At 36.6% G+C, this 51,808-nt stretch carries 43 protein-coding genes, 5 tRNA genes, 9 pseudogenes and 1 riboswitch (1 of these 58 cut by a window edge); of the genes and pseudogenes, 9 read left to right on the top strand and 48 right to left on the bottom strand.

Translation table 11 applies throughout. The annotated features are described in order from the left end of the window. The 13 genes and pseudogenes from ACOI1C_RS13520 to ACOI1C_RS13580 form a co-directional block, all read right to left on the bottom strand. Nucleotides 1-477, bottom strand: partial view of a hypothetical protein gene (locus tag ACOI1C_RS13520; protein ID WP_422511039.1) — the 5' portion only. The gene continues 366 nt to the left of window position 1, outside the view; the window shows 477 of its 843 coding nt (coding positions 1-477); the start codon lies at nucleotides 475-477; its stop codon lies off the left edge, out of view. A 129-nt stretch (nucleotides 478-606) separates the two neighbouring features. Next, nucleotides 607-1,124: pseudogene (locus ACOI1C_RS13525) on the bottom strand (APC family permease); the annotation flags it as partial. Between the two features lie 484 nt (nucleotides 1,125-1,608). Then, the gene (locus ACOI1C_RS13530; RefSeq protein WP_422511040.1) at nucleotides 1,609-2,547 is read right to left on the bottom strand and encodes a magnesium transporter CorA family protein; all 939 of its coding nucleotides are present in this window, start codon (nucleotides 2,545-2,547) and stop codon (nucleotides 1,609-1,611) included. Between the two features lie 1,008 nt (nucleotides 2,548-3,555). Beyond that, complete coding sequence (gene corA, locus ACOI1C_RS13535; RefSeq protein WP_422511041.1) at nucleotides 3,556-4,506, bottom strand: magnesium/cobalt transporter CorA; 951 nt, start codon at nucleotides 4,504-4,506, stop codon at nucleotides 3,556-3,558. A gap of 105 nt (nucleotides 4,507-4,611) precedes the next feature. Next, complete coding sequence (gene pyk, locus ACOI1C_RS13540; protein WP_422511042.1) at nucleotides 4,612-5,688, bottom strand: pyruvate kinase; 1,077 nt, start codon at nucleotides 5,686-5,688, stop codon at nucleotides 4,612-4,614. A 140-nt stretch (nucleotides 5,689-5,828) separates the two neighbouring features. Then, nucleotides 5,829-6,398: a Uma2 family endonuclease gene (locus ACOI1C_RS13545; RefSeq protein WP_422511043.1), complete on the bottom strand. Its 570-nt coding sequence runs from the start codon at nucleotides 6,396-6,398 to the stop codon at nucleotides 5,829-5,831. Nucleotides 6,399-6,488: 90 nt separating this feature from the next. Beyond that, nucleotides 6,489-7,097, bottom strand: a complete 609-nt coding sequence (locus ACOI1C_RS13550; protein WP_422511044.1) for an FMN-binding negative transcriptional regulator — start codon at nucleotides 7,095-7,097, stop codon at nucleotides 6,489-6,491. Nucleotides 7,098-7,571: 474 nt separating this feature from the next. Continuing rightward, complete coding sequence (locus ACOI1C_RS13555) at nucleotides 7,572-7,940, bottom strand: hypothetical protein (RefSeq protein WP_422511045.1); 369 nt, start codon at nucleotides 7,938-7,940, stop codon at nucleotides 7,572-7,574. 214 nt (nucleotides 7,941-8,154) lie between these two features. Beyond that, the gene (locus ACOI1C_RS13560; protein ID WP_422511046.1) at nucleotides 8,155-8,310 is read right to left on the bottom strand and encodes a hypothetical protein; all 156 of its coding nucleotides are present in this window, start codon (nucleotides 8,308-8,310) and stop codon (nucleotides 8,155-8,157) included. A gap of 576 nt (nucleotides 8,311-8,886) precedes the next feature. Then, on the bottom strand, nucleotides 8,887-9,060 hold the full coding sequence (locus tag ACOI1C_RS13565; RefSeq protein ID WP_422511047.1) for a hypothetical protein: 174 nt from the start codon (nucleotides 9,058-9,060) through the stop codon (nucleotides 8,887-8,889). Nucleotides 9,061-9,680: 620 nt separating this feature from the next. Continuing rightward, entirely contained in the window at nucleotides 9,681-10,139 is a 459-nt protein-coding gene (locus ACOI1C_RS13570) for a hypothetical protein (RefSeq protein WP_422511048.1), read from the bottom strand. 22 nt (nucleotides 10,140-10,161) lie between these two features. Continuing rightward, nucleotides 10,162-11,040: a hypothetical protein gene (locus tag ACOI1C_RS13575; RefSeq protein ID WP_422511049.1), complete on the bottom strand. Its 879-nt coding sequence runs from the start codon at nucleotides 11,038-11,040 to the stop codon at nucleotides 10,162-10,164. A gap of 782 nt (nucleotides 11,041-11,822) precedes the next feature. Next, the gene (locus ACOI1C_RS13580) at nucleotides 11,823-12,005 is read right to left on the bottom strand and encodes a hypothetical protein (RefSeq protein WP_422511050.1); all 183 of its coding nucleotides are present in this window, start codon (nucleotides 12,003-12,005) and stop codon (nucleotides 11,823-11,825) included. 227 nt (nucleotides 12,006-12,232) lie between these two features. On the opposite strand from ACOI1C_RS13580, the gene ACOI1C_RS13585 reads away from it, so the two are divergent. Both ACOI1C_RS13585 and ACOI1C_RS13590 read left to right on the top strand, forming a co-directional pair. After that, nucleotides 12,233-12,625, top strand: a complete 393-nt coding sequence (locus ACOI1C_RS13585; RefSeq protein ID WP_422511051.1) for a hypothetical protein — start codon at nucleotides 12,233-12,235, stop codon at nucleotides 12,623-12,625. Between the two features lie 196 nt (nucleotides 12,626-12,821). Continuing rightward, a complete protein-coding gene (locus ACOI1C_RS13590) occupies nucleotides 12,822-13,169 on the top strand; it encodes a hypothetical protein (protein WP_422511052.1) in 348 nt (115 codons plus the stop codon). A gap of 180 nt (nucleotides 13,170-13,349) precedes the next feature. Here ACOI1C_RS13590 and tnpA read toward each other — a convergent pair. Further along, nucleotides 13,350-13,779: pseudogene (gene tnpA, locus ACOI1C_RS13595) on the bottom strand (IS200/IS605 family transposase). A 116-nt stretch (nucleotides 13,780-13,895) separates the two neighbouring features. On the opposite strand from tnpA, the gene ACOI1C_RS13600 reads away from it, so the two are divergent. Next, on the top strand, nucleotides 13,896-14,213 hold the full coding sequence (locus tag ACOI1C_RS13600; protein WP_422511053.1) for a hypothetical protein: 318 nt from the start codon (nucleotides 13,896-13,898) through the stop codon (nucleotides 14,211-14,213). Nucleotides 14,214-14,397: 184 nt separating this feature from the next. Here the strand turns inward: ACOI1C_RS13600 and ACOI1C_RS13605 are convergent. The 8 genes and pseudogenes from ACOI1C_RS13605 to ACOI1C_RS13640 form a co-directional block, all read right to left on the bottom strand. Beyond that, nucleotides 14,398-14,496 (bottom strand): annotated as a pseudogene (locus tag ACOI1C_RS13605) (ABC transporter substrate-binding protein); the annotation flags it as partial. 270 nt (nucleotides 14,497-14,766) lie between these two features. Beyond that, a complete protein-coding gene (locus ACOI1C_RS13610) occupies nucleotides 14,767-15,894 on the bottom strand; it encodes a hypothetical protein (RefSeq protein WP_422511054.1) in 1,128 nt (375 codons plus the stop codon). A 24-nt stretch (nucleotides 15,895-15,918) separates the two neighbouring features. Beyond that, complete coding sequence (locus tag ACOI1C_RS13615; RefSeq protein ID WP_422511055.1) at nucleotides 15,919-16,902, bottom strand: alpha/beta hydrolase family protein; 984 nt, start codon at nucleotides 16,900-16,902, stop codon at nucleotides 15,919-15,921. 76 nt (nucleotides 16,903-16,978) lie between these two features. Continuing rightward, nucleotides 16,979-18,631 (bottom strand): glycerol-3-phosphate dehydrogenase/oxidase, encoded by a 1,653-nt coding sequence (locus ACOI1C_RS13620; RefSeq protein ID WP_422511082.1) that lies wholly within the window; start codon nucleotides 18,629-18,631, stop codon nucleotides 16,979-16,981. A gap of 189 nt (nucleotides 18,632-18,820) precedes the next feature. Beyond that, the gene (gene glpK, locus ACOI1C_RS13625) at nucleotides 18,821-20,311 is read right to left on the bottom strand and encodes a glycerol kinase GlpK (protein WP_422511056.1); all 1,491 of its coding nucleotides are present in this window, start codon (nucleotides 20,309-20,311) and stop codon (nucleotides 18,821-18,823) included. Between the two features lie 157 nt (nucleotides 20,312-20,468). After that, the gene (locus ACOI1C_RS13630) at nucleotides 20,469-21,020 is read right to left on the bottom strand and encodes a glycerol-3-phosphate responsive antiterminator (protein WP_422511083.1); all 552 of its coding nucleotides are present in this window, start codon (nucleotides 21,018-21,020) and stop codon (nucleotides 20,469-20,471) included. Between the two features lie 185 nt (nucleotides 21,021-21,205). Further along, on the bottom strand, nucleotides 21,206-22,684 hold the full coding sequence (locus ACOI1C_RS13635; protein ID WP_422511057.1) for a SulP family inorganic anion transporter: 1,479 nt from the start codon (nucleotides 22,682-22,684) through the stop codon (nucleotides 21,206-21,208). A 697-nt stretch (nucleotides 22,685-23,381) separates the two neighbouring features. Then, nucleotides 23,382-23,504: a bacitracin ABC transporter ATP-binding protein gene (locus ACOI1C_RS13640; protein ID WP_422511058.1), complete on the bottom strand. Its 123-nt coding sequence runs from the start codon at nucleotides 23,502-23,504 to the stop codon at nucleotides 23,382-23,384. 149 nt (nucleotides 23,505-23,653) lie between these two features. Beyond that, nucleotides 23,654-23,780: riboswitch (cyclic di-AMP (ydaO/yuaA leader) on the top strand. A 149-nt stretch (nucleotides 23,781-23,929) separates the two neighbouring features. Between ACOI1C_RS13640 and ACOI1C_RS13645 the strand changes: the two genes are divergently transcribed. Continuing rightward, nucleotides 23,930-25,756 carry an APC family permease gene (locus tag ACOI1C_RS13645; RefSeq protein WP_422511059.1) on the top strand — a complete coding sequence of 609 codons (1,827 nt, stop codon included), beginning with the start codon at nucleotides 23,930-23,932 and terminating at the stop codon, nucleotides 25,754-25,756. Nucleotides 25,757-25,933: 177 nt separating this feature from the next. Here ACOI1C_RS13645 and ACOI1C_RS13650 read toward each other — a convergent pair whose 3' ends face one another. Then, nucleotides 25,934-26,158, bottom strand: coding sequence for a CBO0543 family protein (locus ACOI1C_RS13650; protein WP_422511060.1), 225 nt, complete (start codon nucleotides 26,156-26,158; stop codon nucleotides 25,934-25,936). Nucleotides 26,159-26,623: 465 nt separating this feature from the next. After that, nucleotides 26,624-26,965, bottom strand: coding sequence for a zinc ribbon domain-containing protein YjdM (locus ACOI1C_RS13655; protein WP_422511061.1), 342 nt, complete (start codon nucleotides 26,963-26,965; stop codon nucleotides 26,624-26,626). 321 nt (nucleotides 26,966-27,286) lie between these two features. On the opposite strand from ACOI1C_RS13655, the gene ACOI1C_RS13660 reads away from it, so the two are divergent. Then, nucleotides 27,287-28,195, top strand: a complete 909-nt coding sequence (locus ACOI1C_RS13660) for an EamA family transporter (RefSeq protein WP_422511062.1) — start codon at nucleotides 27,287-27,289, stop codon at nucleotides 28,193-28,195. On the opposite strand, the gene ACOI1C_RS13665 is transcribed toward ACOI1C_RS13660, so the two are convergent. The 7 genes and pseudogenes from ACOI1C_RS13665 to ACOI1C_RS13695 all read right to left on the bottom strand — a co-directional run. Beyond that, a complete protein-coding gene (locus ACOI1C_RS13665; RefSeq protein ID WP_422511063.1) occupies nucleotides 28,172-28,357 on the bottom strand; it encodes an RHS repeat-associated core domain-containing protein in 186 nt (61 codons plus the stop codon). The two genes, ACOI1C_RS13660 and ACOI1C_RS13665, sit on opposite strands and share 24 nt — an antisense overlap. 1,074 nt (nucleotides 28,358-29,431) lie before the next feature. Then, nucleotides 29,432-31,084: a methyl-accepting chemotaxis protein gene (locus ACOI1C_RS13670; RefSeq protein ID WP_422511084.1), complete on the bottom strand. Its 1,653-nt coding sequence runs from the start codon at nucleotides 31,082-31,084 to the stop codon at nucleotides 29,432-29,434. Between the two features lie 893 nt (nucleotides 31,085-31,977). Then, complete coding sequence (locus ACOI1C_RS13675) at nucleotides 31,978-32,493, bottom strand: hypothetical protein (RefSeq protein ID WP_422511064.1); 516 nt, start codon at nucleotides 32,491-32,493, stop codon at nucleotides 31,978-31,980. Between the two features lie 271 nt (nucleotides 32,494-32,764). Then, the gene (locus ACOI1C_RS13680) at nucleotides 32,765-33,085 is read right to left on the bottom strand and encodes a TnsD family Tn7-like transposition protein (RefSeq protein WP_422511065.1); all 321 of its coding nucleotides are present in this window, start codon (nucleotides 33,083-33,085) and stop codon (nucleotides 32,765-32,767) included. Between the two features lie 294 nt (nucleotides 33,086-33,379). Continuing rightward, nucleotides 33,380-33,817, bottom strand: a pseudogene (locus ACOI1C_RS13685) (IS4 family transposase); the annotation flags it as partial. After that, nucleotides 33,783-34,355, bottom strand: a pseudogene (locus tag ACOI1C_RS13690) (reverse transcriptase domain-containing protein); the annotation flags it as partial. The pseudogenes ACOI1C_RS13690 and ACOI1C_RS13685, both read right to left, overlap by 35 nt. Before the next feature lie 1,112 nt (nucleotides 34,356-35,467). Continuing rightward, a pseudogene (locus ACOI1C_RS13695) lies at nucleotides 35,468-35,680 on the bottom strand (HNH endonuclease signature motif containing protein); the annotation flags it as partial. Between the two features lie 213 nt (nucleotides 35,681-35,893). Between ACOI1C_RS13695 and ACOI1C_RS13700 the strand changes: the two are divergent. From ACOI1C_RS13700 to ACOI1C_RS13710, 3 genes and pseudogenes are all read left to right on the top strand, one after another. Then, nucleotides 35,894-36,319 (top strand): Mu transposase domain-containing protein, encoded by a 426-nt coding sequence (locus ACOI1C_RS13700; RefSeq protein ID WP_422511066.1) that lies wholly within the window; start codon nucleotides 35,894-35,896, stop codon nucleotides 36,317-36,319. A 214-nt stretch (nucleotides 36,320-36,533) separates the two neighbouring features. Beyond that, nucleotides 36,534-37,287: pseudogene (gene istB, locus ACOI1C_RS13705) on the top strand (IS21-like element helper ATPase IstB). Between the two features lie 85 nt (nucleotides 37,288-37,372). Beyond that, entirely contained in the window at nucleotides 37,373-37,501 is a 129-nt protein-coding gene (locus ACOI1C_RS13710) for a hypothetical protein (protein ID WP_422511067.1), read from the top strand. Nucleotides 37,502-38,081: 580 nt separating this feature from the next. Here the strand turns inward: ACOI1C_RS13710 and ACOI1C_RS13715 are convergent. The 11 genes and pseudogenes from ACOI1C_RS13715 to sigW form a co-directional block, all read right to left on the bottom strand. Continuing rightward, the gene (locus tag ACOI1C_RS13715) at nucleotides 38,082-38,486 is read right to left on the bottom strand and encodes a hypothetical protein (protein ID WP_422511068.1); all 405 of its coding nucleotides are present in this window, start codon (nucleotides 38,484-38,486) and stop codon (nucleotides 38,082-38,084) included. A 106-nt stretch (nucleotides 38,487-38,592) separates the two neighbouring features. Beyond that, the gene (locus ACOI1C_RS13720; RefSeq protein WP_422511085.1) at nucleotides 38,593-38,907 is read right to left on the bottom strand and encodes a DUF3238 domain-containing protein; all 315 of its coding nucleotides are present in this window, start codon (nucleotides 38,905-38,907) and stop codon (nucleotides 38,593-38,595) included. A gap of 1,007 nt (nucleotides 38,908-39,914) precedes the next feature. Continuing rightward, nucleotides 39,915-40,649, bottom strand: a pseudogene (gene dinD / locus ACOI1C_RS13725) (DNA damage-inducible protein D); the annotation flags it as partial. A 190-nt stretch (nucleotides 40,650-40,839) separates the two neighbouring features. Continuing rightward, on the bottom strand, nucleotides 40,840-41,049 hold the full coding sequence (locus tag ACOI1C_RS13730) for a hypothetical protein (protein ID WP_422511069.1): 210 nt from the start codon (nucleotides 41,047-41,049) through the stop codon (nucleotides 40,840-40,842). Between the two features lie 13 nt (nucleotides 41,050-41,062). Beyond that, nucleotides 41,063-41,641, bottom strand: a pseudogene (locus ACOI1C_RS13735) (TnsD family Tn7-like transposition protein); the annotation flags it as partial. A 570-nt stretch (nucleotides 41,642-42,211) separates the two neighbouring features. Next, the gene (glmS, locus tag ACOI1C_RS13740; RefSeq protein WP_422511070.1) at nucleotides 42,212-44,014 is read right to left on the bottom strand and encodes a glutamine--fructose-6-phosphate transaminase (isomerizing); all 1,803 of its coding nucleotides are present in this window, start codon (nucleotides 44,012-44,014) and stop codon (nucleotides 42,212-42,214) included. A gap of 446 nt (nucleotides 44,015-44,460) precedes the next feature. Beyond that, nucleotides 44,461-45,807 carry a phosphoglucosamine mutase gene (gene glmM, locus ACOI1C_RS13745; RefSeq protein ID WP_422511071.1) on the bottom strand — a complete coding sequence of 449 codons (1,347 nt, stop codon included), beginning with the start codon at nucleotides 45,805-45,807 and terminating at the stop codon, nucleotides 44,461-44,463. Nucleotides 45,808-45,837: 30 nt separating this feature from the next. After that, nucleotides 45,838-47,070, bottom strand: a complete 1,233-nt coding sequence (locus tag ACOI1C_RS13750; RefSeq protein ID WP_422511072.1) for a YbbR-like domain-containing protein — start codon at nucleotides 47,068-47,070, stop codon at nucleotides 45,838-45,840. Next, the gene (gene cdaA / locus ACOI1C_RS13755) at nucleotides 47,063-47,884 is read right to left on the bottom strand and encodes a diadenylate cyclase CdaA (RefSeq protein ID WP_422511073.1); all 822 of its coding nucleotides are present in this window, start codon (nucleotides 47,882-47,884) and stop codon (nucleotides 47,063-47,065) included. Before cdaA ends, ACOI1C_RS13750 begins: the two co-directional genes overlap by 8 nt. 412 nt (nucleotides 47,885-48,296) lie before the next feature. Beyond that, a complete protein-coding gene (locus ACOI1C_RS13760; RefSeq protein ID WP_422511074.1) occupies nucleotides 48,297-48,923 on the bottom strand; it encodes an anti-sigma factor family protein in 627 nt (208 codons plus the stop codon). Nucleotides 48,924-48,938: 15 nt separating this feature from the next. Further along, nucleotides 48,939-49,502 carry an RNA polymerase sigma factor SigW gene (sigW, locus tag ACOI1C_RS13765; RefSeq protein WP_422511075.1) on the bottom strand — a complete coding sequence of 188 codons (564 nt, stop codon included), beginning with the start codon at nucleotides 49,500-49,502 and terminating at the stop codon, nucleotides 48,939-48,941. Nucleotides 49,503-49,682: 180 nt separating this feature from the next. Between sigW and ACOI1C_RS13770 the strand changes: the two genes are divergently transcribed. Next, nucleotides 49,683-49,856, top strand: coding sequence for an aspartyl-phosphate phosphatase Spo0E family protein (locus ACOI1C_RS13770; RefSeq protein ID WP_422511076.1), 174 nt, complete (start codon nucleotides 49,683-49,685; stop codon nucleotides 49,854-49,856). A gap of 31 nt (nucleotides 49,857-49,887) precedes the next feature. On the opposite strand, the gene rocF is transcribed toward ACOI1C_RS13770, so the two are convergent. The 6 genes from rocF to ACOI1C_RS13800 form a co-directional block, all read right to left on the bottom strand. Beyond that, complete coding sequence (gene rocF / locus ACOI1C_RS13775; protein WP_422511077.1) at nucleotides 49,888-50,793, bottom strand: arginase; 906 nt, start codon at nucleotides 50,791-50,793, stop codon at nucleotides 49,888-49,890. Between the two features lie 209 nt (nucleotides 50,794-51,002). After that, nucleotides 51,003-51,075: transfer RNA gene (locus tag ACOI1C_RS13780), tRNA-Lys, on the bottom strand. Nucleotides 51,076-51,233: 158 nt separating this feature from the next. Continuing rightward, nucleotides 51,234-51,308: transfer RNA gene (locus ACOI1C_RS13785), tRNA-Gln, on the bottom strand. A gap of 95 nt (nucleotides 51,309-51,403) precedes the next feature. Beyond that, nucleotides 51,404-51,475: transfer RNA gene (locus ACOI1C_RS13790), tRNA-Glu, on the bottom strand. A 13-nt stretch (nucleotides 51,476-51,488) separates the two neighbouring features. Then, a tRNA-Thr gene (locus ACOI1C_RS13795) sits at nucleotides 51,489-51,564 on the bottom strand. A gap of 2 nt (nucleotides 51,565-51,566) precedes the next feature. Next, nucleotides 51,567-51,641 (bottom strand) — tRNA-Asn (locus tag ACOI1C_RS13800). Between the last annotated feature and the right edge of the window lie 167 nt (nucleotides 51,642-51,808).

The raw sequence follows: 51,808 nt of genomic DNA on the forward strand, positions 1-51,808 counted from the left end.
CAATGTTCCTTTTTTTATACCATCTACATTCCTCTGCAAGCCATTCCACCATTTTTGTACGATCCAAAAGTACATGGGGATTAGGGTAAGTGTATAAGTTGTCCTCCAAGTTATATTCTTAAAGACTCCTAAAAAGATAAATAGCCGCTCCACTAAAGAGAATGCAATTCCTGCAATAATTCGACCTCTCCATCCATACTGAAAGGAAGCCAGAAAAGTGGCCTTGATTGGGACAAAAACAGCTTGAGAAAGAATGCCCCCAAATACCGAGTCTTGCCACTTATTCTTGAACACCTTGGGATAATACATATACATCTTAAAAACATTGAGGACAAAATATTCAAATACAAAGGCAATGCTAATGCTACTCAACAATAGTATCCACACATTTTGTTTCTTTTTATAAAATAATGTATAGCCTAATAATATAAGATGCAATAGGGTTAAAATGACAAATGGAATCGTTTTTTTCTTCATATCTACTCACCCTTAGGTCAATGTATCTAAATAGGTTTTCCTAATCTGAATAAAATAGACATTTTCTTTAATAACTAAAGACAAAAAAAGCCCATCATTACAATGAGCTTCTAAACTATATTATTACTTTTACCCTTCATTCTTGATTTGATTCTTTGGATTTAGCCGCCTATTTCTAAATCCGTATGAAATATAAATAACAAGACCAATTGCTAACCACACCACAAAACCAGTCCAAGTAAATGCAGAAAGCTGAATCATAAGATAAATACAGAAAATTATTGCTAATGCAGGAATTAAAGGAACCCACGGTGTTCTAAACCCTCTAATTAGTTCTGGTCGTGTTACACGAAGAACAGCAACACCTAGAGAAACAGTTGCGAAGGTGAATAATGTTCCTATGCTGGTTAATTCAGCTAATTTACCCAATGGGACAAACCCAGCAAAAATGGCAACTAATATCCCTGTGATCCATGTGCCTGTCAAAGGAACTTGTGTTTTAAGATTAATTTTTGACAAGCCTTAGGTAGAAGTCCATCTCGACTAATCGCAAAGAATAGGCGTGATTGTACAAACATCATCACGATTAGAACAGTAGTAATTCCTACGATGGCTCCGAGCGATTTAAATCCAGCTGCCCAATCTTGGCCTTTGCTCCTAATACTCGTTTAAGAGAATTAATCGTATTTTCAGATTGAAATGGTTTCTTACGAAGTAAATTCATGTTGACCTCCTGATGTGTAATACATGTGGAATTATGTTACTTACCAAATAGTTATTTTTAAAGACTGAAATTTCCACAAAATGCTATAATTAATTTTGACGTACCACAAAAAAAGCCGCTTATGAAGGGCAGCTTTCTGACAAACTATTATATATAGGTTATATTTACCATTAATGGATTTTTTATTCTAACTCTTTAAATCATTCAAACAGAGTTCAAAGTCCTTGTCGACAATGAAAACTTCTATTCTTTCTCCCATTTTAGTACTACTTTCACTATGGCTTTTAGGGTTATTTGACCTCGAGGGGCAGGGCGCTGGAGCGGGATTCAGTTGCACTAGCCCATATAAATTCTGATATTATAAAAAAACCAATGTTCTACTAGTAGATCATTGGCATTTCAAGTTATTAAAAAAACCTCTTCTTCCAAAAAATAACAGCTGTGACACTAGATAAAATGAAAGAAATACTAATGGCAACAAAAAATGAATAAGGATAATATTGGAATGGAATAAGCACATTCATTCCATAAAAGCTTGCAACCATTGTTGGTAAAGACATGATAATAGTAATGGAAGTCAGAAATTTCATGACAATATTCACATTATTTGAAATGACCGATGCAAAGGCATCCATCATACCGCTTAGGATTGTTGAATGTGTTTCAGCCATCTCAATGGCTTGTTGATTCTCGATAATAACATCCTCTAGCAGTTCTTGGTCATCCTCATACATTTTCAGGTAACTACTTTTTAACATTTTCTGCATCACGATGTTATTAGATTTTAAAGAAGTTGTGAAATAGACTAAACTTTTTTCTAAATTCAACAATGAAAAAAGTTCTTTATTTTTCATAGATTGATGCAGTTCCTTTTCAATAATATCCGTCTTTTTAATTATTTGTTTTAAATATTTGAGAAAAGATGTTGCCATTAAATAAAGAATTTGAAAAGAGAACCTTGTTTTCTTATAGGTGAAAAATTTCTTTACTTTATTTTGTGCGAACAAGTGAAAAATCGGGTTATCTTTTAGACATACAGTAATAAAGCAATTTTTCGCTATGATCATTCCCAATGGAATTGTATCGTAAATAGGGATGTCATTTTCATCAACAGAAACTAGTGGAAGATTGACGATAATTAAAATATTATCTTCGTCTCTCTCAATCCTTGATCGTTCTTCTTCGTCTAATGGATCTTTTAGGAAATCTATTGGAATTTGTAAAGTAGTAGCAACCTCATTAATCTCCTGTTCGGTTGGAGAAACAATATTAACCCAGCATCCAACGCTGATTACATTTTGTTCTTCAAGAATCCCTTGTTCATTTGTCAAATAAATTTTCAACATTGTGAAAACCTCCTCATTTTAGTGAGGAAGACAAAAGTACACAAGACACTCAAGGAATCTGTTGTTTTTTTTCGTAATCAACCCCCTTAAGACTTGTTCATTATTGACTTCCTCGTTATCCGAACAAGGTTCGGGTTCATTGCAACTTCGACTACTCAAAAAAACTCAACTCCTTTACTTTTTAGCTCCTTCAATATCATACTCGGACTACTTGTCCTTGTAAACTCAGTATATATTCTATTAGAACAACCAGTGGATCTTAAAAAAGTAAAACAGCCTTCATTTCGAAGGCCATTCTAGTAATTAATCTTAAAATCATTCCTTAATGCTAATAGTCACCCAGAATTTATACACGAAATGATTATCTATAGAACTCGTTTCTGCCTTAACCGTAAACTCGATGAATGAGGCTATGGTAAAAGGCCAAGGGATATACACTTATAGTCCGGAGTCACGTACCCATCATATATTCTTCCATATATATCGTTAGCAATTGAGTCTGCCCATAAATCTGCTTCTAATGGCTTTTTAGTTCCTTTCGGATTGGCTGCTGGAAGTATTGAAGGAGCTAGTTCCTTCTCTTACATCTTGTGCTTTTTGTCAGTTCCGCATTTGTTCCTCTGGATGTAATGCCAAAGGTAGTACGTCTCTTCGCAGAATATCAACCAATGACCCCAATTATTCAAACAATCAGAAATCTATTATATTCAGATGCTGTTGGAAAAGATTTGTGGTTGTCTATTGATTGGATGATATTAATCATAATGATTTCATATATATTTGGAATGAAAGCTTATAGGAGAGTATAAGCAACAGTAGTTCACGTTGTTTTGATTAGTAAAGTCATCTCATTTAAAATAATTAAGTGGCTGGGATAATGTGGAGATACACTCAAAAAACATTTTAAATATCTATTGATCTCACACTAAAAATCGCATATCGATTGACAAGTAAAAACACTCAGCAATAATATTTTTTTGTTACCCCTTCTTCAGATGACCATGATCCTTACTTAAACAACCCTTTTTTCCTAAACCAAAGAAACATTCCCATCCCCACAGCAAACATCACAAAAAGAGTTTGGAAGTATCCGTATTTCCATTTTAACTCTGGCATATAGTCAAAATTCATTCCATAAATACCGGCAATAAAGGTTAGCGGCATAAAAATAGTTGTTATGACTGTTAATACTTTCATCACTCGATTGGTTTGGTGAGAATTCAGTGAAATATAGCCATCTCTCATATCTGCGGTTAGTTCACGACATGCCTCTAGCATTTCAACCAGCTTTAATAAATGGTCATGAATATCCGAAAAATACTCCATCTTCCCTTGAATCCCTGTAAGTCGTTGGGATTTTATCATTCGATAGGTTAGATCTCTCATGGGTGAAACCGTGTGTCTTAATGATAAGAGATCCTGCCTGGCCTCAAACAATTTTTTTAGTAATGATTCCATTGATCGTTTTCTTGAGTTTACATTTATTTCATCTAAAGTGTCTTCTACCTGATAGACTAGCGGAAAATAATTGTCTACAATTTTATCCATCACATGATACAAAACCAGGGTTGGTTCCCATTTATCAAGATTCTTGGAATGACCAACCCGCTCCCAAACCGCATCAATTTCTGGTGAGGGTTCATGGTGAAAAGTGATAATGTAATTTTCCCCTAAGAATATATCTACTTCTTCTCTTGAAAAGGTAGTGGGATTTATCGCTTGAGCAACAAAAAACGTATAGTCCTCATAGTAGTCCAACTTCGGTCTTTGCAATATATGTAAACAGTCATCAATAGCTAACGGATGGAAGTTTAACGGATCATTCAAAAAATCTAATTCTTCTTCAGTAGGACAATTAAAATCAACCCAAAACCAAAAATTCTTTTTTTTAATTAGTTCAGCTATTGGCAAGTCTTTTATCAATTCACAATCATCGTTTATAGAAATGGTTCTAATCATATGATCTCCTTTTACATGATCTTCTTTAGTTAAACATATAAGAAGTATCGGTAAAATGAAATGAGAAGCAAATATTAAAGTGAAGAATGACATCAGCAACTACTATTATTCTTCTTCGACAAGTAATTCTTGATTGATGAGTTTTATCATATCCTCAAAATCAAAAGGTTCATATTTCCGGACAACTTCAGAAAACTGAGAGACAATCTTCAATGCTTCAATACTTTCAACGGGATGGCTTCCAGATGCACTCTCTGCTGATAGCATAACAGCACTCGTTCCATCTAGGACAGCTTGAAAGATGTCCGTTACTTCTGCTCTAGTTGGAATAGAGTTTTCAGTCATAGATTGTAGCATTTGTGTTGCTGTCACAACAAATTTACCAATCTTGTTACATTCAGCTATCATCGCTTTTTGTAATAAAGGTATCCAATAGTATGGCAATTCAACTCCTAGGTCTCCTCTCGCAATCATAATGGCATCTGACTGATCACAGATTTCTTTGAAGTTTTGTATGGCTTCCATCGTTTCTATTTTTGCCATTAGTTTGGGAGGAGTTGCTGTTCTTTCTTTAACAAATTTCTTAATTTCCTCAAGATGAATTGGCTTCCTAATAAAAGAACACGCCATATAATCGACTTGCTCCTCGATTAGAAATTGCATATCCTTTTTATCTTTCTCTGTTATCGCCGGCAGCAAAAGAGTTGTTCCAGGAACATTGACACCTTTACGAGACGAAATCTTTCCGCTTCTCATTACGATTGTTGTTATAGAATCTTTGTCCACTTCTGTTACGTTTAACTCAACTCCGCCGTCATTAATAAGAATGCGGCTGCCCACTTTGACATCTAATGCAAGACCTTTGTAGTCCACACTTACTTCCCGTTCGTCGCCTTCTATTTCTCGAGTAGTTAGGCTAAATCCGCTACCTACTTGAAGGATTATGTTCTCCCTTTTCAATTTACCTATTCTTATTTTCGGTCCTTGTAGATCGGCTAGTATTTTTATTTCCTTATTCTTTTCTTTACTTAATTGTCTCACAAGATCAATTACATTTTTATGACTTTCATGATCACCATGCGAGAGGTTTAAACGGACGATTGTCATTCCGTGGTCTATTAATTCGCCCAGAACTTCCTGATTTTTACTTGCTGGTCCAATTGTACATATACGATCTATCATCTCTTGCCTCCTCAAATACACAACCATATTATGTCCTAAAGTGACAGTTATTAAGAGACTTCTCCGGTAAAATAATGCAAATAAAAGAAGACGATTCCCTCTATTAAAGAAAATCGTCTTCTTTTGCATTCTTCTAATTGTTAAACTCCAAAAATAGTATTCAAGTTTAATTCTAATCCCTTTATTGTAAGAACCGACATGGTGTCTTCTCTCGTAAAAACTCCATGAAATTCGAACTGTTTGTCTTCTAAGTAATACACTTCTACTGATTCGTTGTTTACGTCAACAATCCAATATTCCTTTACTCCAGCTTTCTCATATAGCTGATATTTCTTCCATCGGTCTATCTTAACAGAGGCAGGTGAAAGAATTTCAATAATGATATCAGGCGAACCCTTACAGCCCTTTTCATCTAGCTTTTCCTTGTCACATATTACAGTTAAATCAGGCTGAACAACATTGTATGTTTCATCATCCTTATTTCCTTCTGAAAGCAGTCGGACATCAAAAGGGGCGAAAAAGACTTCACATTCTTTATCTCGAAGGAAAAGTGAAAACTCAGTCGATATCTCTCTTAGGACTTGTTGATGCTTTCGAGATGGAGCCGGTGTCATATTAATGACTATTCCATCAATTACTTCAATTCGATCTTCGTCCCATACTAGATAATCAGCATAAGAGTATTTACGTTCTTCTTGGGGAATGGACATGTTTTCATTCCTCTCGGGGTCGGATTTATTCTTACATTGTACTAAATTTAAGGATGGATTCAAAGAAGGTCACCTTTTTACATGTAATAATTACCCCTGTTGCTTTTTCATCAATTGAGCAATCTTATGACTATCCTCACTCGGGATTTGCTCAAGCTGCCCGATAACAAGATCTTGACGCTCTAATGAATGGTTCTGGCTCAGCTTTTGCTTTCCTTCGACTCTAGTAATCTTTATTTTAAAACCAACAATTCCCTTACTTAAAGCCTCAACATAGCTCGGCTCAACTTCATCAAGATTGTACAAACTATCAGGTCTTTCATATTTTCTAACAAGATCTCGTAACGTATCCATTAACTCTTGATCACTTTCCATCATTTCGACACGGCCATAAACATGAACAGCTACATAATTCCATGTAGGCACTGCTGTTTTTGTCTCGTACCAGGAAGGGGAGATATAGCTATGAGGTCCTTGGAAAATAGCGAGGACTTCATGGTCCTCAATGTCTTTCCATTGTGTATTTTGGCGTGCAATATGTCCATAGAGAATTCCCTTTTCACGGTCTAAAGTTAAAGGGAGATGGGTAGCATAAGGTCCACCATTGTGCTGTGAAAACATAGCTGCGAAGCTGTATTTTTCAATCATGTCATATATCACTTCGGTATCCTTTATTTCAAATGACTTTGGTATATACATATCGGATTCCCCTTTTACTTGTATGTATCTTAAGTATATAACAAGATATTACACTTTGATTTTTCCATCATAAAATAATTGAAAAAAGCCTGCCATTTTATATAGCAAACCTTGTTTCATTTATGAGTTCAATCTACTACCTAGAACGACACTTCTTCCCCATACCCCATTACAACAACCTTTGTTGATGAATCACCCTCTAGTGCTAGTTGGAGTTCACTATCTCGATTCATCATCATTTCCACTACAGGCAATTCACTTAAAAATGCATCAAGTATTGCTTGTCAATGGACACCCTGGATTTCTATCAGAAAACGAATCAATTAAATACTTTTTTCACTCTGACTTGTTAACAAATAAATGGCATGACCCTAATCGTAAAATTTTCAAATACAGCATCCCAGCTTTTATGAAAGTTATCATACAAGCTAAAGGTATGTATGTGAATTAGGTTTTATGAATGTATTGGATGTATTAAGCTTTTAATAAAAAATTCAACGCATCATCATAGTTGTCAAAATGAAACTCATTTTTATGGTCCGAATTCCTTGCTGTTCGTGAAAGCTGCAGCTTTACAACAGCACTCTTAAATACAACAGCAGCTCGGTTCATTCCCTTTGTTAGTAGCCATCTTTGATGTTCCTCAAGCTTCTTTTGAGTCTCTGTTTTTAGTACCCCAGATTCTCTCATATCAACTACCAGGTCAAATGTTGAACTCCTTAGACTTGTAATGAGTTTCTCAAGCTCTTTGTTTGCTTGTTCTACATGCTCTGGTTCAAGTGGTCCTACCCATTTTAACCCAATGATTTTCTTTGATTGATCGACAATCTTCACTTCATACATTTATATAACCACCTTTATATCTGATGGGTATATAGTACTGTATATTTATCTTGAATTCAAGATATGATGTGTTGATCACATCGGCACGATTCTTTAAAAGCTCCATTTCCTGGCTTAAAGGAAAAATTACCCATTCTGCATGTTTATCCTTGTCGCAATATTACCTTTTTTTTATTGATTTACAGAAATTTTGAAAGAAAGTTGAAGGTTTCACTCATTCATTAACCTCTTCTATTTCATCTAACAGCTTATGGATTCCCGCTGCAATTAGCCTTACCTCTTTCACTGTGGTAGCGTGCTTTAGCTCTTGCAAGAGCTCCCCGTACTTCTTGCGCTGCACATCTGTCTTGGAATCTAATAATAACCTCACACAACTTCTTCCTCCCAGAAAACTCTCTCTATCTATCTTTTGCCCTATTTGACACGAATTAATCTACCTTTTGGCACATTTCTTTTTTGCTTCTCATCTTTTTCAAAATTTTGTTTCTTCCCCTAATCAATATATAACCAGTTTTAGAAATTCATACACTTCGCTTCACTTATGCGCCTCGATTTTTTTCAAGTTCTTCGGTTTTGGGTCGTTCAACTCGTATTCTTTTTGTAATAGAATTCATTTAATCGAAGAAAATTCAAGGGCAAATGGTTCACCCGTTTATCAACTCTGTTTGCATCTACAACCACGATTACTTGTTCTGAGTTAGTGGGATCATTATTTATTAAAAGATTTAACCCCAAAAAGGTAGGTATTTAAAAAGTTTTGAGGGGTTCATGAACAGTCAAATACTTCGTTTTACAAGTTATTGGAAATTCAGATTAAAAACGGGAAAACCATTCTTTCCTTAAGCGGCCATTGCCCCGTATTTGCTCACTGCTCTGAAGTTATATGCTAATATTTTGGTATGAATCCAGATTTTTGAGCGAACTAAACCAAGGACAGGGATATCGTCTATTTTGAATCCTCTGTAGAAATTATTCCCTCTGTACCTGCTCTAAAATTGGCTAATTCTCGATGTCGCTCACCTTTCATATGACTTCTTACTTTATCAGTCTGTAATTTGTTTTTGGTATATCGAACAGTGTTGGCTTTCTTTTGCTGCTGAATAGGGCGTTTAGCCAACATCACCTTTCCCATTCTTCGAACGTTAGGTTTCATCTGGGTCAGAAGGATTATTAAGACTGTCGGGAGAGATTTGCTTAGCTTTGATTGGAATCTTTATCTGCGGTTTGCATGGCATATGGTAGCCTGAATGCCATGCAAAGAGAGATCATTGTAAGTGTGCCTTCCCACTATCCATAGTAATGATTTCCATGTGTTTTTCATTAGTAAAAGCCCTTCGAAAAGCAAAAACATTTAAATCTAAAATGACATGAAAAACCCTGACTATTTCTCAGGGTTTTCATATTGAAACTAAGAAGCCTTGGATATTTTTTGACCTATAAAAAAACCAACTAAGCTTGTCAAATAAGCGATAAGAATACTTAGAAGAGCCAAACCGATGTCTGGAGGGATATCTATATAATATCTTAATCCATAAATAGGGCCTGCGAAAATAAAAACAGTAGGAATTGCGAGTAGTATAAATTGGCTGAAGTGACCAAAAACAAACAATATAGCTCCTACGCTCCAATATATAGAAGAAAACTTTATAAAACTTCTTCTTTTCCTGTACCCAAGAAATATCCCATATAGTAGCCATATGAATATAAAACTTACCGATGACTATATTATTTTATTTCTTTTTACTTAGGCGTACTAGCAGTAACTAAGCTCATATAATCTTTTTGCCTTTTAGGGGTTATAAGAGTTCCCCCATGGTGATCTCTAATCCAATAATCAGCTTTTGAAACATCCCATTTAGTATCACTACCGTATACTCTATGCCCATACCATTCATAAATCCACTCCACCACTCCATCACATCTCATTGAAGTTATCTCATCAGCCTCTACCCAAGAGCCTGATGCTCCAGTATCATAATAAACTTGATAACCAACATTATAGGATATGGCTTCTGTAACTAATCTTCTTCCCATAGAAACAAATAAGTCCCTGTCGGAAGATGAAGTATATGATTTTGGTTTGTATACACCTTTAAAATTATAACCATCTAAAAAGTCACTCCAAGATGCCCATTTCACATATCCCGTTCCATGATGGTGAACAACTGGTAAGAAATCTGTACTTTTAGGTTCATCCATAAGCCCTACGTGCCATTCATAGTTAAAAAACACTCCATCTCGATAAACTGCATACCCTTGGTACAATAATACTCAGAATAGCATTCTCACTCATTAAATCAGAGATTGAAAAAAAGGCTGAGTCTGATAAAAACTTATCTTCAGTCTTTGCCATAACTGATTTACTTTCTTCAATGAAGCTTGCTTCTAACTCATCATAATCATGATTATCTTTGTTTTCATTTAAGAACTTTGATGTTGCTTTTAAAGCAGCAGATATTTTATGTTTTGATTCAGTATCTTTGTTTTTAATTATTTCCTTAGAAATTTCATATGCCTTTTCAAGATTTACTTGAGATAGCTTTTTCATACTTACAAACGCAATCTCATCATCATTATTACTGATATTATTTAATAATATTGGCTCATCACTTGATTCAACATCAGAATCCATCAGGATTTTGACTTTTATAGCTTTATCTATTCTATTATCTACTAATAATCTCTTTATTTCTCTTCTAACCTCTTTATTGTTACTGTTTTTTTGAAAAAATAAATCTACTAATATATGTTTGGTTATTATTGTATTGTTTTCTTCTGTAATTTGATTAATGATTTCTTCATTACTAATCTCTGATTTTTTCTCTACCAATGCACTTGCAAAAGGAATCAAAATACTACTTGAAATTAAAATATCACTATTACCATCTGACAATAAGTTAATCTCTGCTATGATTTCTGTTTTGTTAAGTTTCTTAATATCCTTAATAAGATCGTTCTCCTCTTTATTCTGATATTTCTCAAACAGATTTACCACATTCGCATTAATACTTCCTTCAGTAGTTACAGAAAACCCAACTGATACTAATAGACCTAACAGCAATGACAAGGTTAATAATACAACTTTCTCTTTAGATAACATTTTCCTCACTCATTATATCAATTTACTAGTCTATAATATTAGTTTTTCTATCTTTCAGAACGTGATTTACATAAAATTAACAAACTTTATATTCTTTGTGGACTAATTTAATTAGAGCTGATTTTTCTTAATTTTTCTATACTACTATTCATCCTTTTCCACATTACTGATCCTTGAAATGGCTTATTATATAATTAATAAAATTAGAAAACAAGCAGGTATTATTGTTAATATTGTTTGAGTGTCTTGATAAGCCTTGCTTATCCCTAAGATTGAGAGCCAATATATAATTGCTGTAGTAAATGCAAATCTAATGTGAAACATCTCTCATCACTAGGCGCTTCTATTCATAAGGCAGTATTTTTACAATATCTTATTATTTTCATAAGAAAGTTGGTAGCCCATAAAGTTCCACCTACATTATAAACAGAATCACATCTCGCTTTTTTTCCTTCTGTAATTTCTGGATGATTTAGTCTGCATAGAGCTTAGGGTCAATACCAAAAATCTCCCATGAAGTTTTACCTCCACGTTTCCTGTCTACTAGATGATCTAGCAATCCTTAAAAACTCCCTCGGAGAGCTGCTCTAATAGTGTTAATTGCAAACGAATATATAGAAGTATACACTATAATATTTCTCGTTTTCTGGCGTAAGCTGTTCCAGCTTCCGATTATTTTTTTCAATTATAAAAAGGTGCAATACAATTGCACCTTCCCTAAAATAAGTAATACACTTCATTTTATTTCATTCATAGTTTATAACCGGAGGCTAATTTAGCCTTTATTCATTGTCACGGTGACCTCTATTGTTGTCTTCATTACCTGTTAAATTTTTAACAGCATTCGTTGTTGCGTCTACCGCACCCATTGCAATATTCTCTGTTGTTTCTAATGCACTATGAACGGTATGAAATGCCGCTCCAGCTGTGTTTTTAATTCCTTTTGAAACACTTTTATCTGACAATTTTATTCACCTCCTAAACAAAAGTAGGTTGTGTATTTTTAAAATAATTATTCAGGTAATAACTTAGTTAATGCTTTAGTATTCATCTAGTTTCAAGTCAAACTTCTATTCATTTATTTTTCAATAGATGCCCACTTATAACTATGTCAGGGCCAAATGAGTTTCTATATACGTTTTTCACGTATGGTTGCTGTAATTGTGCAGTTCCAACCTGATAAAGTGGCGCTATGGCCGCATCCTCTTCTAATAAAATGCGTTCTGCTTCTTGCTTCGCTTCAAAACGTGCCACTAAGTCAGTGGTTAGGGTTGTTTTTGCATCTGCTAATGATATGCAAAGTCAATCTGACTATTATAAAAAGTTGGCTCAAGTGGAACGAAGAATGAATTATACAGATGGATTACATGTTGGTTCCACTTATACAACCATCGCTCACCTATGGTTCATTAAACAGCTTGTAAGAGCTTTTGAGTGGCGTTTTGTGACCGTTGAGTACAATTCTCTTATGACCTCTATTAATCGGGTATTTTCGAAGGAAATACGTCTCAGCAATGTTCAACATTTTTTATGTCAAACAGATAAAACGAAAACAAGGAAAGAGGTTCGTAAGGAATTTCTGTAAGTGAGAGTTGATTTAATTAGTTGGGGAAAGATGCGAGGATATGGAACAAGGTCTTTAAGAAAGTTGGCATCCTTGCAATTGCAAGAATTGTTCGAACACCATTATTTTCATAAAAGAAGTCTCCTCTTCTTCAGGAACGCATTTAGAATATGCAGATAATTCTATCTTGCATCTACTCACCACAATAGATAGAGGTTTGCGTTCGGTAGATTGCACTACGAATCTATCTATTTTTGAACCAAAAGATGCAGCAGCGTTGATTATGAATGCAAATGATAATGAAACGAATACCTTTATTCAACACATTCGGAGAAGATTGTCTATTTTAGAAAGACCTATAACGACTGCTCGTGGAGATGGCAAAAGTTATATCTATTTTAATTTTAATCCAAAGTATGTTCAGATGGCTTTAACCATTCTTAGAACATATTATAACTTCTGCCTTCTTTACAAGACACCCAATGGTACAAATGAAGCACCTGCTCAAAGACTAGGGATAGCAAAAAAGGTTTTTGACTTGAAAGATATAATATATCTACGTTAGATTGGCTTTATTTAATATAATGGATTTGACTTTTTATGTTAAAATAAATACAAGGGACATTAAACGACCACCTGCTAAAGCAGGTGGATTTAGACATAAATGTCAACGACTAAAGTCGTATATCAAGACTGAAGTCTTCTCAAAGTCCTTGTGCTAAAAGCATACTAAATTAGACTAAACTCATTCTTCAATCTTGAATATTTCATCTTTTCCCTCACTAAACTGGTTAGCTATATAGTTTCTAATAATTTCCTCAGTGACATTGCCAACTGTTGCACAGAAGTACCCTCTTGCCCACAAATGTTGTCCCCAGAATCTTTTCTTGAGTTCTGGAAATTCATCTTGTATAAGCCTGGATGATCGTCCTTTTAGGTACTGCATAATCTTACTTGGCGCAAGGCTTGGAGGACACGATAATAACAGGTGGATGTTCTTTGCCCACACTTCCCTGCAGAATAGTGATCCCTCTGGCTTCGCATCCTTGCCTTATTAGCTCTCGTGTTCTTTTGGCAATTGGAGCATGCAAAACCTTATACCTATATTTTGTGACCCAGATAACGTGGTATTTTATATCAAATACAGCATGACTACTTTTTTGATAACCGTCCATACTTTCACCTCTACTGTAGTATGGACATTTAAAGATAAGGCTAAAAGCGTATACCGTCTAAAGACGGTGGATTTAAACCACGCATTTGTAAATTAAATATTAAGGGGGATATACACTTGAAAAAATTAATTGTGTTATTAGCATTATTTTCAATCCTAGTCGGATGTGCACCAAAAGTCGAAGAAGGCATTTCACAAAAAAAAGCTGAGGAAATTGCCTTAGAAGATTTAAAACTAGAAAGCAATATGGAACATCTTAATGAAGACGGAGTAATCACACCTGAGAGTCTAGAAATCTTAGATTCAATCAAGGATAAAAAATATAATGTATGGATTGTAACGATTACATCTGATGAAGAAGAACCAAAAGGTAAAGAAGTTGCACAATATAAAATCGATTTAAATGGCAAAATCATCAGTAAAATAATATTGTAATGAAAATATTCGATTATTAATGTCAAAAGGATAGCGAATTCGCTATCCTTTTTCTATGCCATTTGTTATGATATTTCAATTTTTCTCTCCCTGAACCGAACCCGTTAGTAGAACTTACTCTTTTTTCCCGAATTAGTATAGGAAAAAGGATAAAAGTGTTGGAAAAATAAAAAGTATTGTATTGTATAAAGGCATATTGTGAAGCTGTAGCTGGGTCAACTACCTTTTGCCAAGCATAGACAAAATCTTGAGCAGTTACTGGTGTACCATTTGACCACTGTGCCAGGCACTTGCTTTCCGCGGGGAGCAAGTGCCTGCAACGAAAAATCAGCGGACAAACTTTATATCCTACATCTGTTAAAAGCAACAACGTTTACAACAGTCAAAAAGAAAAACTCAGAGCCATTTATAGTTCTGAGTTTTTTTATGCTAAATACTATGTGATCATGTGATCTATGTAGAGAATTCCATTGTTATTTGGACAGTTTATTTAGTGGTTTCTCCACAATAACTGAACTACTTAGCCAGAAGGCTCTCCCTTTTTATCTACCTATTAATTAGAAACTGTCGTATCCTGATTTTGAACATCATTGCCCTTTTTTCCTTTTAAAACAAGTGTAACTAGCACGACGAGTGCACTTACAATATAGATTGCTACACTACTACCGACTGAAGCTTCTTGGCCCGCAAATTGAACCGCTTGACCGGAAATAATGTACCATGTAACGAGTAGGGCATTGACGAAAGCTCCTGTGAAAATGCTGCCTGTCTTTCTGAAAAAAAAGGTTGAAATCAGAGCAGTTAAAAAGTTAATAAATACAAATTGGAATGCTACGATGTTTAGAAGTGACTTAGCAACATCCATCTCTTCATTTACGAAAAGAGGGATATAGGCCATTAAGAGTAGAACAACAATTCCTAATGTATTAATTCCTACACTCGCAAAGAACCACTTCCATGCCGTTTTTCCTTCTGTCGAACTTTCTCTTAAACGCATTTGACCATGTAACAATGCTCCGTTCACTAAGAAGAAAAGTAAGAATGGTGCTAAATATTTAACCATGATGATAAATTGGGACCCATTCATTGGTTTGAATGCCATGACCCAAATTCGGAAATCAACTAAGAATGCTGCATGCGCTAGGACTGTTAATAAGTAAAACGCCCCAACTGTTGTAATTGCTAGTAGTGCTGATTTTCCGATGGATCTGATATCTAATTCGAATCCATCCTTAGAATGAGAAATACCATAGTGATAGGAATTCCCGCCCTGTTTTTTGTTACTAACATTATGCCAAACAAGGAAGAGCACCACACCAATCACAGCGTTGAGTAGAACCCATACAACAAATCCGTTGGTTAAAGATTGGGGCCAGAAGCTATTTACTGGTAGCCATGCTGTTCCCCACGCTTGGAAAGGAAAGAATGTCAGTGCTGGAATTGCTGCTGCAATAATGGCTCCAACAATCCATGTGCCCTTTGTACTATATCCTTTAAATACTGGTACACCTCGTACCAAGGTTTTGAAATATCCTGTGCTTAATAGGTTGGCTGCAAATGAGAATAAGAACATGAAAGCACCCACCATGGCTGCTAGTGTACTAAACTCTTTTATTTTCCAAATCTGATCGGACGAGTCCATTGGATTTGGTGCCGGAATGGCTTGTTGCAAAAAATCCAACACATAACCAGTTGATTCTGTCGACTAGTGGTTAGAAGGATGTGTTTCATTTGGAATATATAAGGTACGTGCTGACTGGTCTTCAAATGATCCATACAGCTGTTTAGGTGTTACTGATTCTTCTGTTCCAAATACCTTTTTAATTTTATCTGTATCTGCTATTTGTTTTGCTTGTGGAACCTCCCACATGAGCTTTGCAAATTCGTCATACTTCCCAAACACAATGGCATAGTTAAATTCTGTATCGGCTGTTACTTCTCCAGCACCATATGTTTCGGTTGAGGATCCAACTTGAATCACCGTGTGAATCCACTCTGGATTTGTCGTTGCTGCAGCTAACGTAGACCAACCACCCATTGAATGTCCTTCGACAGCAATCTTTTCTTGATCAACAAATCCTAAACCTCTTAAGTACGTTAAACCTGCTATTGCACCTCGTGATGTCACTTCAACAGGCTCTTGCTCAGAATAGCCGTGACCTTGCATATCCATTGCTAAGACAACATATCCGCGTCTGGCGAATTCGATGTTAAATGAATCTTGAACCTCTCTCGTATTTATATAACCATGCATGGTCAAGATTGCTGGTTGTTTTTCTTGTGGATTCATACCTGTTGGTGTAAACAATTTTGCGCTTAGTAGATTTCCATTGTTTCCAACAAAACGAACATCTTTTACTGTGACGCTCCCGAAGTTAGTCTGTACAGAATGTGCTACAAGACTGCTTACTAAAACGATAATCAAAGATAGAATGACTGCTAGCTTACTAGAAAAAAAGTTTTTCTTCACAATTATCCCCCCAATTTGATCATATTCCCCACACGCATATACATTTAGGTGCGCTTTCATTTTTCTTAAACGTTTTGTATGGCTCCTTTCCTTTTGTAACATTGAATGGCCAAAATAGAGAAAAGGCCCACATAATACCGACTCTTTTAGTAGTAGCACTAAAAAAGCAACATCATGTGAGCCTCCATTTTCTCCATTCACAATTATCAACTTACTCATAGTATAGAGACTTGTAGACTAAAGCCAAGTTTATTTTTAGAAAATTCTATTAAAAATTTCGACGTTATTCTCTCTATTATATTGGATGGATCGCATCATGCAATTCGTCTTCAAGCTCAAGTGTCCAATCATATAATTGTTTCTCTGTCCAATTTAGTTCATTTGCCATAAATAGTAAAATTGGTTTCTTCCAGCTATGAATCCAATCTATGTTAAAGAATAATGCTCCCGTTCTACGAATGAAGAAATCAATGGGCTTAGATGTCATTTCAAAATGAATACTGTAAACAATTTGCACATAAACATCAATTGGTAATCCGTACTTATTTTTCGGGTCATAATCCCTCGCTATATGAAATAGTTCCTTTATATTTGAACCATAAAGGTTAGCCAAATATTGATATTGATCTCTTGTAAACCCTACCCTTTCAGCCTCAAGTAAGTGAGAGGCAACAAATTGAGGAAAATTCTTTGACCCTCCGACATGGCCACCTGAAATGGGCATATTTCTGGTCTGGGACTTTTTTTTGACAGAGTCATTCGATGCAAAATCAGATGAACGAACCAGCAAATCTACAATCATTTCGGACATTTTGCGATATCCTGTTAGTTTTCCACCAGCTATCGTAATTAGGCCAGAAGATGATTCCCATATTTCATCTTTCCGAGATATTTCAGAAGGGTCCTTCCCCTCTTCATAAATAAGCGGTCTTACCCCAGTCCAGCTGGATTCGATATCAACCTCTGAAACTTTCACAGTAGGAAACATATAGTCAATGGCGTTCAAAATGTAAGTTCTATCCTCTACTGTCATTTTCGGATTCACAGCATCTTTATCATAAAAAGTGTCAGTCGTTCCGATATAGGTTTTTCCTTCTCTTGGAATCGCAAAAATCATACGACCATCTGGAGTGTCAAAATAAACAGCCTGCCCAAGAGGGAATTTACTTTGATTAAAAACAAGATGAGATCCCTTTGTTAAACGCAGGTTTTTCTTATCTTTTGACTGATCCTTTTCCCGTAAAGTATCCACAAAAGGACCCGTGGCATTCACAACTCTTTTTGCAAAGATTTTATAAGATTCTCCCGTAATTTGGTCAAAAACCAGGACCCCGACTAACCTACCATTCTCATATACTAACTCTGTAACCTTTGCATAATTGACAGCTCTAACACCTTGATTCACTGCTTCTTTTAATACTTCGATTGTTAGGCGTGCATCATCTGTTCGATACTCCACGTAGTAGCCTGCACCTCTTAATCCTTCCTTCTTAATAAGTGGTTCCTTCCTCATGGTTTCTTCCACACTTAGCATACGTCTTCTTTCACTCTTTTTCACGCCAGCAAGATAATCGTATACACGCAGACCAATGGATGTCGAGATTTTTCCGAATGTACCACCTTTGTGCAAAGGAAGTAGCATCCATTCAGGTGTAGTCACATGTGGACCATTTTCGTAAACCACTTTTCGTTCCTTTCCTACCTCTGCTACCATCTTCACTTCAAACTGCTTGAGGTATCTTAAACCTCCATGAACTAATTTAGTGGAACGGCTAGATGTTCCTGCTGCGAAATCTTGCATCTCAACCAGCCCTGTATTTAATCCCCTTGTAACGGCATCTAATGCAATTCCACACCCAGTTATCCCTCCACCAATCACAAGTACATCCAATTGTGAACTGCTCATCTTCTTTAAAATATCTTCTCTATATAGGCTAGTGAATGTCATTTTCATGGTCCTCCTCCTTTGTAAAGAAAGTACAACAATCCTGGTTCAACCTCAGGTAGCAAGTGTGCTAGAGAAAGATAACGAAAAAAGACCAAAACATATGCAACAGCTATAGCCATTGATTGTTTTGGTCTCTCCAGTGTCTCCAACCGAAATATTAACTTAAGATTATGATACCATATTTCTGAATTATTTAAAAGCAATAGTCGCCTGGATGGCCTTTTTCCAACCTCCATAAAGCTTTTCTCGTGTAGTTTCAGCCATTTTTGGTGTAAAGCATGTTTCCATTGACCATTCCTCTGAAATCTCCTTTTGGCTATCCCAGAAACCCACAGCTAATCCCGCTAAGTAGGCGGCACCAAGTGAGGTCGTTTCATTGATGACAGGTCTCTCAACAGGAACATTTAAGATATCACTTTGAAATTGCATGAGAAAATTATTTTTTACTGCACCACCATCAACCCTTAACGCTTTTAATGGAATCCCAGAATGTTCTTCCATTTCGTGAAGTACATCCTTTGTTTGGTAAGCTAGCGATTCTAATGTGGCACGAATGAAATGCTCCTTTGACGTCCCCCTCGTTAAACCAAAAACAGCCCCTTTTACATCACTATCCCAGTAAGGCGTACCAAGTCCTACGAAAGCAGGAACCACATATACACCCTCTGTGGAATCTACTCTCTGGGCATAATCTTCACTGTCTTTCGCATCCTTTAACATACGTAGCCCATCACGAAGCCACTGGATGGCAGAACCCGAGACAAATATACTACCTTCAAGTGCATATTCTACCTTTCCATTTAACCCCCATGCAATGGTTGTTAACAATCCATGATCTGACGTGACTGCTTTCTCCCCTGTATTCATAAGCATAAAGCACCCTGTACCATACGTGTTCTTTGCCATTCCACGTTCAAAACAACCTTGGCCAAATAAAGCTGCCTGTTGGTCACCCGCTGCACCAGCGATTGGAATGCTTTGACCAAAGAAGACAGAAGGCACAGTATAACCATAAACTTCTGAAGATGGCCGAACCTCTGGTAGAAGTGATTTAGGAATGTTCAAAATGGAAAGTAGTTCTTCGTCCCATGACAATTCGTGAATGTTAAACAACAATGTACGAGAGGCATTCGAGTAATCCGTCACATGAACCTTCCCACCTGAAAGTTTCCAAATAAGCCATGTATCAATGGTGCCAAACAAAAGTTCTCCACGTTCTGCTCTCTCTCTAGCACCATCCACATGGTCAAGAATCCACTTTATCTTTGTACCTGAAAAATAAGCATCTATTAACAAACCTGTTTTCTCACGAAATAGGGAATTGTATCCGCTTTCTTTTAATTCGTCACAAATAGCTGCAGATTGTCTGGATTGCCATACGATGGCATGATAAATAGGATGACCCGTTTCCTTATCCCAAACAACCGTTGTTTCACGCTGGTTCGTAATCCCAATCCCTGCAATTTGTTCTGCCTTTATAGAAGCCTCCGCTAAGCATGTGGAAATAACAGCAACAATCGAACCCCATATTTCATTTGCGTTATGTTCAACCCATCCAGGATTCGGAAAGTATTGCGTGAATTCCCGCTGAGATACATGCACAATTTCACGCTTATGATTAAAAAGAATGGCCCGTGAGCTGGTCGTCCCTTGATCCAACGATAAAATGTATTTTTCCATATGTGGTGATCTCCTTATTTTTTAGTATAGTGAACGATTATTCTAATCAAAAAGACCCAACGAAAAACTCCTTTATTTCAAAAGTGTTTTACGTGGGACTCCAAATTCTCCGCCACAGCTATCAACTTATCTTTACTATATTTGAAAATGCTTTCTTTTACAATCCTTTTTGCTCAGATGGCTCAAAGTGCTTCCAAAGCATTTTATTAGAAGTCGTAATCGCAGACGCCCCTGCAAGAATGGCAAGCTCTACGTCCTCCACAGTAGAAATTAATCCACCTGTAAAAATCTCTTTTTGGGTTTTATCTCGTACCTCTCTAATAATTCTCGGCATTAAACCTGGTAATACCTCAATATAATCAGGTTTCGTGCGCTCAATGAGAGAGTAACTTTTAGCTAGTGAACTAGAGTCTAATAAAAAGACACGTTGAATGGCTTTTACCTTCTTTTGCTTTGCCTTCAATATCACGTTTCCTTTTGTTGAAATAATTCCATAAGGATTCATCTCTTGGCAAATGTATTCTGTCGCATACTCGTCACTCTTAAGTCCTTGCACCAAATCTATATGTAAAAACATTTTCTTCTGATGCTCGTCAGCAAGCTTATAACAGCTTTTCAGCCTAGAAATATGAATATCCAAAAACACCCCATACTCATATCCGCTATCTAGCATTTTTTCAAAATCCTTCATCTCTCGAACAGCTGGCAGTACCTCTTGGCCATGATACCCTCCCTACTTAAAATACTAATTAAATGACTAAAAAATCACCTATTAGGATAACTGTATCTCAAAACGTGGATTTCCAACAACATTTGAACCTTCTTTTGGTTCAAAAACTGCTCTTCAATCCTTACTGAAAAAACACGCTAATTCAATCAGCGTGTTTTTTCCATTTAATGATTTACAACCTTATCAAGTCCACCTGGCTTATTGTGAATGGCCAGTCTATCGAGTAAATGATGACTTTCAGAATTCAGGCCAATTAGAGTTACCTTTACACCGTTTTGATGATATTTTAGAACCACCTTATCGATTGCACCTACGGCCGAATCATCCCATAAATGAGCTTGGGTTAGATCTATTTTAACTTCCTTCACGTTCTCACTGAAGTTAAAGCTTTCAATGAAATCCGTGACAGAAGCAAAGAATAATTGACCTGTAACACGATAAACAATTTTGTTTGATTCATCTGAGGCCAAAGAAGTAACCTTTACTTTTGAAATTTTTGCCGCGAAGAAAATGGCACTCAAGATGATGCCAACTAACACACCTTTTGATAAATCATGCGTAAACAGAACCGTAACAACTGTCGATAGCATGACAATCGTGTCTGTTAGTGGAGTCTTGTTAAGATTTTTTACAATGGACCAATCAAACGTTCCGATCGATACCATGATCATCACACCAACAAGAGCTGCCATCGGTATTTGAACTAAGAAATCGTTTAAAAGGATGATTAAGATCATAAGGAATGTACCCGCAACGAATGCAGAAAGTCTCCCTCTTCCACCAGATTTCACGTTAATTACTGATTGACCAATCATTGCACAACCAGCCATCCCACCAAAGAAACCAGAAACAATATTCGCAATCCCTTGCCCTCTTGCTTCTTTGTTCTTATCACTTGTTGTATCGGTCATATCATCCACAATAGATGCAGTTAAAAAGGATTCAACTAAACCTACAATTGCAATAGATAAAGCGTATGGAAAGATGATTTGTAACGTTTCAAAATTCAACGGAATATCAGGAAGTAAGAAAAATGGCAACGCTTGAGTCAGCTCACCCATATCCCCAATCGTACGAACACCACTTCCGGTCATGACCGCAATAACCGTAATCACAACAATCGCTACTAATGGAGAAGGAACAGCTCTCGTAAAACGAGGTAAAATATAAATAATGGCTAATGCACCTGCTACCATTGCGTACATCATCCATGTTTCATCGACAAAATGAACCAGCTGTGAAGTGAATATTAAAATGGCAAGTGCGTTTACAAATCCGATCATCACAGAACGTGGTACAAACTTCATTAGACGACCTACCTTGAGTACTCCCATGATAATTTGTATGACACCAGTTAAAATCGTCGCAGCCAACAAATACTGTAGTCCGTGTTCTGAAACGAGTGTCACCATTAATAAAGCGGTGGCACCTGTCGCGGCAGAAATCATTCCAGGCCGACCCCCAACAAAGGCAATGACAACTGCGATACAAAATGATGCATAAAGTCCGACCATCGGATCGACTCCTGCAATGATTGAAAAGGCGATCGCTTCTGGTATCAAAGCCATAGCTACTACCAACCCCGCCAAAATATCCCCACGGATGTTACCAAACCATTCATTTTTGATTGTGTTACTAAGCATGAAGCACCTCTCTCTATTCATTTATAGTATATTGACTTTCAACTCTCATGGAAGTCGGGTCCGTTGTTAACAAAGAATATTATATAGGGGTTTTGGTCATTTGTGAACTACCTATGTAAACGTACTTATTACAGTTTATCTTGCTTTTCCTTTTCTTTACTCTCATTTCGTACTTCATGCTAGATTTAAGGGAAACATGAACAACTTAAAGGAATGTATGGATAAAGGTAGATAAACATCCAATATTTTGTTTTGCTTGCTCACTAGAAACCAGTTTGATGCAGTTGTAATAGTTGCCTAGGTCGAACATTCTCTTGGAAAAGGTTCTTGTGAGCGTAGTTGCAAAAAGAGCAAACTGCCCTTTTTTTCTAGAGTTAAATGAACTAGGTGTTATGTCAAGAATAGAAAAAAGGTGGCAGAATCTCTTCCGCTCACCCTTCGTTTAATATTTTTAAAATTTTCTTTTTAACAGATTTCGTTTATGTAAGATTCAAACACCGTATTTATCTTCAACCCAACCCAACTCTTTACTATATGTAGGAATTATTTTGATTTCGCTTGTTTGGTATTCTGAACTTCAAATAAAAGACTACTAATTTTCTACAAAAAAAATTTTATTATAAACAAAGAAGACACCGTTCAATTTTCACTGAAGGTGTTAATGAAATTGATTAACTTTTTTACTATAATTAACTGCTTATTCGATTTCCAAAGTAGGATCTTTACTCTCTTTTGCCGTATCTCCATAAAGATCATTTATCTCTTTTGCAAGTTCATCTAAGAATTCATCATCAAGTAAGGGACGACTTTGTTTAAACATACATATCATTCCTCCTTTTTCTTTATGAAATAACGTCATCTCATACATTATTTCCAACCACAACATTTCTATTATCAAGGAATATAGGATTTTTTTAAAATTATCGTTTACATTTACCATTTACAGGAGTACTATTATCACAGTTTCGTATTTCTAAATCGCTGAAACTTTGTAGTGCGGGGGAACCAAATACTAGGGGTGAATCCTTAAAAAGGTAGGGCAACTCAAAGGCCCGAATCCGACAGCTAACCTCGTAAGCGTTATATGAGTAGGAAAGTGGAACTTGTCCGACTAGATTTTATACGTCTACAGGTCTATTATCTAATGACTTGAGGGCGTTTTTTGTTGTCTTTTTATATAGTGAGTTTTTATTCAATATCCGGGAAAAATAAACTATTAATAATCTTACTTAGTGGGTGAAAGCAGTGATATCTTCTATAAAACGTTTCTTAATCGGACGACCATTAAAATCAACTGAGCTGGGTGAGCAGAGGCTTAACAAAAAGAAAGCTTTAGCTATTCTTTCCTCTGATGCCTTATCTTCTGTTGCCTATGGACCTGAGCAAATATTAATTGTACTCATTACGGTGGGTGCAGCAGCCTTCTGGTATTCCATACCGATCGCATTTGGAGTTTTAATTTTACTAACGGCCTTAATTTTGTCCTATAGACAAATTATTTATGCTTATCCTCAGGGTGGTGGAGCCTATGTAGTTTCGAAGATGAATTTGGGGACAAATCCCGGGCTAATCGCCGGTGGTTCCTTGTTGGTGGATTATATCTTGACTGTAGCAGTAAGTGTGTCAGCTGGTACCGATGCTATTACATCTGCTTTTCCAGCCTTACATAATTATAATGTAACCATTGCCATTATTTTTGTTTTTCTCCTGACAATCCTTAACTTAAGAGGAGTTACTGAATCTGCCTCTATTTTAGCGTATCCAGTATATTTATTCGTTGTTGCCCTATTCATATTGATTGGGGTCGGTATCTACAACATAGTAACTGGCCAAGTATCTCCTGAATTACATACACCCATTGGTACACCAATAGTAGGTATCAGTTTATTTATTCTATTAAAAGCCTTTGCATCAGGAAGCTCTGCATTAACTGGTGTGGAAGCTATTTCAAATGCCATACCAAATTTCAAAGAACCATCTCCTAATAACGCGGCTAAAACATTAGTTGCGATGGGAACTTTACTTGCTATATTATTCTCTGGGATTGTGCTTCTTGCCTATTACTACGGAGTTACTCCAAGTGGTGAAGTGACAGTTGTTTCACAAATTGCTGAACAAACATTTGGTCGAAATTTCATGTATTTCTTTATTCAAGGGACGACGGCCTTAATTCTCATTCTTGCCGCGAATACTGGCTATACGGCTTTTCCGTTGCTAGCAGTTAATCTTGCCAAAGATAAGTTTATTCCAAGAATGTTTACTGTGCGTGGGGATCGATTAGGCTACTCAAACGGTATTATCATCCTTGCTCTTGCCTCAATCGTTCTAATAGTTGCCTTTAAAGGACAAACTGAGCATCTTATCCCACTCTATGCAGTAGGTGTATTTATCCCCTTCACCTTATCCCAAACAGGAATGATTGTTAAGTGGGTCAGGGAAAAACCAAATGGGTGGATTCCAAAGCTAATCATCAACTCAGCTGGTGCTATTATTAGCTTCTTGGTTACCGTGATGTTCTTTATAACAAAGTTCTCACAAGTATGGTCGATTTTATTTTTCTTACCTATCATAATCATCTTGTTCCATAGAATTAGAAGACACTACGAAGCACTCGGAGATCAATTGCGACTGACTACCTGTGAACCAAGTAAGCCAATTGAAGGGAATGTAATCATTGTTCCAGTGGCAGGCATTACTCATGTCGTTGAGAACTCACTAAACTATGCAAAATCGCTTTCCGCTCATCAAATCATTGCTGTTTACGTAGCGTTTGAAAGAGAAGACGAAAAGAAATTCGAAGAAAAATGGAAGAAATGGCAGCCAGATGTTCGATTGGTGACTCTTCACTCCCAATACAGAAGTATTATTCATCCTTTAACCAAGTTCGTTGATACAGTCGAGCATAAAGCGAGTGAATCAAACTACCAGGTTACAGTGATCATTCCACAGTTCATCCCTAAAAAAGGATGGCACAATATTCTACATAACCAATCAAGCATACTGATTCGTTCATTCTTGCTATACCGAAGAAATGTAGTGGTTACAACCGTGCCATATCATTTGAAAAAATAAAGAAAGGTGCTTCTACTTTGTGTAGAGCACCTTTTTAATATTTAACTAGCTTAGTATCCTTCTTTTAAACGAACTAAATTTCTCCCTTCTACTAATATAGTGTGCTGATAAATAGATTGCGATTTGTATGGGAACAGAGAAGCTGTATCTCCATCTTAAAGTGTCATATATCTGTAATCAACTGATAAATGGCTCTGATATATACGATGTCAGCAAAGTAAAAAGGACAGCCTTAATAATAGGGTTTACATGTGGTTTGACTTGCGAAAAGAACATAATTGTAACTGGCATTAGTGTAATATCCCAAGGGAAATAGGACGGCAGGACAGGCAGGACATTAAACCGATAATGCCATATTCCTAATTGATCCCCTAATACATCCAATACTAGAGAAACTGTCATCACAAAGAAACCTACACAACAAACGATCCCTGCTATTCTTATTTCTGAAGACGAACCAAAGTATCCAAGGTACAATCGAGAGTGCGACCCCAAACCACCATAATCCAGAGAATAATACATCTTCTTGCCAAATCTCAACCTTCTTCTGAATAAGTACATCTATTTGAGACAAATTTTCTCATTATATAGTTGGACAATTTCATCTTTACTCTTCAAAGCATTAACCTCTATAATTTCGAATTCAAAATTGTATGTATAGAGTTACCTCTTAGTTAATCATTTTCATAACTGGAATTGATTATGTACCATGTTTCAATGAACAATTTTTTCTTACAAAAGTATCAGCCTGTCCTCGCTAGATCCTTTGGACCTTTACTATATTTCCTAAAATTTAAAAAAACCAAGCATTTACAGGAATTATTCCTACCTCTGCTAGGTCTCTATACAACTCAAAAAACACCACATTTATATCTTTTTAACAAATTCAGACTTTAAACTCATCGCTCCAAAACCATCGATTTTGCAATCTATATCGTGATCCCCATCAACCAACCGTATATTTTTCACTTTTGTACCTATTTTTACGACGGAAGAACTTCCTTTTACTTTCAGATCTTTGATGACTGTCACAGAGTCACCATCGTTTAAGACATTTCCATTTGCATCTTTGGTAATCTTTTTATCTTCAACGTTTTCAACTTCGGAATCTAAACTCCACTCATGACCACATTCTGGGCAGATTAAAAGACTACCATCCTCATACGTATATTCTGAATGACATTTTGGGCAATTTGGCAAATCTGGCATAAGTATATTTCCTCCATCATTTCTATTTGGTAATTATGGCTATAATAATCTACCTAAGTTCCTGTTACCATAATATATTGTCATAGTAATACCCTATTAACAACCCCGGCCACTTTGAAAATAGTTAGCCCTAATTAGCAATGTAAGATTGTAATTAACCTATTTTCTAGATATAATTCAATTTGATTGATTAATAATAAAATCTTTTTGATGTTGTGGACTTTTCTAGAGGAAACTCTATTTTTCGCCACACGATTGTCGAAGGACAATTGTGTGGTTTTTTTTGCGTTTATTAATTTGATAAAAGGTGGGAATTTATAAATGAAAACATGGCATTACGCTTTACTTGTATTTATTGGTGGATGCAGCTTTGGGATATTATCTACGTTTGTGAAGCTTGCTTACTCTGCTGGTTATGTAATGGCTGAGGTAACGGGGAGTCAAGTTTTGTTTGGTACATTGATTATTTGGATGGTGACTATTTTTACAAAAAAGAAAAAAGTTAGTTTGAATCAAACCCTTAAAATTATGTTAGCTGGAATACCGATGGGATTAACAGGGTTGCTTTATTATCAATCTTTACAAACGCTCGATGCATCATTGGCCATTATCTTTTTATTTCAATTTATTTGGATTGGAACATTGATTGAATGGGTCTACTATAAAAGAATCCCCTCATCTGGTAAGGTTCTTTCTATTGTAATACTTCTTTCCGGATCCATTTTAGCAGCTGGATTTTTAGGAGAAAGTGTTCAATCTTTATCTTGGCAAGGAGTTATTTGGGGATTACTTTCTGCTTTTACTTTTTCACTTTTTATTTTTTTTAGCAGCATTATCGGCAATCATGTGCCCGCTGTTCAAAAAAGCGCACTTTTTTCAACAGGTGCTCTGATCATTACCTTTTTATTATTTCCACCAGTTTTTCTAATTGATGTACCGACCTTAGTAGGTGTAATGCCTTATGGGTTAATTTTAGGTATATTCGGTGTCGTTTTGCCACCGTTATTCTTTTCGATTGGAATGCCACATGTTGGACCTAGTCTTGGAACCATTTTAACTGCTTCTGAACTGCCCGTTGCTATTATTATGTCAGCCTTTGTATTATCAGAGGATGTTGGTCAGTTGCAATGGCTTGGTGTTGCTCTAATATTAGGAGGAATTGTAATTGGGAATTTAAAACGGAAGAAGGATGCAGGAACCTTAAAATCATTGAGCAAACTTAGTGTGTAAATGAAAGATATTTATAAATCTTACTGGGTTACCCTCTGCATAACTGTACAGATTCATTAAAGGAATAACATCCCTCGTCAAAAACCTCCCTGTATCTGGAGTATAATACCGAGCCTTCAAACAAATAATAATGATCTGTCTCCTCGTCGTAAAAATAACCAACGTAACGAAATGGATTAACTTCTCTCAGTAGCTCTCCGTTTCCTGTGGTAGTGGTGCCTTCACTTGTTAAGAGAACTCCGAACGCGTCGTATTTATAATAGACAACACGGTTCCCATTAGAGTCTCTGAGCTCTATAACATCGCTATGGCTGTTTCGGATGTAGTAGTATGTCTTCTTCGTTGTTCCTGTGTGATCTGTCATACTCACAAGCATTCCAGATGCTGTGCGCGTGAATGACTAGTTAAGCTTTTCGTTTCCGTCTGTGATGTACGACAGTTCTCTTGCAGAATAGAAGTATTTCTCTGTTTTGACTGGGGTTGTTTTCTTTGAGCGCAGCCCTTCATGATTATACTCGTGGCTTGCTACAAGAGACCCAGACAACGTTTTGACTTCAACAAGTTGGTTTGCTGGATTGTACTGGTATTGAAAGCGATCGTCTTTTAAGAGGTTTCCATTTTCATCGTATTGAAATGGAATACCGTTAACGGAAACAATTTCATTTGCTGGGTTTTACTGATACTCTGCAATGACGGTATTGGAACTCTTTTTCGCTGTTCGGTTATTTAATAAGCCGTAAGTGCCTGTGTATTCATAAGAGAAGCTGTGCGCAATTACATTATTTGGATCGTAGTGAATTTCTTTTAGTAGGAGGTTACAGCTGTATCATAATACTCAATACGGCTACCACCACCTGAAGTCACTTCCGTTCGGTTACCGTTATCGTCGTACTTTAATTAATGTTCTAGATATCTCTGGTCATCACGGCTGTTTACGTAATAAACGAGTTGACCTCCTGCATTATACTCCAAAGGGAAGTGCCAGGCACTATCCGTACAGCTACACCAAAAGAACTTTTTCAGAAGAAAAGTGCCACAGAAAAGTGCCAGGCATCATCCAGAAACTGGATGGTGCCCGGCGCCGGATGTTATCTTTGCAGTACACTACTTGTGTTTTGGTTGGATGTAGTTCAAGTTTACATTCGTTCATCCTCATATTTAAGGATTCAAGTAATCTCATTGCTTCACTTTATTGGTCCCAGGCACTATCCCCTGGCACTTAATTTTCTTGACTTTTTAAACCTTAAACCTGTTAACTAGCTCTTTTAAATCATCAGCAAGCTTTGACAACGAATAGGCAGATGCGGAAACTTCCTCCATCGATGCAAGTTGCTCTTGTGCTGATGCTGCAACATTTTGAGTGTGCATTGATGTCCCTTTTGATATTTCAGTTATTCCTATTACAGTTGAGGTTACTTCCTCTGAACTTGCCGAGATTTCTTCGGCTGTTGCTGCCATATCTGTGATTTGCGAAGAAAGTTCCTCCATAAAACCAAGAATTTCTTTAAAACTACCTTCTGTTTGTTGAACGATGACCAAACCGTCTTTTACATCAATTGCTACCTGTTCGATTGAGCGATTAGAACGAGTCATATCTTGCTGAATTTCATGTATTAAGCTAGAAATTTGTGAAGATGATTGTTGGGATTGCTCTGCTAATTTTCGAACCTCATCGGCAACCACCGCAAATCCTTTTCCATGTTCACCAGCTCTTGCTGCTTCTATAGCAGCATTCAAGGCTAGTAAATTCGTCTGTTCAGCAATTCCTGAGATTACTTTTGTGATATCTCCAATTTCTTTTGAACGCTGTTCTAATAATTTAATAACTTCCCCACTTTCATTTACCGAAAGACTAATTGCGTTGATTTGTAGAACGGTATTAGTAACGAAGGCTTCACCATCTTTTGCTTTTTGAGTAGCTAGAGAACTAACCTCAGATATGGAAGAAGCGTTTTCTGCAATGGATTGAACCCCTTTTGAAACTTCTTCTAAAGCAGTTGAACTTTCTTCGACACTCGATGTAGAGTGTTCTGCCCCTTTTGCCACTTCTTGAATTGATTCTGTAATCAATTCTGTTGCCTTACTCGTTTGTTCAGAACTAGCAGTCAATTCTTCTGAAGAAGAAGCTACCAACTCTGAAGTCATAATCACTTCATTCATTATTTTCTTAAAATTTTCAGACATAAGGTTAAAACTTATAGAGAGATTGCTTAACTCGTCACCGGTGTTGTCATGAAGTTGAGAGGTAAAATCACCGTCCCCTGCTAACTCTAGTGCAGTAGTGATGTTCGTCAATCTCTTCTTAATTCTCCATGTAAACCAATAGATCAATATAAAGGATAATCCAATCATGATAACAAGTACCGTTAAAAACTTAACTAAGAATGATGATAATATTGTATTAATGATTTGTTGGGAAGCCCCTACATATATAATACCGATTACTTCATTACTTGCATTTTTTAAAGGCATATAGGCAGTCTGATACTGATTTCCTGCCACATCCGCTTCTCCGTAATAATTTTCTCCTCTTTTCAGTACTACATCAATTACTTCTTGAGAAACTTGGGTACCAATTGCTCGTTCCCCATCGATCATTACGTTGGTAGTTACCCGTGTATCACCATGAAAAACAGTTACAGTATCCCCTGTGTCGTTTCCAATAATATCAACGATTTCAAAATTTCCATTAATTAAGGTTTTCCCCTTATATAGTTGCTCCCCTTTAATGTTCCAATCACCGGGATACTCACTGTCTACATACCTATTCGCTAAAGCCAAATCTCCTTTTGCTTTTTCAATAGCAAATTCTTTAATTCCATTTGTAATTTCTTGATAAACGACAAAACCTATAATCGAGGATAAAGAAAGAATAACAGCTAGAACCATAAGATTAATTTTAGTGCCTAATTTAAACTTCAACACAATCACCTCTAAATTTTTTTTAACAGAATTAATTCAGTAAAGATTTGATAATATTAGTGCTTAATTCATCACTTCTTTCAAAAATAAAAACGCATTCGAACAAGAGATTACCAATCCTTTTTTTTCGAATGCGTTTCCTAGTAAGAGGCAGAATTCCTTCAACAATACACCAATTTACACATATTCACACCAAAGTTGTGGTAAGCAACAGGTTCGCTATCCTTTTTCAACTACCTTAAGTGCATTTAGTTTAAAACTTCCATAACCATTTATATATATTTCTCTAGTTTCAACGCTCCACCTTAATGATTATATTTGAGCTAGTCTATTATTACTATAGTAGTATTAGACTGTTTTAGTTGAAATACATAACCCAACTTTTTCTTTTTATTTCCATGGACTTATTATTGTACTTGTTCGTATTTAATTATTGCCAAAGATAATGATAAAAATGTCCAGTTGAGTTGTTAGATTATTAAAAACACTAAAAGCAGATGCAGACAAGAAAATAAATTTAAGATAACAATATTTCTAATTATCATGTAGGTGATAATTATGTTTTTACAACCGATGCTTCTTGAAGTTGCTCCTGAAAATTTAGAGCATAACAATTTAGGAAAATAGTCTTTCGCTCCTGAAAAAACCGCAAATGAAGTTTGCTCGAAACAGTCTTTGGTAAAACTAGGTGGGGATTATTTAGGCGTACAAAAGAATTGACTGAGGTGTTTATTCAAAGAGAAAACAAATACACGAAACGGTCAAAAAAACTCGAAGTTTTATATGAAATTAATAAAGATAAAAAGCTTAGTGAATTAATTCACTAAGCTTTTTGTCTTATTCTAGTAAATGAATTGACTCTAAAACCTATATTCATTAAGATAGAAGTTTATTTTAATTTCTTCTGACTCAAGAATATACCTTACTAAACCTTCAAATTGAACAGCTTTAATACCTAAAGATGCTAATCTCATTGGATGCCAAGGAGCTATTATTGACATAGGTTGATTTCCATCTACTTGGACATTACCAATATTTAAAATTGGTTGCCAAAGATCAACTCTATTAATGTCACTTGATGCATGCTCCTTTAACACGTTAAGAAGATCATCATATGCATTGCATTGAAGTAGTAGTGTATCGGATGAGAGACCCTCTATAAGAAAGTCTTTTATTGATTGTTTATATAGGTTAGAGAAATTATTCCATGCTTTATTTATTTCCTCGAACCCATCCCTTAATAGACGCCCTTCATCAAGAGCTCTTTTTAAGTTTGTATTAAATTGTTTACCTATATCACTATTTGAATTGTGAACTCCAACTAAAGAACCTCTATTTTGGCGATATACAGCATGAAGAGTTCCAACATCATTCAATGATATCCCCTGTAATTTCCAATATACAAGGAGAAGGATAATATTCCAAGGCGATCTAAATTATTCAAGCGTAATCAGCTTGTAGAATCAGTGGAGAAATTTCAGATCAGGATAAGAAACATAGCTAGTCGACTCCCTCAGAATCACCATCTATATTAAGGTTAGACCTAAGATATTCGGTCGCAACTTTTCCAATTAAATCTAGCTCATTCATCTTATTCCCACCTTTGCAAATGGATTCTCTACGTATGCACAGGCATCTGACAATCTTTTAAGAAGTCGCTTTAGTCAAGGGAAGTTTTTCTAACTGGTTATACAATGTTGACAATGAACCTAATCTACGACCAATTTCATTCTTAGTAACTCTTATTATCTTGTCTCTCTCCAATAAAATCTCATCAATAATTTCTACTATTTGTGTAGCCATCTCCCTATCTCGATTCTCCCAGTCAATCCGTACTAGAGACCTATTTCGAGAATTCTCCTTACCTGTAGGATAGGAATTTTTTAACCATTCCATATCATTTCTGTATAGCCACATATAGATTTTAGGATTTAACAAGCGTATCTCCGTTATAGGTCTCTTCACCATAGTTTGTGATTCACACAGAATTCTGACAGTAATTTAGCTAGACTAATGCCTCTCAAACTCTCTCCTTCTTCTTCTTACAGACTAGCCAGTTGATTGAAAAGAAGCGGTCAAGTGCTTTCCTTGAGGGTTTCTTTTCAATCAACTAAAATGACCAAATTAATGAAGAAGGAGAGGCTAGGACACCTGTTTATTATAACTTAAGTTTCGCACCCCTAAAACCAATGTTTTCAAGCTACACTTTCCGTCGATATCCTTTGCTACGAAAAGGTTCTTATTTCATTCCATTTTGGCCCATTAAGCCGCTTTATCGTCCTCAAATAATTGATTCCCCAAAAAGGAGCTCTCGAATAGCTCCTTTATATGTACATATTCAGGTGATGTCTTAAAGGCTTGAATGTCAACTGCTCCCGATTCTGTAATCGCGGCAATGACAACATCCAAAAGCTCCTCAAACAGGTTCCATAGTCGTTCAGCTATATTCTTTTCCACCATCTGATCCTTGATTACCTCAAACAACCCGCCCAATGTTTCATAGTCGTTCATCCTGCGATATTAGGCTAAAAAGGAATACAAAATATACGTTGTTGTTACATGGGCAATTTGGGCATCAAAGTTCTGAGACTGGCATTTACCTAATCGAAGAAGTTGTTTGGTCTCTTTGAAAAAAACCTTAATCGTCCAGCGCACTGAATAGACTTCCAACATTTCGAGGAAGGTCAAAGAGTAGTGTGTGATTAATATTATCGAAAAATCCTTGGATATCGATATCTACTACGAAGTGGAGATTGCCACTATTTATAAGATGTTTTGCTCTAGCAATTGCGTGATGGGTAGACCGTAAGGGTCTGAATCCATAGCTATGCTTATAGAATTGTGCTTCAACAATCGGCTCTAAAACTTGTTTAAAGCATTGCTGAATAATTCTATCAATCATGCAAGGAATGCCTAGTGGACGTTTGTCACCATTCGGTTTAAGTATAAGGACTCGTCTAACCGTCTTTGGTTGATAATTTGTAAGTTTGGATTGAATTAAGCTAACAAGTCTCTCTTGTTTTAAGTCCTTAAAGTCGTTAATAGTTAATCCATCCGTGCCTGCTGTCATAGAACCCTTATTTGTTTTGATTGAACGATATGCTAAAAGGATATTTTCTCTTGAAGTAATAACATCATATAACCTAGAGAAATCTTCCTTATTTTTCGCTCTCTCGTAGAAATCGCTGAAAGTATCCGTTAGCTTGTAATACTCCCAGTACCGTAATGTTGTTTGCATGATGGATCCTCCCTTCGGGGGACATTTTCCATCTTCATACCTGATCCTTGCAATTCTTTTAGAAAATCAGTTTTCCTTTTTAAAGACTCGGGGCTATTCCTTCACTTCCATTACAAAAGCTTCATTGGTCATACCCCTACTCTCACAAGAGTAAATACATTTCGGATTACTCCTTATAGTAACCGTCAAGGTGACAGCCCTTTACGACGTTCCTTGCTTTCCTTGTTCCTACTATCCTAGCTTTCCATTAATGTCGTTAGGTGGTTTCTCTAAGCCTGTAAGTCTTTTCAGTACCTTTGTCTACTGAACGAATTTCATAACGGGCATTCTTACTCTCCGTTAACTTACCTAGTATATAAACTAGTAATGGTTTTCACACATTATAAGGTTTTAGACCCTTACATTCGAAACTTTGTCAGACATAATGGTCATTCTCACCATAGACAAATTATAGCCATCCGACCTATCTCTAACCATGTCTTCTAATTAATGATGATTTAGGTTAGATTCAGCCGACTTTACCTAGCTTCAAACCTCTTATTCCTGTCAAATAAGACGCATGTAGGAGTATCAATGTATCTGTTTCGGAAAAACATGGTTTCATCATTCCAGATATCAGATAGTAAGTTAGATTTAATAGTAGATAAACCCCAGCTTTTCCCGTAATTTATCGGTTATAGCTGAACAAGTCACACACCCTTACCTTCGGAAGTTTGTCTGTTCTTTTCTATAAGAAGATTCTCACCATATCTAGTTTTTCAGCCATCCGGCATATCCATTTGCATACCTTTTCCGTGAGGAGTGGCTTCAGCCTTTGTTCTGCCGACTTCACTTGAGCTTCAGACCCCATAATCTGTCTATTATGACGCATGCAAGAGTATCAATGGGATAGTTTCAAAAAACATGGTTTTATCATTCCTATCCTCGTTATAAAGTTAGAATTTCCAAAGAAATCCCTTGTTTTTTCACACATTGGTGCTTATAACAAAACTTGTCGCGCTGCTGCGTTAGTTTAATAGCAATAGGTAAGACTTTGATGCAATCTCCATCTTTTCCCCTGCTCCACACCCAACGTGCGATTTTCACCGCATTAGGCGTTCCATCTTATTCTTTTAGACTAAAGCAACTAAATTACAAACTTTACGAAATTGGTTTAGCTTCTTCAATTGTTTTCCATTTAATTGAAGAACGTTCCTATATCGTTCAATCGTCTTTTCACTTGTGGCATGGATTAATCTATGGACATCTTTATGTACGATTACAAGATTATTAAACTCATCTGTACCTCCCATTTGTCGGGGTAACTTATGATGACAGTGTACCTGATTAGATGTTATAAAAGTACACTTTGGATAGCTGGCTTCTACATGAATGGGTGTGAAAACTTCTGTTGGGTTGATATCAAGGACGTTACAGTAGTGAATAATCCAACCAAGAGTTAAATTTAATTTACCTTTTTCAGCACTAGAAATGCGGAAGCATGGAAAAAATTAGAGGAATTCAACTATCGTCCCTTTACACGTAAGGAAGGTTGTCGAATGTCGGCATTTGAAGAAGAGGAGAAATTTGCGCTTTCTCCTCTTCCGTTTACGCCTTATAAAATGTCTCAATGGAAGACGGCAAAAGTGCGACCTGATTATCACATCTCTACCGAAAGCATGTTTTACTCCGTTCCATATGAGTACATTAATCAACAGGTAGAGTTAAAGATTTCTGACGACCTAGTAGAGATCTTTTTCAATCATATGCGGGTCGCCTCCCATAAACGATTATATGGGAAGTTCGGTCAGTTATCCACCGTTCGTGACCATATGCCAGATAACCACAAGCTGTTTATGGATCAGACACCCGACACCGCGATTGAATGGGCTACAGACATCGGACCAGCAACTTTGCATGTCATTCGTTATATTTTGGATACTTCGGCTGCGAAAAACAAGCAATACAATCTATATTCTCCTTAAATAAATCAGAGCGTCGTTACACAAAATATGAAAAAGAGCGTGCTTGTAAAATGATTACATCCATGACTAAAAGACCTACGGTCCAAAGTATACAAGCCCTCCTCAAAAGCAATAAAAAGAATGACGCAGAGCAGGAATTGAAACGTAAAACAGAAAGTAACGAAAACGATTACAGCTTCACACGTGGAGCTTCTTATTATGGGGGGAAAAATAAATGATGAATGATCAAACATTATCCAAATTACACGAAATGAAATTGAACGGTTGGCAGAGGCTTATCAAGAACAAGCAAGTAACAAGGAATACCAAAAAATGAGTTTTGAGGATCGCTTTTCATACTTATTGATTTGGAACATTCCCGTCGGAAAAGCAATCGACTTCAACGCTTAATTAAAGCAGCAACCTTTTTAAATTCAAATGCATGTATTGAAGATATAGAATATTATCAAGATAGAAGACTTGAAAAGGAATTAATATTGAGACTTGCGAGTGGTGCTTATATCCTTGATGGCCACAATATCATATTGAAGGGACCGACAGGTTCAGGGAAAACATTCCTCGCCTGTGCATTTGGTGTATCTGCCTGTCGACAATTCCATACTGTGAAATATATCCGGTTACCTGAGTTACTGGATGAACTGTCACTTGCGAAATTAGCAGCGGACGGAAGCTACCGAAAGTGGATTAAAAAATACACAAATGTCGATCTTCTTATACTTGATGAATGGCTTCTAACCGATTTATCGACGGATGAAGCAGCCATTCTACTAGAAATAGTGGAGTCTCGTCATAAGACAGCATCCACTATTTTCTGTTCACAAATTGATCCTAGTGGATGGCATTTGAAATTGGGTAACGAAACCATTGCGGAGGCTATTTTAGATCGTATCATTCACGACTCCTACCAAATTCTCATAGATGGTGATGTTTCAATGCGTGAGCGTCATGGATTAGGCACGGAAGCTTGATATGTCTATTATGACAATAAAAGATCTAAGTAGAATTTAAGAGTACTATTATTTAATAGGGTACAAGGAGTGGTATCCGTTCCCTATGGAACTTAAGAAGAAACTACTGATTATCTACGGAGAAGAGCCTTCCCCTCACACCTGGACTGAGCAGGTTATTCATGAGGGTAGTAGAAAAACTATCATTGAATACTTTGAGCAAAATAATACGTAACGAATTATAAAGCAGACGTAACAGCTTATCAACTTGGTAAACTGTTACGTCTATTTACAATTGGTAAACACATTTGGCGACCAATGGTACATTTCTTGGCGTTAGCTGGTAAAAAAGATGGCACAAGCGGTAAAATCGAGTGGCCGTAATCAGTTAATAAAATTGGGGCTTCAGCTAGTGCTAAGAATATACAGTAAGTATCCCATAAACATTAGCTACCCTATACTGAATATTTCAGTCATCTTTTCTGACAAAAACGTCCCTATCAACATTTCACCAGATAAACAAGCTAATAAAATTCCATAGTAGCTTGCGTCATTAGAAAGAGCTTTTCAAATACTTGGGAAAACGACATTTATACCCGAGAGAAAAAAGGCCATGCCTATTCCAGGCATGGTCAAAGTCGATAAGAACATAAATGATAAACTAAACACTTTTATAGCGAACAAATCTACTATAGGTAGCAACACATATTTTTCGTATAATTCTTGAATCTTATACTATAGTAGGAATACGGATAGTTTATGACGAGCGATAAGATATTTTACTCGTCGCATATTTGTTGAGAGTTAGCAAATCGCTACCCCATATTGATGTTAAATTTTTCGGTGAATTTTCTTCTAAAGAAATAATTTAATTCTATCGGGAAGAAGAATAAAAATGTGCTTACTAAAAAGAGTTGTATACTTACTTTCATAGTATAAAAAAAGTATTCATTATTTATATTGCTTAAATTCATATAAAATCCAGTAAAAATAACAGCTGAAACTATAATTGAAATTAAGTAAACAACCAATCTTTTCTTATAACCCTTCTTTTTTGTGAAAAATGATAACGGAAGGTAGACAAAGATATAGAGAATAGGAACTATTACAACACCAATAATAAAAAAGTATTCTTCTTTTATTTCAAATGATATTGAATAACAATAACTAATTACCAAAAATACTAAAGAAATTACTATTGCGTATATTAACTTCCACATTTCCAATTACCTCTTCCCTCAAAAAAATATATTACGATAAGATTAGTAAATAAATCCAAAATAATCAACTATTTATTCCTTGGATAACAACAAATTAAAATAGATATTAATTTGTTACTTCCACTGCCTTGTCTAATGGTGCAAATAAGTTTTTCGGATCTGCTCCTGGAGTGGTAGAAGGATTGTAAGTATAAATTGTTCTAGACGCTAGAGAACCTGTTTTCCGATAAATTTCATATGCAGGAAAACCATCATGTTCTAAGTAAAGATATGATGTACCTGTTACGGTTCCAGAACTCTTATATAGTTTTACAATGCCTACTGCATCAATAGCTGGAGCGACAGTTTCACAAGGATTGGAAGCTGAAAGATATATGTTAAAGCCTACAGAAGTAGATGTGTATGACCTGCTGTTTTCTATCCAAAGTAATCACTCCTGTCTTCCTCCTAACAATATGTGTTAGGAGTATTCTCTTACAGAAGTGGCTCAGTTTTCAAGTGCTATGGTGGCTCACTTTTAAGTTAACAAAGCTGTACTCACCGATGGATTGTTTCTCCTTCCTTGCGGAAAATCCCATCATCTTACTCGACCCTGTGAGTTTCATTTAGTTATGTTAGTTTTCAAAGAGAAGACTTGGGACGGAAACCTCTGCTGCAGATTGTGGTACTCCTACCCCATCTCCGTTTGACACTGCGTTCGCAGCATACGCCTTTCGAGCGTATTAATTTCTAGACCCGTACATTCGCAAGTTCGTCAGTCCATTTAGACATTCTCACCATAGATATTTTGTAGCATCCCGACCTATCACAAACCATATTCTAGATAAGCAACTTAGGTTCATTTCAGCCGACTTTACCTAGCTTCATACACGTTCTAACTACTATCATTATGTGCATGTAGGAGGATCAGATAACTCGTTTCAGCTCAACATGACGGCTTTCATTCCGAGTTTCAATTAATCAGTTGTAATTGCTTAATAGCAATTCTCCTATTTCGTGCTTTGGCACATATAAGGAAACGTTTCGCGCAGTACATTTTTTCACAAACTTCGATATATCATTTCAATGATTTCTATAAATTCAGTTTACACTGAACTATTTAATTAAGTAAGTCCTTTTACAACGATACACCCTTTAGATAAAAAATCCAAAGAGGTAAAGCTTTGCAACTTTTTTTAAAACGTCGCGACTTTATTCAAAACATCTCATCTTTTTTATAAACATCGTGACTTTATTTCAAACCAACACATCTATGTTGGTTGACAACAAAGTTGGGTACTGTGAAACGCTGAATCCCGCATTCTTACGTTTAAATTTTCATTTTGTAAAAAAGAAAGCCGGGTACCGCCTTTTTTTCATCTTTACAACAAAGTCGGGTACTCGACTACTATTAAAAATAGCATTGGAATAAAATCCAATGCTATTTCTTTATTTTTCCCCATCATTCAATTGCCTTTGTAATTTTCTTTCAACTGATTTAATACTTTCTTCAGCTTGTAGATCCTCTGGCATTGTTCCGCCCAATTCACTTATTGTTTGTCTTACTTTTTGACCTACCTCGTAATGTGTTTTATTGGCTCTTCCTTTACCAATAATGTTTTCTCTTCTTAATTTTTCCTCTGTTTGAGTAGCTCTAAAAAGATTAGCTGCTAACTCTGTACTGCCCATATGGTCTAGAATTTTTTGTGATTTTTTTAAGCCTTTAATTTCATGTATTTCTTTAACACCGAATCCACCATATAACCCTTTATATCCATGGTTTTGGAAAACAGCAAAATCAAGACTTGTTTTAACTCCTGCATCATTCGCAGCATCTGCCAAAGCAGAATTGTGTTTTTTCATCTCATTTCTTAACATTAAGCGTTTTTCTTCTTCTGATGCCTGTTCAAATACTTCTTGTTTCCTTGTTTGAACAGCAAAATAGGTTTGACCTAAGGCGACCATTTCTTTAGAAGGATCGGCATTCTGTATAATTAGGTAGCAAGCATACCGAGACAATTTTACGCTTGATAATTCCCTCGTTGCACCCGACCCAATATGGACCATTTCGGTGACATCAACAAAATGGTCTTCGACATCTTGTCCACTATTCGAACAGGATACTTTTGCCTTTTCAACTACCGAAGTGAAATTTCTATAATCTTGATACCCAAGGATTTTTCCTAAATCTCTGGATGATCAATATTCATTTCCACTTTCATCTGTCTTTCTAACTTCTTCAAAAGCTGAATTACCGCCATCAACATGTTGTAAATCCTTGTCCACTAATATCCCCCTAAAAAAACAGATACATCCATTTTACCATGAATAACAAGGTAATAGTTTTATCCTTCAAACAAATGATCTGTGTAATCTATGATTTAGGAACAGTGTCATATTCCGTTACTTTTATTGAAATTAATCTTTTGACTTCGTTTGAAACAGTCGGTCGAAGTCCTGCTTTTCTGTAAATCTGCCATTCAATGATTGGCTTTCCCTCTTCTTTTAATTTGTTAATCCTGAATTCAACCCTTCTCTTTTGGAATGCAACTGTATCTTCTGATACTTTACAGATATACTCCATCGTTTTGGGGAGCTTATCCCTGTAATAACGATAATTCGTTTATTTTTTTACCGATAGAAGTTACCGTAATCTTCGTTGGCTTTTCAGCATCCATGTCCCAATTTCGGACCACTATCTTCACCTGTTTTAACATCTCTATATCCCGCTTTTCCCAATCCACCCGTTGATTAGGGGTTTGGATTCTCTTCTTTACAGGAGAGTATTCATTAAGGAATTCTGGATCATTACCATACAAATAGGCATACACATCAGGAGCCATCTTCCTCAGTTCAGTTTTTGATTTTTCAGGGTATTCATCCTGAAGTTCCAGCCATGTGTTTTTTCTTTCATTTAATTGTGTTTCATAATCTTCCAAAGCATCGTTTACACTTTTCTTTTCAACTTTCGGCAACTTCCATGGTACTTTTAATTCCAGCTCAGCAGCATATTTTTTGACTGTCGAACGATCTGCCTGCAATTGTCTTGCTATTTCTGTAAGGGAATTGCCTTCGTTAACAAATTCAGTCAGTCTTTCTTTCCAAACATGACCATATTCTTTTATCGTACCGATACGATACTTGTCTTGTTTGTTTTGATCAGGTCCTCTCCTCGAAAAAACAAAACCTCAATCACAGATCAATGTTCCAACTGGTTTCCTTGTATCATAACAAATGGTTAAAGTGGACATCGACATTCTGAGTGATCGTATTTTTAGAGTAAGAAATTACGCTTTAGAACAATTAAAATAAATAAACCATCAGGGTTATTATTTAAAGCATGGTGTATTCCATGCTTTTTTTAATCCCTATTTATATAGATATCCCTGCATGTTGTTTTCCAGCATCAAAAAAGACCCGTTCTATAAAAAACTAGACCCAGTCTTCAATGATAGATCTTTTTTGTTAATGACAGAAGGCAAAGATTCAAACGGAACCTATACTTTAATGACCCTAAGGGTTTATAGATATACACCTTTTTCAAAAACAACAATGTTTGAGAAATAGCCAAACAAAAAAGACCCAACCCTGAAATAGGATTGAGTCTTGGTTGGTCAATTTTTTATCTTTACTTGTTGAAAAACATTTTGACGTCAGTACCCGACTTTCTTGTCTAGTACCCAACTGTGTTGTCTAGTACCCGACTTTGTTGTCATTCAACAATCTATCAACAACTAAACACCTAATTACTCCACCGTCACACTCTTCGCCAAATTCCTTGGCTTATCAACGTCACATTCTCTGTGAAGGGCAGCATAATAAGAAATCAACTGAAGCGGCAGAACAGATACAAGTGGTGTAAATAGCTCATGAACCGCTGGAACCACATAACGGTCATCAGCTTCTTCTAACCCTCTCATTGAAATGATACAAGGATTAGCTCCACGTGCCACAACTTCTTTAACATTACCACGGATCCCTAGGTTGACGATTTCTTGTGTGGCTAGGGCAATAATTGGTGTACCATCTTCAATTAACGCAATCGTTCCGTGCTTTAATTCTCCACCTGCGAAGCCTTCTGCTTGGATGTAAGAGATCTCTTTTAGTTTAAGAGCTCCTTCCATGCCTACGTAGAAGTCAATTCCTCGGCCAATAAAGAAACAGTTACGTGTTGTTGCTAGGAAGTCACGAGCGATTTGCTCCATTTCTTCTTTGTCATCACATAATGTTTCCATTGCACTTGCAACGATACCAAGCTCTTTGCTTAGATCGAAGTCTAGTTCAATCCCTTTTGCTCGTGCTGTATCGCGAGCTAAGATGGCTAGAACGGCAACCTGGGCTGTATATGCCTTTGTAGAGGCTACTGCAATCTCAGGACCTGCATGGAGTAATAGCGTAAAGTCTGCTTCACGTGATAGTGTAGATCCTTTAACATTAGTTACAGTCAGTGCTTTATGGCCCATTGCTTTAATCTCAACTAACACAGCACGGCTATCGGCTGTTTCACCACTTTGAGAGATGAAAACGAATAATGGTCTTTCAGAAAGTAATGGCATGTTATACGAAAATTCACTTGAAATATGAACTTCTACTGGGATTTTTGCGATTTTTTCGATATATTGCTTTCCAAGTAGTCCAGCATGATAGCTCGTTCCCGCTGCAATGATATAAACACGGTCTGCATCTGTCATAGCTTGACGGATGTCAGCAGCTACAGTTAGCTCTCCGTTGTCATTTTGGTAATTTTGGATAATTTTACGAACAACAAGTGGCTGCTCGTCAATTTCTTTTAGCATGTAGTGAGGATACGTTCCCTTTTCGATATCACTAGCATCAAGCTCAGCAGTATAAGGTGCACGCTCAACTACAGTTCCCTCTAGGTTTTTAATGGTCACAGATTCACGAGTTACAAGAACAATTTCTTTGTCCGTTAGTTCTACATATTGATTTGTTACTTGTAGCATCGCCATAGCATCACTTGCTACAACGTTAAAGCCTTCACCTAATCCAACAAGTAATGGACTTTTATTTTTTGCAACATAGATTGTATCTTGGTCTTGTTCATCTAATAAGGCAATAGCATAAGATCCTTTTAGGAGCTTTAATACCGCTCTAAATGCTTCTTCTACGTGAAGTCCTTTGTTAACATTCTGCTCGATTAATTGAACAATCACTTCAGTGTCCGTATCACTTTGGAAGCTTACACCCTTTAAATAATCACGCTTAAGGTGATCATAGTTTTCAATAACACCATTATGAACAAGTGTAAAACGTCCATTTGTGCTTTGATGTGGATGTGAGTTTACTCTATTAGGCACACCATGTGTCGCCCAACGTGTATGACCAATGCCAACTGGAGCATTTACAGATAAATCAACAGCTTCACGTAACGTTGCAATACGACCCTTTTCTTTAAAAACATGAACACCGTTTCCGTCTACTACAGCAATTCCTGCTGAGTCATAACCACGATATTCAAGTTTTTCTAGACCTCTTAATAAAATCTCTTTTGAATCCTGCTGACCAATATATCCTACTATTCCGCACATATATAAACTTCCTCCCTAGAGGGGCATGGAAGTGGGGCCCCATGCCCCTTTATCATCATCATTTTTATGTGGTCATTTCCTCACGTTTGTACAGAAAGTCACCTCTCTGATTTTAGTGAAGAATTTCGGCTGTGACAGCTGTCAGCCGGGAGGTATCCGCCGAAAATCTCGATAACCCTCCTCCTCGTCAACTACACCTTATCGCTCAGGAGTAGTTCAGGCGCTTTTAAATCTTTGGTAACCTTACGATCCACCTTTCTATATTTGAATCAAAATCATAAGGATAATCATACACAGAAATAGTATATACGTCAATTAAAAACCATTATTTTACATAGTTTCTTTTTTTCTGTAGATGTGCAGATTTTCCATATTAACTAAAATATGCATAAGTGAGCGCTTTGTCTCTACTTATGCATATCTTGAGAGTATTGCATGTTATTTGTTTATGCTGTTCCCATTTCTTTTGTGACAACCGCAACAATTCTATCTACGACTTCACGACAAATTTCTTCAGTCTGGGCTTCTGCCATTACCCGAACCAATGGCTCTGTACCTGATGGACGAACAAGAATCCGGCCATTTCCATTCATTTCTGCTTCTGCTTCTCTGATTGTCGAAGCAATTAGTTCATTTTCCATGACTTTATGTTTATCCTGCACTCGAACATTGACCAATAATTGAGGGAATTTTTTCATTTCTCCCGCTAACTGAGATAATGGTTTTTTCGTTGATTTCATGATATTCACAAGTTGGATTGCTGAGAGCATACCATCTCCTGTAGTATTGTAATCAAGGAATATTAGATGACCGGATTGTTCTCCGCCTAGGTTGTAGCCACTCTTTTTCATTTCTTCTACTACATAACGGTCACCAACAGCTGTTTGGATACTTTGAACACCGTGTTCTTCTAATCCTTTATAAAAGCCTAAGTTACTCATCACAGTAGATACAACCGTTTGATGCTTTAATTGTCCATGTGTTTTTAAATATTTGGCACATATGAACAAAATTTGATCTCCATCTACGATTTGACCTTTTTCATCAATTGCAATGAGTCGATCACCATCTCCGTCAAAAGCAAGACCAATATCTGCACCTTTTTCCAAAAGAAAAGTTGCCAATTTTTCAGGGTGAGTGGAGCCAACCCCTTCATTAATGTTTAATCCATTTGGTGAATTACCCATAGTGGAGATATCTGCGTCTAAATCAGCAAATAAATGCATAGCCAGGGAAGAAGTCGCACCATGTGCACAATCTAAGGCAACATGTATCCCAGAGAAATCATCATCCACTGTTTGCTTTAAAAACTGTAAATACTTTTGACCACCTTCAAAGTAATCGTTTACTTGTCCTAAATCTCCACCTACTGGACGTGGGAGCCTATCTTCTGTTTGGTCAAGCAAGTCTTCTATTTCTTTTTCTTGATCATCCGAAAGCTTAAAGCCGTCAGATCCAAAGAATTTAATACCATTATCCTGAACGGGATTGTGAGATGCTGAAATCATGACTCCAGCTTGTGCTCCTGTAGCTTTTGTTAAAAACGCAACTCCAGGTGTTGAGATCACCCCAAGACGCATGACTTCTGCTCCAATTGACAATAAGCCAGCCACTAAAGCACCTTCAAGCATATGTCCAGATATACGAGTATCTCTTCCTATTAATACCTTTGGACGATCTTTATCTTTTGTTAAAACATATCCTCCGAAGCGGCCGATTCTAAAAGCCAATTCGGGCGTTAACTCACTATTGGCCACCCCACGTACACCATCCGTACCAAAATATTTACCCATTTTATATATTCGCTCCTTCATGGACTATCATCATTGATTATTTACTAATTCAATTGTTGCTTTACTAGCAGAAAGACTCCACTTTATATTCGGAGGTCCATTCACTATTATATCTACCTCATGCTGACCGCTACTAAGTTTAGCTACATCAAGGTAAATGTCTATATCTGATTCATCAACATCTTTTAAAATAGAAGGTGCACCAACTAGTTCAATATTTACGGTTCCGTCTATCGGACTAATAAATTCCGCCTTTAGAGAATTCGGTATCCCAATTACTTTTATGGTAAGGCTTGTAAGTGTTCGAATCTCATTTTTCTCAACCTTCACTTGAACGGGAATTGTTTTTGGGACAATGTCCTTTACACCCTTAGGAACTGGTATCTCCACATCAATTGTGGTACTTTCGGTGATGCCTTCAATATTCACTTCTATATTCTCTATTTGTTGTATTTTATCAATTATCTCTTTTGGACCAAAAATTGTCAGTTCCATAATAGTTGATTCTATTCCGATTAAACTAAAACCATCCTCTACCTTTCCTTTAGAAATGAAGGAGATAGGAACCACTTTATTCGGACTAATGATACTCACCTCAACGTCTACAACCGCTGGATCAATCTCAACGTTTAATCGATTGCCCTCACTATCATAAACAGCCACAGGGGCTTCTTGCCTAATTTTTTCATTCGCGCCTTTAAGGTCAACGATTGCTTTGACCAGTGCAATCCGGTCTACTTGATCTTTAGCACCAATCACTTTCACATTTTTAGGGCTGATAATGGCTTCATCTAGCGTGTATCCTTCTTCTAACTCATGGATGTAATCGACTTCAACAGAAAATTCTTTCTCTATCTTTTCATCAATGGTAAGTGTAATCACAGAAGGATTAATCGTAACTTTCACATTATCACTTACATCTTTATATTGAACCTTGACTTGATGTGTTCCGACTTGTAATTCCTCGAGATCAACAAACACCTCTATAGAACGTTGAAGTTTAACTGGCTGTACAGCACTTCTCGGCCCTACTAATGTGACTGTTACCTCTTGTGGTAATCCCGACACAACATATTGATCTGTATCAAAATAGGCAGCAAGAGGAATTTCTGTGAGTGTCTCAGTCTCATCAGTTGCAACCGGAAAGCTCAACTGTTTTTTTGGATTGTTTTGTGTCTCAATCGTTACGGATGTGTACAGCATTAATGCCAATAACAAGGCAATTGCCTTCATCATCCAATGATTATTCATAAATTTATCCATTTTTCTTCCCCCTCCATGTCCATAGAGTTGAGGAAGACATTTTCGATGTAGACAATAATTCTCTTGTTAGCATCTCTTTCATCACATCTTGTGAGAGATCTCGGTGAAGGTCGCCGTTCTTAGTTAATGATATACTCCCTGTTTCCTCGGAGACGACAATAGTAATACTATCTGTTACTTCACTAATACCTAAGGCTGCGCGGTGCCTTGTCCCTAACTCTTTTGAAATGAACGGACTCTCAGACAGAGGTAGGTAACAAGCGGCGGCAGAAACTTGCTGCCTTTGGATAATGACAGCTCCATCATGTAATGGTGTATTTGGAATGAAAATATTGATTAATAACTCTGACGTCAAATTAGCATTCAAGGCTATACCCGTCTCAATATAATCACCCATGCCTGTATCACGTTCAATGGAGATTAAGGCCCCTATTCGACGCTTCGCCATATAGGATGTGGCTTTTACAATGGCTTCAATCTGTTGAAATTGCTCTTCTTCCTCGTTCACCGTATTTCTTGAGAAGATTTTACCTCTTCCTAGCTGTTCTAGTGCTCTTCGTAATTCAGGTTGGAAAATAACGATAACCGCAATAAATCCCCAGTCTAATGCTTGACCCATGAGCCATTGAAGTGTATGTAAACCAAGAAAGCTACTAAGTATGTTCACGATAACAATGACTGTTATTCCCTTTAATAGCTGTACTGCTTTTGTCCCTCGAACGACCATGATTAGCTTATATATAACAAACCAGACAAGGAGAATATCGATGATGTTACCCAGGTAATGTAGGATTGGGAATTCTCCAAACGGCATTCTTACACTTCCTTTATAGTAAAATAAAATTCCCTATATAGTTAATTTTTGTTAAAGGCTTAGCATTTACATTATACCATATTCTGTACAAATGTATAAAAAGGAACTAGACTTTTATAAATTAGCCCAGAACACCCGTGACTTCAGTCGTGGGATGAATGGGCGTCTTTTTGGTTAAGTGCTTTTGGTCCAGTGAAAAATATTCATATATAGTAGAGATTCAGCAGTCAAGTTTCTTTACCTTGAGCTACTCGTTAAAGTAATCTTTCATTTGATTACGAACTGTTTCAGACGGTAGTGCTAATTTAAACATTTTTGAGAATGTCCATTTATTTATTTATTTTTTAGACCGACAAAATAAAAGCATGAAATCACTTCAGATTTCACACTCTTGAAAATCTTACTTATATGTCTACTTACTTTCTGATGTGTTGAAGAATGATACCGTCTCTTTAATACCTTTTTTCAAATGGTACCAAATCCATTCAAACATTTGATCAATTTCATGGATTTCCCCAGTCACGGCACCAGCAGATGCTAAATACTTATCACCATTAATTAAAGTCAAATCTCCTCTTACTTCACCTTCAATTTTAATGTCGCCATTTCTAACGACCAAGTCCCCATCAACGATAGTACCCTCAGGTACAATGACGGTGTTTTCTTCAATAAGCAGATTCGATTGCTTCGATACAGCTAATTGTTGATCCTCGTTCCACATCGTTGTAATACTACCTAACATTAATATAAAGAAAACTGCCGCAGCCGTTAAGAGTGGGTGTATCTTGAGCCATCTTTTCACTTTTACAACTTTCTTTTCTTGTGGTAATCTCTGCATAACTTTTGCTGTAAAATCAAACGGAGAATGTATATGAGACGTGCTTTGAACGAGAGCAATCGTCTTCTTTAATTCATGAAAGTGTTTTTGGCAATCCGAACAATGCTGGAGATGGGTACGCAGCTCCTTCTCTTGATCTAAGATCAAATCTTCATCTAGAAAGTTATGCATGTATTCTATATATTTTGGATCACATTTCATGTTCTTCACCTCATCCTAGACTTCCCTTAATTGTTTCCTGAGAGCTTCTCTTCCTCGATGGATTCGAGTTTTTATTGTACTAATAGGTAGCCCCAATACTTCACTTATTTCTTTTAATGACAGTTCTTCAATATACTTTAATACAATGACTGCTCTATATTTTTCGGGTAGCCTTAAAATTTGTATTTGTACACTTTGTTGAAGTTCTAGACTTTCAACTTCTTCTTCTGGTAATGGGACATCAGCGGCAACTTGTGAGTACATGGTTAAACCCTCAGTTCCAGTAACTTCTGCATCCAAGTAATAATCAGGCTTTTTCTTTCTTATACGATCAATTGCTAAATTGGTTGCAATGCGATATAGCCATGTCGAAAACTTCTTATCAATATGGAAGCTTTCTATATTAATATATGCTCGAATAAAGGCCTCTTGTGCAATGTCTTCCGCTTCATGGGAGTTGCCAAGCATTCGGTAGCAAAGCTGATATACCTTATCCTTATACAACTCTACAATTTCGCTAAAAGCATTTTGATCCCCATTTTTAACTTGCTTGATTCTATTTTTTATTATTGTTTCCATTTACCCTAACCCCCGCTTACTTTGCGGCTATCCCTTCTATACGTTTATTTATAGAAAAGGTTTCACTTTTTTATCTATTATTTATTTTCCAATTCCTATTTTAACAAAAAATGGACGAAATGTTTAAAAAACTTAAAAAAAGGTAGATATTAGAAAAATATAGATAGGGTGACAGCAATTATGAAAACTGATAAACCCTCTATGGATAAAATTGAGCAATACCGAAAAGAATTAATAGAATTAGCAAAACACTCTTCGCTCAATTCTCCTGAGGTTATCCGAGCAAGTACCACCCTAGACACTTTGTTAAATGAATACGAATTATATAGAAGGGAAAAAAACAGTAAACGTTGATTCGTTTACTGTTTTTTTATTTCTTATAATACTACTTTAATTTCTCTCCAAATAAGGAACCCATAAGTGCTACCGCGACAGAGGCTGTTTTATTTTTATCATCTAAAATAGGATTCACTTCAACAAATTCTGCTGACGTGATGATTTTTGACTCTTCTAGCATCTCCATTGCTAGATGACTTTCTCTATAGCTAATCCCACCTATAACTGGTGTCCCTACTCCTGGTGCATCATGAGGATCTAACCCATCCAAGTCTAATGAAAGATGAACACCGTCTGTTCTCTCAGATAGATACTGTATGGTTTCCTCCATCACAGCCGTCATACCCATTCTATCAATTTCGTGCATTGTATATACTTTTATACCTTTTTCTTTAATTAACTCTTTTTCCCCATCATCTAATGATCTTGCCCCGATGATAACCACGTTCTCAGGCTTAATTTTTGGTTCAAAGCCTCCAATATTCGTTAAAGCTTGATGACCTAGTCCTAAACTTACCGCTAAAGGCATACCGTGAATATTTCCAGAAGGAGATGTGTCTGCTGTATTTAAATCACCATGTGCATCATACCAGATAACACCAAGACTTTTATAGTGCTTGGTCACTCCCGCAAGTGTTCCAATTGCAATACTATGATCGCCGCCTAATACTAAAGGAAAGCGATTAGCGGATAAAATTTGGTCAACTGCATTTGCAAGCTTTTCACTCGCGTCAGCAACCTCTTTTAAATTTCGAAGGTTATCGACCAGTGCCTCCGAAGTACGTCCACGAAGACCAATTTGTATGTCGCCTAGATCCTCCAGATCATAATTAAGACTCTCTAAACGCTCTACCACTCCAGCATATCTTATTGCGCTTGGCCCCATATCTACTCCACGCCTGGCTTGTCCTAAATCCATTGGCACTCCAATAATTGATATATTTTTATTCTCCATTGTTTGTACCTCCTTAAACTCTTTTACTTACCTCTATTTTAACTATAAAAAGGTAATGACTCAACTTGACAAGTCTATGTATATATATTCAATTTACAATTCATACAACTATACATGGAAACGTTCCAGATTTACACAATCATATATTTGATGAAAACGCATTTTTTAAAAAAAACAAAAAAAGCAAGGAATACCTTGCTTTTTTTTGATGAGCCATGAAGGATTCGAACCTTCGACCCTCTGATTAAAAGTCAGATGCTCTACCAACTGAGCTAATGGCTCGTATTAGAATATTCTGTTCTGAACTTGGTGTAGCTCATAAATGAAATCGGAATTTCAGAAAGGTCATTCAAGATTTCAATCGATTGTTACGCTTAAGTAATTTCAATGGAGATTACTCGGGCGTGTTACCTACTGAGCTAATGACTCGTTAAATTAAATGGCTGGGCTAGGTGGATTCGAACCAACGCATGACGGAGTCAAAGTCCGTTGCCTTACCGCTTGGCTATAGCCCAATATATATAATGTTCAATTTAGTGAGCTAAGCTCACTAAATTGTAAGAGAGAGGTGAATACTTGTTATTGCAGAACTCACATTTCTCATGGATGATGACCCATACGGGATTCGAACCCGTGTAACCGCCGTGAAAGGGCGGTGTCTTAACCGCTTGACCAATGGGCCTTTGTCAACCTACTGGAGCTTCCAACCGGATTCGAACCGGTGACCTCTTCCTTACCATGGAAGTGCTCTACCTGCTGAGCTATGGAAGCAATGGCTCCACCAGTAGGATTCGAACCTACGACCCTTCGGTTAACAGCCGAATGCTCTACCGCTGAGCTATGGTGGAATAACACTATTGAAATAAATAAATATTTTACCATTGCTGCCAATTCTGTTCTATCGCTGTGCTACGGGAAAAGACAAAAATACTGCTACGCAGTTAGCTAAATAAGAACACCCTAACCTAGATATTGAATCTAGTAGGGCTAATATTTAAGTAAATAATGCTTGGCG

Origin of the sequence: Bacillus sp. DJP31 (genome assembly GCF_049310945.1) — a bacterium.
In the GTDB taxonomy this organism is placed as follows: Bacteria; Bacillota; Bacilli; order Bacillales; family SA4; genus Bacillus_BS.

Coding starts and splice junctions, on each gene's coding strand:
- ACOI1C_RS13530 (WP_422511040.1), bottom strand. CDS start 2,547: ATGTTGAAAATTTATTTGACAAATGAACAAGGGATTCTTGAAGAACAA.
- corA (WP_422511041.1), bottom strand. CDS start 4,506: ATGATTAGAACCATTTCTATAAACGATGATTGTGAATTGATAAAAGAC.
- pyk (WP_422511042.1), bottom strand. CDS start 5,688: ATGATAGATCGTATATGTACAATTGGACCAGCAAGTAAAAATCAGGAA.
- ACOI1C_RS13545 (WP_422511043.1), bottom strand. CDS start 6,398: ATGTCCATTCCCCAAGAAGAACGTAAATACTCTTATGCTGATTATCTA.
- ACOI1C_RS13550 (WP_422511044.1), bottom strand. CDS start 7,097: ATGTATATACCAAAGTCATTTGAAATAAAGGATACCGAAGTGATATAT.
- ACOI1C_RS13555 (WP_422511045.1), bottom strand. CDS start 7,940: ATGTATGAAGTGAAGATTGTCGATCAATCAAAGAAAATCATTGGGTTA.
- ACOI1C_RS13565 (WP_422511047.1), bottom strand. CDS start 9,060: ATGTTGGCTAAACGCCCTATTCAGCAGCAAAAGAAAGCCAACACTGTT.
- ACOI1C_RS13570 (WP_422511048.1), bottom strand. CDS start 10,139: ATGGATGAACCTAAAAGTACAGATTTCTTACCAGTTGTTCACCATCAT.
- ACOI1C_RS13575 (WP_422511049.1), bottom strand. CDS start 11,040: ATGTTATCTAAAGAGAAAGTTGTATTATTAACCTTGTCATTGCTGTTA.
- ACOI1C_RS13585 (WP_422511051.1), top strand. CDS start 12,233: ATGGCCGCATCCTCTTCTAATAAAATGCGTTCTGCTTCTTGCTTCGCT.
- ACOI1C_RS13615 (WP_422511055.1), bottom strand. CDS start 16,902: ATGAGTAAGTTGATAATTGTGAATGGAGAAAATGGAGGCTCACATGAT.
- ACOI1C_RS13620 (WP_422511082.1), bottom strand. CDS start 18,631: ATGACATTCACTAGCCTATATAGAGAAGATATTTTAAAGAAGATGAGC.
- glpK (WP_422511056.1), bottom strand. CDS start 20,311: ATGGAAAAATACATTTTATCGTTGGATCAAGGGACGACCAGCTCACGG.
- ACOI1C_RS13635 (WP_422511057.1), bottom strand. CDS start 22,684: ATGCTTAGTAACACAATCAAAAATGAATGGTTTGGTAACATCCGTGGG.
- ACOI1C_RS13640 (WP_422511058.1), bottom strand. CDS start 23,504: ATGTTTAAACAAAGTCGTCCCTTACTTGATGATGAATTCTTAGATGAA.
- ACOI1C_RS13650 (WP_422511060.1), bottom strand. CDS start 26,158: ATGACAGTTTCTCTAGTATTGGATGTATTAGGGGATCAATTAGGAATA.
- ACOI1C_RS13655 (WP_422511061.1), bottom strand. CDS start 26,965: ATGCCAGATTTGCCAAATTGCCCAAAATGTCATTCAGAATATACGTAT.
- ACOI1C_RS13660 (WP_422511062.1), top strand. CDS start 27,287: ATGAAAACATGGCATTACGCTTTACTTGTATTTATTGGTGGATGCAGC.
- ACOI1C_RS13670 (WP_422511084.1), bottom strand. CDS start 31,084: ATGGTTCTAGCTGTTATTCTTTCTTTATCCTCGATTATAGGTTTTGTC.
- ACOI1C_RS13680 (WP_422511065.1), bottom strand. CDS start 33,085: ATGGTGAAGAGACCTATAACGGAGATACGCTTGTTAAATCCTAAAATC.
- ACOI1C_RS13700 (WP_422511066.1), top strand. CDS start 35,894: ATGTCGGCATTTGAAGAAGAGGAGAAATTTGCGCTTTCTCCTCTTCCG.
- ACOI1C_RS13710 (WP_422511067.1), top strand. CDS start 37,373: ATGGAACTTAAGAAGAAACTACTGATTATCTACGGAGAAGAGCCTTCC.
- ACOI1C_RS13715 (WP_422511068.1), bottom strand. CDS start 38,486: ATGTGGAAGTTAATATACGCAATAGTAATTTCTTTAGTATTTTTGGTA.
- ACOI1C_RS13730 (WP_422511069.1), bottom strand. CDS start 41,049: ATGGAGTATATCTGTAAAGTATCAGAAGATACAGTTGCATTCCAAAAG.
- glmS (WP_422511070.1), bottom strand. CDS start 44,014: ATGTGCGGAATAGTAGGATATATTGGTCAGCAGGATTCAAAAGAGATT.
- glmM (WP_422511071.1), bottom strand. CDS start 45,807: ATGGGTAAATATTTTGGTACGGATGGTGTACGTGGGGTGGCCAATAGT.
- ACOI1C_RS13750 (WP_422511072.1), bottom strand. CDS start 47,070: ATGGATAAATTTATGAATAATCATTGGATGATGAAGGCAATTGCCTTG.
- cdaA (WP_422511073.1), bottom strand. CDS start 47,884: ATGCCGTTTGGAGAATTCCCAATCCTACATTACCTGGGTAACATCATC.
- ACOI1C_RS13760 (WP_422511074.1), bottom strand. CDS start 48,923: ATGAAATGTGATCCAAAATATATAGAATACATGCATAACTTTCTAGAT.
- sigW (WP_422511075.1), bottom strand. CDS start 49,502: ATGGAAACAATAATAAAAAATAGAATCAAGCAAGTTAAAAATGGGGAT.
- ACOI1C_RS13770 (WP_422511076.1), top strand. CDS start 49,683: ATGAAAACTGATAAACCCTCTATGGATAAAATTGAGCAATACCGAAAA.
- rocF (WP_422511077.1), bottom strand. CDS start 50,793: ATGGAGAATAAAAATATATCAATTATTGGAGTGCCAATGGATTTAGGA.